General features: G+C 61.6%; 53 protein-coding genes, 2 tRNA genes, 1 other RNA gene and 1 pseudogene (2 of these 57 cut by a window edge). 16 read left to right on the forward strand and 41 right to left on the reverse strand.

The window, feature by feature from the left end:
• A protein-coding gene (locus U8L64_RS09195; RefSeq protein ID WP_234302450.1) for a PA2778 family cysteine peptidase crosses the window boundary here: on the forward strand, positions 1-305 show its final stretch. Its footprint begins 643 nt before the window's first position; 305 of the gene's 948 nt are visible here — the last part of the coding sequence; its start codon lies beyond the left edge, outside the window; its stop codon occupies positions 303-305.
• Positions 306-310: 5 nt separating this feature from the next.
• Here U8L64_RS09195 and U8L64_RS09200 read toward each other — a convergent pair whose 3' ends face one another.
• Positions 311-1,594, reverse strand: coding sequence for an NAD(P)/FAD-dependent oxidoreductase (locus U8L64_RS09200; protein WP_156714792.1), 1,284 nt, complete (start codon positions 1,592-1,594; stop codon positions 311-313).
• A gap of 170 nt (positions 1,595-1,764) precedes the next feature.
• Between U8L64_RS09200 and U8L64_RS09205 the strand changes: the two genes are divergently transcribed.
• From U8L64_RS09205 to U8L64_RS09250, 10 genes are all read left to right on the forward strand, one after another.
• Positions 1,765-1,841: transfer RNA gene (locus U8L64_RS09205), tRNA-Val, on the forward strand.
• 224 nt (positions 1,842-2,065) lie between these two features.
• Positions 2,066-3,988 carry a threonine--tRNA ligase gene (gene thrS / locus U8L64_RS09210; RefSeq protein ID WP_333396388.1) on the forward strand — a complete coding sequence of 641 codons (1,923 nt, stop codon included), beginning with the start codon at positions 2,066-2,068 and terminating at the stop codon, positions 3,986-3,988.
• Positions 3,988-4,539 (forward strand): translation initiation factor IF-3, encoded by a 552-nt coding sequence (gene infC / locus U8L64_RS09215; RefSeq protein ID WP_175415090.1) that lies wholly within the window; start codon positions 3,988-3,990, stop codon positions 4,537-4,539. Before thrS ends, infC begins: the two co-directional genes overlap by 1 nt.
• Positions 4,540-4,600: 61 nt before the next feature.
• Positions 4,601-4,795 (forward strand): 50S ribosomal protein L35, encoded by a 195-nt coding sequence (rpmI, locus tag U8L64_RS09220; protein ID WP_003298367.1) that lies wholly within the window; start codon positions 4,601-4,603, stop codon positions 4,793-4,795.
• Between the two features lie 27 nt (positions 4,796-4,822).
• On the forward strand, positions 4,823-5,179 hold the full coding sequence (rplT, locus tag U8L64_RS09225) for a 50S ribosomal protein L20 (protein WP_003289524.1): 357 nt from the start codon (positions 4,823-4,825) through the stop codon (positions 5,177-5,179).
• Positions 5,180-5,354: 175 nt separating this feature from the next.
• A complete protein-coding gene (gene pheS / locus U8L64_RS09230) occupies positions 5,355-6,371 on the forward strand; it encodes a phenylalanine--tRNA ligase subunit alpha (protein WP_054093147.1) in 1,017 nt (338 codons plus the stop codon).
• Positions 6,372-6,404: 33 nt separating this feature from the next.
• Entirely contained in the window at positions 6,405-8,783 is a 2,379-nt protein-coding gene (gene pheT, locus U8L64_RS09235; RefSeq protein WP_333396414.1) for a phenylalanine--tRNA ligase subunit beta, read from the forward strand.
• 3 nt (positions 8,784-8,786) lie between these two features.
• Positions 8,787-9,089 (forward strand): integration host factor subunit alpha, encoded by a 303-nt coding sequence (ihfA, locus tag U8L64_RS09240; RefSeq protein ID WP_003282572.1) that lies wholly within the window; start codon positions 8,787-8,789, stop codon positions 9,087-9,089.
• The gene (locus U8L64_RS09245; RefSeq protein WP_333396432.1) at positions 9,070-9,426 is read left to right on the forward strand and encodes a MerR family transcriptional regulator; all 357 of its coding nucleotides are present in this window, start codon (positions 9,070-9,072) and stop codon (positions 9,424-9,426) included. The genes ihfA and U8L64_RS09245 overlap by 20 nt, the downstream gene beginning before the upstream one ends.
• A gap of 91 nt (positions 9,427-9,517) precedes the next feature.
• Positions 9,518-9,594, forward strand: a tRNA-Pro gene (locus U8L64_RS09250).
• 95 nt (positions 9,595-9,689) lie between these two features.
• On the opposite strand, the gene U8L64_RS09255 is transcribed toward U8L64_RS09250, so the two are convergent.
• Positions 9,690-10,889, reverse strand: coding sequence for a tyrosine-type recombinase/integrase (locus U8L64_RS09255; protein ID WP_333396435.1), 1,200 nt, complete (start codon positions 10,887-10,889; stop codon positions 9,690-9,692).
• 560 nt (positions 10,890-11,449) lie between these two features.
• On the opposite strand from U8L64_RS09255, the gene U8L64_RS09260 reads away from it, so the two are divergent.
• The gene (locus U8L64_RS09260; RefSeq protein ID WP_333396438.1) at positions 11,450-12,655 is read left to right on the forward strand and encodes a hypothetical protein; all 1,206 of its coding nucleotides are present in this window, start codon (positions 11,450-11,452) and stop codon (positions 12,653-12,655) included.
• Between the two features lie 145 nt (positions 12,656-12,800).
• On the opposite strand, the gene U8L64_RS09265 is transcribed toward U8L64_RS09260, so the two are convergent.
• Positions 12,801-14,039: a type II toxin-antitoxin system HipA family toxin gene (locus tag U8L64_RS09265; RefSeq protein WP_333396440.1), complete on the reverse strand. Its 1,239-nt coding sequence runs from the start codon at positions 14,037-14,039 to the stop codon at positions 12,801-12,803.
• Entirely contained in the window at positions 14,036-14,332 is a 297-nt protein-coding gene (locus U8L64_RS09270; RefSeq protein WP_043296987.1) for a helix-turn-helix domain-containing protein, read from the reverse strand. Before U8L64_RS09270 ends, U8L64_RS09265 begins: the two co-directional genes overlap by 4 nt.
• Before the next feature lie 524 nt (positions 14,333-14,856).
• Between U8L64_RS09270 and ffs the strand changes: the two genes are divergently transcribed.
• Positions 14,857-14,954: signal recognition particle sRNA small type (ffs, locus tag U8L64_RS09275), an RNA gene on the forward strand.
• A gap of 211 nt (positions 14,955-15,165) precedes the next feature.
• Here ffs and hemP read toward each other — a convergent pair.
• The 21 genes and pseudogenes from hemP to U8L64_RS09375 all read right to left on the reverse strand — a co-directional run bounded on the left by hemP (position 15,166) and on the right by U8L64_RS09375 (position 38,155).
• On the reverse strand, positions 15,166-15,360 hold the full coding sequence (hemP, locus tag U8L64_RS09280; RefSeq protein WP_077683078.1) for a hemin uptake protein HemP: 195 nt from the start codon (positions 15,358-15,360) through the stop codon (positions 15,166-15,168).
• Between the two features lie 15 nt (positions 15,361-15,375).
• Positions 15,376-15,684 carry a DUF2149 domain-containing protein gene (locus tag U8L64_RS09285; RefSeq protein WP_204934990.1) on the reverse strand — a complete coding sequence of 103 codons (309 nt, stop codon included), beginning with the start codon at positions 15,682-15,684 and terminating at the stop codon, positions 15,376-15,378.
• A gap of 5 nt (positions 15,685-15,689) precedes the next feature.
• Positions 15,690-16,223 carry a MotA/TolQ/ExbB proton channel family protein gene (locus tag U8L64_RS09290; RefSeq protein ID WP_043296981.1) on the reverse strand — a complete coding sequence of 178 codons (534 nt, stop codon included), beginning with the start codon at positions 16,221-16,223 and terminating at the stop codon, positions 15,690-15,692.
• Positions 16,224-16,237: 14 nt separating this feature from the next.
• Positions 16,238-20,188, reverse strand: a complete 3,951-nt coding sequence (cobN, locus tag U8L64_RS09295) for a cobaltochelatase subunit CobN (RefSeq protein ID WP_333396447.1) — start codon at positions 20,186-20,188, stop codon at positions 16,238-16,240.
• Positions 20,188-22,104: a TonB-dependent receptor plug domain-containing protein gene (locus U8L64_RS09300; RefSeq protein WP_223250010.1), complete on the reverse strand. Its 1,917-nt coding sequence runs from the start codon at positions 22,102-22,104 to the stop codon at positions 20,188-20,190. Before U8L64_RS09300 ends, cobN begins: the two co-directional genes overlap by 1 nt.
• A gap of 275 nt (positions 22,105-22,379) precedes the next feature.
• On the reverse strand, positions 22,380-23,621 hold the full coding sequence (locus U8L64_RS09305; protein WP_333396452.1) for a TrbI/VirB10 family protein: 1,242 nt from the start codon (positions 23,619-23,621) through the stop codon (positions 22,380-22,382).
• Positions 23,622-23,623: 2 nt separating this feature from the next.
• On the reverse strand, positions 23,624-24,607 hold the full coding sequence (gene trbG / locus U8L64_RS09310) for a P-type conjugative transfer protein TrbG (protein WP_043296973.1): 984 nt from the start codon (positions 24,605-24,607) through the stop codon (positions 23,624-23,626).
• Complete coding sequence (gene trbF, locus U8L64_RS09315; protein WP_333396457.1) at positions 24,604-25,311, reverse strand: conjugal transfer protein TrbF; 708 nt, start codon at positions 25,309-25,311, stop codon at positions 24,604-24,606. The genes trbG and trbF overlap by 4 nt, the downstream gene beginning before the upstream one ends.
• A gap of 11 nt (positions 25,312-25,322) precedes the next feature.
• Entirely contained in the window at positions 25,323-26,501 is a 1,179-nt protein-coding gene (gene trbL / locus U8L64_RS09320; RefSeq protein ID WP_333396460.1) for a P-type conjugative transfer protein TrbL, read from the reverse strand.
• Positions 26,502-26,709: 208 nt separating this feature from the next.
• Entirely contained in the window at positions 26,710-27,447 is a 738-nt protein-coding gene (gene trbJ, locus U8L64_RS09325) for a P-type conjugative transfer protein TrbJ (protein WP_043296965.1), read from the reverse strand.
• Positions 27,444-29,870, reverse strand: a complete 2,427-nt coding sequence (trbE, locus tag U8L64_RS09330) for a conjugal transfer protein TrbE (RefSeq protein ID WP_333396464.1) — start codon at positions 29,868-29,870, stop codon at positions 27,444-27,446. The genes trbJ and trbE overlap by 4 nt, the downstream gene beginning before the upstream one ends.
• Positions 29,871-29,879: 9 nt before the next feature.
• On the reverse strand, positions 29,880-30,152 hold the full coding sequence (locus U8L64_RS09335; protein WP_043296961.1) for a VirB3 family type IV secretion system protein: 273 nt from the start codon (positions 30,150-30,152) through the stop codon (positions 29,880-29,882).
• The gene (locus tag U8L64_RS09340; protein ID WP_043296959.1) at positions 30,149-30,484 is read right to left on the reverse strand and encodes a TrbC/VirB2 family protein; all 336 of its coding nucleotides are present in this window, start codon (positions 30,482-30,484) and stop codon (positions 30,149-30,151) included. Before U8L64_RS09340 ends, U8L64_RS09335 begins: the two co-directional genes overlap by 4 nt.
• Entirely contained in the window at positions 30,481-31,431 is a 951-nt protein-coding gene (gene trbB / locus U8L64_RS09345; RefSeq protein WP_333396761.1) for a P-type conjugative transfer ATPase TrbB, read from the reverse strand. The genes U8L64_RS09340 and trbB overlap by 4 nt, the downstream gene beginning before the upstream one ends.
• Before the next feature lie 50 nt (positions 31,432-31,481).
• A complete protein-coding gene (locus tag U8L64_RS09350; RefSeq protein ID WP_333396468.1) occupies positions 31,482-31,931 on the reverse strand; it encodes a CopG family transcriptional regulator in 450 nt (149 codons plus the stop codon).
• Positions 31,928-33,991: a conjugal transfer protein TraG gene (locus tag U8L64_RS09355; RefSeq protein ID WP_081973337.1), complete on the reverse strand. Its 2,064-nt coding sequence runs from the start codon at positions 33,989-33,991 to the stop codon at positions 31,928-31,930. The genes U8L64_RS09350 and U8L64_RS09355 overlap by 4 nt, the downstream gene beginning before the upstream one ends.
• A 257-nt stretch (positions 33,992-34,248) precedes the next feature.
• Positions 34,249-35,274 (reverse strand): hypothetical protein, encoded by a 1,026-nt coding sequence (locus U8L64_RS20340; protein WP_442965275.1) that lies wholly within the window; start codon positions 35,272-35,274, stop codon positions 34,249-34,251.
• Positions 35,222-35,866 carry an MFS transporter gene (locus U8L64_RS20345; protein WP_442965276.1) on the reverse strand — a complete coding sequence of 215 codons (645 nt, stop codon included), beginning with the start codon at positions 35,864-35,866 and terminating at the stop codon, positions 35,222-35,224. The genes U8L64_RS20340 and U8L64_RS20345 overlap by 53 nt, the downstream gene beginning before the upstream one ends.
• A pseudogene (locus U8L64_RS09365) lies at positions 35,863-36,834 on the reverse strand (HlyD family secretion protein). The gene U8L64_RS20345 and the pseudogene U8L64_RS09365 overlap by 4 nt, the downstream one beginning before the upstream one ends.
• Before the next feature lie 75 nt (positions 36,835-36,909).
• Complete coding sequence (locus U8L64_RS09370; RefSeq protein ID WP_077683088.1) at positions 36,910-37,323, reverse strand: cupin domain-containing protein; 414 nt, start codon at positions 37,321-37,323, stop codon at positions 36,910-36,912.
• A gap of 70 nt (positions 37,324-37,393) precedes the next feature.
• The gene (locus tag U8L64_RS09375) at positions 37,394-38,155 is read right to left on the reverse strand and encodes an SDR family oxidoreductase (RefSeq protein ID WP_333396472.1); all 762 of its coding nucleotides are present in this window, start codon (positions 38,153-38,155) and stop codon (positions 37,394-37,396) included.
• A 247-nt stretch (positions 38,156-38,402) separates the two neighbouring features.
• On the opposite strand from U8L64_RS09375, the gene U8L64_RS09380 reads away from it, so the two are divergent.
• Both U8L64_RS09380 and U8L64_RS09385 read left to right on the forward strand, forming a co-directional pair.
• The gene (locus tag U8L64_RS09380; protein ID WP_333396475.1) at positions 38,403-39,998 is read left to right on the forward strand and encodes a winged helix-turn-helix domain-containing tetratricopeptide repeat protein; all 1,596 of its coding nucleotides are present in this window, start codon (positions 38,403-38,405) and stop codon (positions 39,996-39,998) included.
• A 309-nt stretch (positions 39,999-40,307) separates the two neighbouring features.
• Positions 40,308-41,216 carry a DMT family transporter gene (locus tag U8L64_RS09385; protein WP_003291567.1) on the forward strand — a complete coding sequence of 303 codons (909 nt, stop codon included), beginning with the start codon at positions 40,308-40,310 and terminating at the stop codon, positions 41,214-41,216.
• Between the two features lie 192 nt (positions 41,217-41,408).
• Here U8L64_RS09385 and U8L64_RS09390 read toward each other — a convergent pair whose 3' ends face one another.
• The 11 genes from U8L64_RS09390 to hemA all read right to left on the reverse strand — a co-directional run bounded on the left by U8L64_RS09390 (position 41,409) and on the right by hemA (position 51,254).
• Positions 41,409-41,762 (reverse strand): DUF7079 family protein, encoded by a 354-nt coding sequence (locus U8L64_RS09390; RefSeq protein ID WP_333396482.1) that lies wholly within the window; start codon positions 41,760-41,762, stop codon positions 41,409-41,411.
• The gene (locus U8L64_RS09395) at positions 41,759-42,541 is read right to left on the reverse strand and encodes a hypothetical protein (RefSeq protein ID WP_077683094.1); all 783 of its coding nucleotides are present in this window, start codon (positions 42,539-42,541) and stop codon (positions 41,759-41,761) included. Before U8L64_RS09395 ends, U8L64_RS09390 begins: the two co-directional genes overlap by 4 nt.
• Positions 42,538-43,095 carry a PAAR domain-containing protein gene (locus tag U8L64_RS09400; protein ID WP_043296948.1) on the reverse strand — a complete coding sequence of 186 codons (558 nt, stop codon included), beginning with the start codon at positions 43,093-43,095 and terminating at the stop codon, positions 42,538-42,540. The genes U8L64_RS09395 and U8L64_RS09400 overlap by 4 nt, the downstream gene beginning before the upstream one ends.
• A 243-nt stretch (positions 43,096-43,338) precedes the next feature.
• A complete protein-coding gene (locus U8L64_RS09405) occupies positions 43,339-43,806 on the reverse strand; it encodes an RES family NAD+ phosphorylase (RefSeq protein WP_333396487.1) in 468 nt (155 codons plus the stop codon).
• Positions 43,806-44,270: a type II RES/Xre toxin-antitoxin system antitoxin gene (gene parS, locus U8L64_RS09410; RefSeq protein ID WP_077683095.1), complete on the reverse strand. Its 465-nt coding sequence runs from the start codon at positions 44,268-44,270 to the stop codon at positions 43,806-43,808. Before parS ends, U8L64_RS09405 begins: the two co-directional genes overlap by 1 nt.
• 74 nt (positions 44,271-44,344) lie before the next feature.
• Positions 44,345-45,289 (reverse strand): LysR family transcriptional regulator, encoded by a 945-nt coding sequence (locus U8L64_RS09415; RefSeq protein ID WP_077683096.1) that lies wholly within the window; start codon positions 45,287-45,289, stop codon positions 44,345-44,347.
• A gap of 20 nt (positions 45,290-45,309) precedes the next feature.
• The gene (locus U8L64_RS09420) at positions 45,310-46,509 is read right to left on the reverse strand and encodes an MFS transporter (protein ID WP_081973335.1); all 1,200 of its coding nucleotides are present in this window, start codon (positions 46,507-46,509) and stop codon (positions 45,310-45,312) included.
• A gap of 59 nt (positions 46,510-46,568) precedes the next feature.
• The gene (asnB, locus tag U8L64_RS09425; protein ID WP_077683098.1) at positions 46,569-48,422 is read right to left on the reverse strand and encodes an asparagine synthase (glutamine-hydrolyzing); all 1,854 of its coding nucleotides are present in this window, start codon (positions 48,420-48,422) and stop codon (positions 46,569-46,571) included.
• 20 nt (positions 48,423-48,442) lie between these two features.
• Entirely contained in the window at positions 48,443-49,513 is a 1,071-nt protein-coding gene (locus U8L64_RS09430) for a Gfo/Idh/MocA family oxidoreductase (RefSeq protein WP_043297407.1), read from the reverse strand.
• 5 nt (positions 49,514-49,518) lie between these two features.
• Positions 49,519-50,022: a GNAT family N-acetyltransferase gene (locus U8L64_RS09435; protein ID WP_333396496.1), complete on the reverse strand. Its 504-nt coding sequence runs from the start codon at positions 50,020-50,022 to the stop codon at positions 49,519-49,521.
• A complete protein-coding gene (gene hemA / locus U8L64_RS09440; RefSeq protein WP_333396499.1) occupies positions 50,022-51,254 on the reverse strand; it encodes a 5-aminolevulinate synthase in 1,233 nt (410 codons plus the stop codon). The genes U8L64_RS09435 and hemA overlap by 1 nt, the downstream gene beginning before the upstream one ends.
• Positions 51,255-51,394: 140 nt before the next feature.
• Between hemA and U8L64_RS09445 the strand changes: the two genes are divergently transcribed.
• The gene (locus U8L64_RS09445) at positions 51,395-52,276 is read left to right on the forward strand and encodes a helix-turn-helix transcriptional regulator (protein WP_333396501.1); all 882 of its coding nucleotides are present in this window, start codon (positions 51,395-51,397) and stop codon (positions 52,274-52,276) included.
• Here U8L64_RS09445 and U8L64_RS09450 read toward each other — a convergent pair.
• From U8L64_RS09450 to U8L64_RS09470, 5 genes are all read right to left on the reverse strand, one after another.
• Complete coding sequence (locus U8L64_RS09450) at positions 52,266-54,197, reverse strand: relaxase/mobilization nuclease and DUF3363 domain-containing protein (protein ID WP_077683101.1); 1,932 nt, start codon at positions 54,195-54,197, stop codon at positions 52,266-52,268. The two genes, U8L64_RS09445 and U8L64_RS09450, sit on opposite strands and share 11 nt — an antisense overlap.
• A 206-nt stretch (positions 54,198-54,403) precedes the next feature.
• Positions 54,404-54,889, reverse strand: a complete 486-nt coding sequence (locus U8L64_RS09455) for a S26 family signal peptidase (protein ID WP_139346432.1) — start codon at positions 54,887-54,889, stop codon at positions 54,404-54,406.
• Positions 54,890-54,915: 26 nt separating this feature from the next.
• Positions 54,916-55,158, reverse strand: a complete 243-nt coding sequence (locus U8L64_RS09460; RefSeq protein WP_043297406.1) for a hypothetical protein — start codon at positions 55,156-55,158, stop codon at positions 54,916-54,918.
• Positions 55,155-55,793 carry a ParA family partition ATPase gene (gene parA, locus U8L64_RS09465; RefSeq protein WP_077683103.1) on the reverse strand — a complete coding sequence of 213 codons (639 nt, stop codon included), beginning with the start codon at positions 55,791-55,793 and terminating at the stop codon, positions 55,155-55,157. The genes U8L64_RS09460 and parA overlap by 4 nt, the downstream gene beginning before the upstream one ends.
• A 229-nt stretch (positions 55,794-56,022) precedes the next feature.
• Positions 56,023-56,203, reverse strand: the 3' end of a protein-coding gene (locus U8L64_RS09470; RefSeq protein WP_077683104.1) for a replication initiator protein A. It continues 659 nt past the right edge of the window; 181 of the gene's 840 nt are visible here — the last part of the coding sequence; its start codon lies off the right edge, out of view; its stop codon occupies positions 56,023-56,025.

The following is a 56,203-nucleotide window of genomic DNA, read 5'->3' on the forward strand; positions in this document are numbered from 1 at the left end:
TGGCCGGCGAGCGATGGCCTGGCGGCATGCCGTGGTTTGCGCTAGCTAACAGTCAATACGCCCTGGGTGATCGACAGGCTGCAGAGCAGGCGCTGCGCATCAGCGTGAGCCGCGATGCCGGATTCGCTCCCGGATGGTTCAACCTTTCGCATGTATTGGCAGAGAAAGGTTGCCTCAACGAAGCGCAGCAGGCGCGCACTTGCGCGGTGAGTATTGCGCCGCAGGATACGCGCTTTGCCGAGCCTCTGCCGCTTCCCGTCGATGGTGTGCGACAGGCTTGCCAGGCTATTCCTGCCTGCCGCTAATGTAATCAAATGCCCAATCTATCGCGCAGGCTGTAGTAGAGCGCGCCAAGCGCGCTCAATGGCACCCTTAGCTGATGTCCGCCAGGAAAGGGGTGGTGCGGCAAGCTGGCGAAAGCGTCAAAGCGTTCTGCCTGGCCGCGCAAGGCTTCAGCAATGATCTTGCCGGCCAGGTGGGTGTAGGTGACGCCGTGGCCGCTGCAGCCCTGCGAGTAGTAGATGTTGTCCCCCAGGCGTCCGACCTGCGGTAACCGCGACAGCGTAAGCAGGAAATTGCCGGTCCAGCTGTATTCGATCTTGACGTCTTGGAGTTGTGGAAAGGTCTTTAGCATCTTGGGACGAATGATCGATTCGATATCGGCCGGGTCGCGCGCGCCATATGCCACGCCACCACCGTAGATGAGGCGCTTGTCGGCAGAGAGTCGGTAATAGTCGAGTAGGTAGTTGCAGTCTTCGACACAGTAGTCTTGCGGCAGGAGGCGGTGGGCGAGATCACCGTTCAGCGGTTCGGTCGCAACTACCTGGGTTCCGCATGGCATCGATTTGGCGGCGAGTTCGGGCACCAGTCCGCCAAGGTATGCGTTGCCGGCGATTATCAGAAATTTTGCATGTACCGAGCCTTGCTCGGTGTGCACCACTGGCTCAGGACCGCGATCGATACGGATTGCCGGGCTTTGCTCATAGATGACGCCGCCCAGCGACTCCAGCGCTGCAGCCTCGCCCAGCGCAAGGTTGAGTGGATGGATATGTCCGCCTAGCTTGTCCAGGGTCCCGCCGATATAACGATCGCAGGCGACGATTCGGCGAATGGCATCTCGATCGAGCACTTCCAGCTGATCGTAGCCATAACGCTCCCAGAGCGCTTTCTGCTGCTCGAGGTGGTGCATTTGTTTGTGCGTTAAAGCTGCAAAAACGCCGCCATTCTTGAGGTCGCACCGGATATCGTAACGGGCGATGCGTTCACGAATGATCCTCCCGCCTTCGAACGCCATTGCGCCTATCAGGCGTGCTTCGTCGGCACTAACACTGCGCTCCACGTGGTCGAGATCCCGGCTGTAGCTGTTGACGATCTGTCCGCCGTTGCGTCCGGAAGCGCCGAAGCCTACCCGGGCCGCCTCTAGGATCACCACCTGATAGCCCTGTTCGGCGAGAAACAGCCCCGCGGAAAGGCCGGTGTAGCCGGCGCCGATGATGCAGACATCGGCGTGCTTGCTTTCACATAATGGTGAGCGTTCCGGTGCTGGATTCGCTGAAGCAGCATAAAACGACTGAGGGTAGGGCGTGTTCGGCATTTTGACATACCTGTTGTATATATTTGACGCGATGCTAGCGTGGCTATTTGCGCTTCGCCAGTGCCGCCGTTTGATTCCCGGCCCGCCGGGTAAAATTTTCAAATATCAGCGGGTTACCTCAAAAAAAACTTGACTCTCGCGAGGGTGGCTATAGAATGCGCCCCCATCGAAGGCACATAGCTCAGTTGGTTAGAGCACCACCTTGACATGGTGGGGGTCGTTGGTTCGAATCCAATTGTGCCTACCAATTCGAAAAAGGGTCGCGAAAGCGGCCCTTTTTTTTGGCTTGCTTGTCAGCTTGCGTGGCTTTCTGAAAGCATGTCTGTTTGATTCTTCCAGTGACTTCGGTTTGTGCGACTCGAGCCTACCGGCATCTGCCACTGTGCGGCAGGAGATTCGCTGAATCGCTTTCCTGGCTCATCCCAACCCATGTGGCCTTTGGTAGGGGTCACCACTAGGAGAGGAGGCGCCATGCCCACCATTACTCTTCCTGACGGCAGTCAGCGTTCGTTCGATCATGCGGTGTCCGTTGCGGAGGTTGCGCAGTCCATCGGTGCGGGGCTTGCCAAGGCGACGCTCGCGGGCAAGGTAGATGGTCGGCTGGTCGATGCCTGTGATCTGATCGAGCGCGATGCCAGTGTGCAAATCATCACTCCAAAAGATGAGGAGGGGCTGGAGATCATCCGTCACTCGTGCGCACACCTGATCGGGCATGCAGTAAAGCAGTTGTATCCGACTGCACGGATGGTGATCGGGCCGGTGATCGACGAGGGCTTCTATTACGACATCGCCTACGAGCGCCCCTTTACGCCGGATGACGTCGCTGCGATCGAAGCGCGTATGCGTGAGCTCATCGACAAGGATTACGACGTCATCAAGAAGGTCACTCCGCGCCAGGAAGTGATTGATGTGTTCAGCTCGCGTGGTGAGGAATACAAGCTGCGCTTGATCGACGATATGCCGGACGAGCAGGCGATGGGCCTGTACTACCACGAGGAATACGTGGATATGTGTCGTGGTCCGCACGTTCCCAATACGCGCTTTCTTAAGGCATTCAAGCTGACCAAGCTGTCGGGTGCTTACTGGCGTGGCGATGCCAAGAACGAGCAGCTGCAACGAATCTACGGCACGGCTTGGGCGGACAAGAAGCAGCTGGCGGCCTACATCCAGCGCATCGAGGAAGCGGAGAAGCGCGATCACCGCAAGATCGGCAAGCGCCTTGATCTATTCCATACCCAGGAAGAAGCGCCGGGCATGGTGTTCTGGCATCCGAACGGCTGGACGCTCTACCAAGTGCTTGAGCAGTACATGCGCACCGTTCAGCGCGATAATGGTTATTTGGAGATCAAGACGCCCCAGGTAGTAGATCGGGTGCTCTGGGAAAAGTCGGGGCACTGGGCGAACTACGCCGAGAACATGTTCACCACCGAGTCGGAGAGTCGCGATTACGCGATCAAGCCGATGAACTGCCCGTGCCACGTGCAGGTCTACAATCAGGGACTCAAAAGCTACCGCGAGCTGCCGTTGCGGCTGGCTGAATTCGGCGCCTGTCATCGTAACGAGCCGTCCGGTGCTCTGCACGGAATCATGCGGGTGCGCGGCTTCACTCAGGATGATGCGCATATCTTCTGTACCGAAGAGCAAATGCAGTCCGAATCCGCTGCATTCATCAAGCTGACTCAGGCGGTATACGCCGATTTCGGTTTCGACGATATTCAACTCAAGCTGTCGACTCGCCCGGAAAAGCGCGTGGGTTCTGATGAGCTGTGGGATCGGGCTGAGGCGGCTTTGGCTGCGGCGCTCGACAGCGCTGGGCTGGCGTACGATCGGCAACCGGGCGAAGGGGCGTTCTACGGACCCAAGATCGAATTCTCGCTGAAGGATTGCCTTGGGCGGGTCTGGCAGTGCGGTACGTTGCAGCTTGACTTTAACCTGCCTATTCGCCTCGGCGCGGAATATGTCAGTGAGAACAATGATCGTCAGCATCCGGTGATGTTGCATCGCGCTATTCTCGGTTCATTCGAGCGTTTCATCGGTATCCTGATCGAGCACTACGAAGGGGCCTTCCCTGCTTGGCTGGCGCCGACTCAGGCGGTGGTGATGAATATCACCGACAAGCAGGCCGAATTTGCTCTCGAAGTCGAAAGAACCTTGAGTCAAAGCGGGTTTCGTGCCAAGTCCGACTTGAGAAACGAGAAGATCGGCTTTAAAATCCGCGAGCATACTTTGCTCAAGACTCCTTATCTCTTGGTTATCGGGGATCGGGAGGTTGAGACTCGCTCCGTTGCTGTGCGCACCCGCGAAGGCGTCGATTTGGGCTCCATGCCCCTCGAGCAATTCGCGCAGCTGCTGGCGCAGGCGGTTTCCCGGCGTGGTCGCCAAGATTTGGAGTAATAGCTATTAAGCGTGAAATGAGACAAGACAAACGAACCGCACCCAAGGCCCCGATCAACGAGAATATCTCGGCTCGTGAGGTCCGTTTGATTGGTGCTGACGGCGAGCAGATTGGCATCGTCTCGATTGATGAAGCGCTTCGAGTAGCAGAAGAAGCAAAACTGGATCTGGTGGAAATTTCCGCCGATGCCGTTCCGCCGGTTTGCCGGATCATGGATTACGGCAAGCATCTCTTCGAGAAGAAGAAGCAGGTCGCTGCGGCGAAGAAAAACCAGAAACAGATCCAGGTAAAAGAAATCAAGTTTCGTCCAGGGACGGAAGAGGGAGACTATCAGGTCAAGCTACGCAACCTGATTCGTTTCCTTAGCGACGGGGACAGGGCCAAGGTTTCGTTGAGATTCCGTGGCCGTGAGATGGCCCATCAGGAGCTGGGGATGGAGTTGTTGAAGCGGGTCGAGACCGATCTGACTGAATACGGTTCCGTCGAACAGCACCCAAAGATGGAAGGACGCCAGCTGATCATGGTCATCGCTCCCAAGAAGAAAAAGTAACCACCAGGGCACTGGCAGGCCTTGCGGTTATTTGTAATCACCCACACTGTGGAGATCGAACATGCCAAAGATGAAGACTAAAAGTGGTGCTGCGAAGCGCTTCAAGAAGACTGCTAACGGCTTCAAGCACAAGCACGCTTTCAAGAGCCACATCCTGACCAAGATGACCACCAAGCGTAAGCGTCAGCTGCGCGGTTGCTCGCAAGTGCATCCGTCCGACGTTGCAAAAGTGGAGCGCATGCTGCGCGTTCGTTAATCCGGTCAAGACTCAGAGGAATAACTCATGGCTCGTGTTAAGCGTGGCGTCGTTGCCCGTCGCCGTCACAAGAAAATCCTGAAACTCGCCAAAGGCTACTACGGCGCGCGTTCGCGCGTGTTCCGCGTCGCCAAGCAGGCGGTAATCAAGGCTGGCCAATACGCCTACCGCGACCGCCGTCAGCGCAAGCGTCAGTTCCGCGCTCTGTGGATCGCTCGTATCAATGCCGGTGCGCGTGTTAACGGTCTGTCCTACAGCCGTTTCATCGCTGGCCTGAAAAAGGCGGCCATCGAGATCGACCGTAAGGTTCTGGCCGATCTGGCAGTGAATGAGAAAACGGCGTTTGCTGCGATTGTCGAAAAAGCGAAAGCTTCTCTGGCTTAAGCCCCGGCAATCACAGGCTTTCTAGCCTGCTGCAACGTCATCGATAGGGGAAGAGTCTTATGCTCTTCCCCTATTTTGTATCTGCGAGGGGCTTTTGCAAAAGTGCGCGTGGTACCGATCTGCGCCTCGATCGGCAGCCAGTGCGGTTCTGCAAGAACCTCTGGAGGTTGTGTACATGGAAAACCTGGAGGCACTGGTCTCGCAAGCGCTCGAGGCTGTGCAACGAAGCGAAGACGTCAACGCCCTTGAGCAGATCCGGGTCCAGTACCTGGGAAAGAAAGGCGAGCTGACTCTGGTGATGCAAACATTGGGGAAGCTTTCGCCGGAGGAGCGACCCAAGGCAGGCGCATTGATTAATGCGGCCAAATCCCAGGTCCAAGACGTTCTCAACGCCCGCAAGGCTGAGCTTGAGCGGGCGGCACTGGGTGCTCAGTTGGCAGCCGAGCGCATTGATGTTTCCTTGCCGGGACGTGGCCAGGTCTCGGGTGGCCTGCATCCGGTGACCCGCACGCTAGAGCGTATCGAACAGTTCTTCAGTCACATCGGATACAGCGTTGCCGAAGGGCCTGAAGTTGAAGATGACTATCACAACTTCGAGGCCCTCAACATCCCGGGCCATCACCCGGCGCGTGCGATGCACGACACCTTCTACTTCAACGCCAATATGCTGTTACGGACTCATACATCACCGGTTCAGGTGCGAACTATGGAGTCCCGCCAGCCCCCAATACGGATCGTTTGTCCCGGGCGGGTCTATCGTTGCGACTCGGATATCACTCATTCGCCGATGTTCCATCAGGTAGAAGGCTTGCTGATCGACGAGGGCATCAGCTTTGCCGATCTGAAAGGCACCATTGAGCAATTTCTGCGGGTGTTCTTTGAAAAACCACTCGGCGTACGCTTTCGACCTTCCTTCTTTCCGTTCACCGAGCCTTCGGCGGAAGTGGACATGCAGTGCGTGATGTGCAGTGGTAAAGGCTGCCGGGTATGCAAGCAGACCGGCTGGCTTGAGGTCATGGGTTGCGGCATGGTGCATCCGAACGTATTGCGGATGTCGGGTATCGATCCGGAGAAGTACCAAGGATTTGCCTTCGGCATGGGCGCCGAGCGCTTGGCCATGCTTCGCTATGGCGTCAATGATTTGCGCCTGTTCTTCGACAACGACCTGCGGTTCTTGGCGCAGTTTCGCTAGCGCAGTGCTTGTCAACGGATTTAGGAGAACAGAATGAAATTCAGTGAACAGTGGCTGCGGAGCTGGGTTAATCCGCAGGTTTCTCGTGACGAACTGGTAGCTCGTCTGTCGATGGTTGGCCTCGAGGTTGATGCCGTTACTCCCGTGGCTGGGATGTTCAGCGGTGTAGTGGTAGGCCAGGTGCTGAGTGTAGAGCAGCACCCCGATGCCGATAAGCTGCGTGTTTGTCAGGTCAGCAACGGTGTCGAAACCTTTCAGGTGGTGTGCGGTGCGCCGAATGTGCGCGCCGGATTGAAGATCCCTTTCGCCATGATCGGTGCGGTGCTTCCGGGTGACTTCAAGATCAAGAAGGCCAAGCTGCGCGGAGTCGAATCCAACGGCATGCTTTGCTCGGAAACCGAACTGCAGGTCGGTAACGATGACAGCGGTTTGATGGAGTTGCTCGATGACGCACCGGTTGGACGCGACTTTCGCGACTATCTGGGGCTGGATGATGCGACCATCGAAATCGGCTTGACTCCGAATCGGGGTGATTGTCTGTCGCTGAAAGGCCTGGCGCGCGAAGTGGGTGCGATATATGACGTCGCAGTGAATGTTCCGTCTGTTCCGGCTGTTGCGGAAAGCCACGAACAGCGTCTTTCTATTGAAGTGGCCGCACCACAGGCCTGTCCGCGGTATCTGGGGCGTGTCATTCGCAATATTGATTGCTCGCGTCCGACGCCGCTGTGGATGCTGGAGCGTCTGCGTCGCTCTGATGTGCGCAGTGTTGACGCGGTCGTCGATATCACCAATTACGTGATGCTTGAGCTAGGACAACCACTTCATGCCTTCGATCTGAAGCAGATCAACGGCGGCATTCGAGTGCGGATGGCTGACGAAGGCGAAAAACTGGTTTTGCTGGACGGCCAGGAAGTGATTCTGCGTGCTGATACGTTGGTGATCGCCGATCATCAGCGAGCCTTGGCCATCGCCGGCGTGATGGGCGGCGAACATAGCGGTGTGGCTGCGCAAACCCGAGACATTTTCCTCGAGAGCGCGTTCTTCGACACCATCGCCTTGGCCGGTAAGGCTCGCTCCTATGGTTTGCATACCGACGCGTCTCACCGTTATGAGCGTGGTGTCGATCCTCAATTGGCGCGAATTGCCATGGAGCGCGCCACGGCGTTGCTGCTTGAGATTGTTGGCGGCGAGGCAGGCACGATCACAGAGGTAGTAAGCGAAGGCTATCTGCCGAATATTGCGCCGATTACGTTGCGTGCAGAGCGAATCAGCCAGATGTTGGGTTTACAACTCGAGCCTGTTCAGGTGGTTCGGTTGTTGACCTCGCTCGGCTTGAGCGTTACCGAAGACGGCGTCGGCCGTTGGCAGGTCGGCGTACCCAGCCATCGTTTTGATATCAGCTTGGAGGTTGATCTGATCGAAGAGCTGGGCCGGCTGTATGGCTATGACCGTCTTCCCGTGCGCTATCCGCAGGCGCGTCTTGCGCCGGAGGCGAAGGCTGAAGCTCGTGCAGAGTTGCCGCTTCTGCGGCGCCTGCTGGTCGCGCGTGGTTATCAGGAGGCAATTACCTATAGCTTCATCGATCCGAAGCTGTTTGAGCTGTTCGCGCCTGGGATAAAACCACTGCAATTGGCTAATCCGATCTCCGCGGATATGGCGGTGATGCGTGTATCGCTGTGGCCGGGCCTGATCAAGGCGTTGCAGCACAATCTCAATCGTCAACAGTCGCGGGTGCGTTTGTTCGAGGCCGGTCTGCGCTTCGTTGGCCAGCTGGACGAGCTGAAACAGGAATGCATGCTGGCTGGTGTGGTGTCCGGCAGTCGTATGCCTGAAGGATGGGCTAACGAACGCGAACCGGTCGATTTTTACGATGCGAAGGCAGACGTCGAGGCGTTGTTGGGCTATGCCGGTGATGGTTGCTCGTATCGGTTCGTTGTTGCGGAGCATCCGGCTCTGCATCCCGGGCAGACCGCTCGTATCGAGCGGGACGGTCGACTGGTCGGCTACATCGGCAGACTGCATCCGGAGCTGGCGGGTAATCTGGGAGTCGATCAGCCGGTTTATCTGTTCGAGTTGCTTGTTTCGGAAATTGCCGAAGGGCGCCTCCCACAATTCAGCGAACTATCGAGGTTCCCTGAAGTGCGGCGGGATATCGCTCTGCTCGTAGACCGCGACGTCGCAGCTGAGGCCGTGACGCAGTGTATTCGTGAGGCGGCGGGGGCACATCTGGTTCACCTCAAGCTATTTGATGTGTATCAGGGCAAAGGTATTGATCCCTCTAGCAAAAGTGTGGCAGTCGGCTTGACCTGGCAACACCCTTCACGCACTCTTAATGACGAAGAGGTTAACGCTGCTATGCAGAGCATCCTGACCTCGTTGGAAGAAAGGTTCAACGCCACGTTAAGGAAATAGCGTATGGGGGCTCTGACGAAAGCTGAAATGGCGGAACGTCTATACGAAGAGCTAGGCTTGAATAAGCGTGAAGCCAAGGAGTTGGTCGAGCTTTTTTTCGAAGAGATTCGCCAGGCGCTGGAGCATAACGAGCAGGTGAAATTGTCAGGGTTTGGCAATTTCGACCTGCGTGATAAGCGCCAGCGCCCTGGTCGTAACCCGAAGACAGGCGAGGAAATACCGATCACGGCGCGCCGCGTCGTAACTTTCCGTCCAGGGCAAAAACTCAAAGCCAGAGTCGAGGCCTATGCTGGAACCAAGTCATAACGACGAACTGCCCGTTATCCCTGGCAAGCGCTATTTCACTATCGGTGAGGTCAGTGAACTTTGCGCAGTGAAACCCCATGTACTGCGTTATTGGGAGCAAGAGTTTCCACAGGTCAACCCTGTGAAGAGAAGAGGCAATCGGCGGTACTATCAGCGGCAGGATGTGTTGATGATCCGTCAGATTCGTGCGCTCCTTTATGACCAGGGATTCACTATCGGTGGAGCTAGGTTGCGCTTGTCAGGGGATGAAGCGCGCGAAGACACCACGCAGTACAAGCAACTGATTCGTCAGATGATCTGCGAATTGGAGGAGGTACTACAAGTTCTGCGCAAGTAAAAGCGAGGCAAAACCAGCGGAAGAAAAAACCTTCACATTTTCAGTCGCTTAATGTATAGTTTCGTTCGTTTTCAGCTTTCGCAAAAGACTTCGGGGCGTAGCGCAGCCTGGTAGCGCACTTGCATGGGGTGCAAGGGGTCGAGTGTTCGAATCACTCCGTCCCGACCAAAAAAACCCTAAAAAATCCAGTTACTTAGCGGTAACTGGATTTTTTTATGGCCGTTCCAAACCAAGCTGTGTGGGGACTTTTGCGGGGACTTTTTTCATCCTGCCTTCCTCCTCAGTATCGTCAGCGCTGGGCCTCTCGAATCCGTTGCCGATATCTTGTTGGCTTCATCGATCAGCTTGCCCAGTTCGGCTGCCGAGTAATGGCTGGTGATGCTGCCGTTCTTGTGGCCCAACAGGACCTTCCTGTCTTCTTCCGTTACGCCGGCGGCGCGAAGCCTGCGACCGAACGTGTGCTTTAGATCATGCACGCGGATCGATGCAAATCCAGGCGGTGCCGTTCGCCTGAAGCGCTCCTCGTACATCGCGGCCGCCCGTTTCCTTGCCTTGCGCCACGCCGAGTCGTTCATGCGGTGCACTGGAGTGGCGTTGCCATCCTTGTCGGGTTGGCCGTAGGGAAACACCCATATCGGGTCCAGTCCCCGTTGCCCCTCGATGACCGACTTGGCGACCCGGTTCAGCACGATCAATCGCTCGTCGCCGTTCTTGACCCCCGCATTGTCGTGTCGCCCGCCAAAATCGGCCGGGATGAGGAACACGCTGGTTTCCAGTTCCGGCACCGGGATTTCCCAATCCCAGCGTAGCTTGACCACCTCCTGCTCGCGAGAACCGCTGTTGACCTTGTAGAGCGCCATCCTTTTCAGGTGATCGGGTAGCTCTGCAAACAACAGACTCTGCTCCTCCCAGGACAACGGATGGGGCTGACGCGTCGAACGCCTGAGGTCCAGACGCGTAATCATCGGGACGGTATCGAGCCAGGGGCGCCTTGCTTCATCGCGCCACTTTCGTGCGCAGAGATTCAGGACGCGGATGACTCGTTCCAACGCGATGTTTATGGTTCGAGGTGCCACGCTTCTGCCTTTTCTGGGCGATCCGCGCAGGCGACCCGCGAGCCTATCCTTCACATATGGCGCGAGCGCCTCGTCGTCGACGTGGTCGACTGGTCGATCACCAATGTAGGGATCGAGCTGCTCCAGATACAACGCCGTGAGTCCTATGGATGGCTGGTCCTTGTACTCCACCAGATAGCGCGTAGCCGCCTCGCGCCACGTTCTTACCCTTCGAACGCCGTAGATGTGCTGCTGCCTCAGCTGCTCCAGGCGATGGATCAGGTACTGCTCCGCCTCCTTCCGGTCACCTGAGCCAGTGCTTTCTCGAATGCGCTGACCTCGATAGATCTTGTCGATGCACCAGACGCCGTTGCGCTGGTACAGGCCGGTGATATTTCTTTTCGCCATGGTTGTCCTCCACGGCGCTTGCTGCAGGGCGGATCTTCCCTCTGCGCACCGCTCTTTTCAATGCTGGCCCGCTCGATGTAGGCGTCTGCCCAGGCGTCGAGTTCGAGACGATCAAAGCCGATACCCTGGACCCCGATGGGAAACTCCCGGATGAAGGGCCGCACGGCCTTGTTGAATTCGGTGCGACACATTCCCAGGTAGGCGGGGGCTGCGTTGGCTCGCAGGATTCGGGGTGGGCAGGTGATCAAGCGTGCGGCTACCTGTTCAGATGACGCGGGCATGAATATCGCCTCCTTATGGACCCTGATCCGTTCTGCAGATGCTGTCCCCTGCTGGCCGGGCGAACAACGTGGTGGAGGGAGCTACGGAGGGTTTGGTACAACAACCGCTTTGGCTCGGTTGACCTGGATCGTGGCGTATGTCCAGTCGCGGGCTGGTTCGCTGATATCAGGCTTGAGGATTGGTACGTGTCTTCCGAAGAGGTAGCCCAGCAACTTGGTTCCAGCCCTGGGGGCCCAGTCAGTCGTGAGGAGATGTACGCAGAGGTGTGGCGGCGTCCCATGACCAAGATCGCGGATCACCATCGTGTTTCTTCCAGCTTCTTGGCGCGCGTGTGTGCCCGCATGAATGTCCCACGGCCACCGCGCGGGCACTGGGTAAAGCTGGAGAATGGAATACCGAGTCCTCAGCCACCGCTGCCTGAGGCTGGGCCTGGTGACCTGCAGGTCTGGCGCAGGGGAGATGTTCTTGGTGCTGTTTCTCAACCGGCTCCGAAGGCACCGGTGCCGCGTAAAATAAGCCCTGAACAGCTCCGCATATCACGATCAAGGCAGCACCCTGTTGTCGTAGGGGCGCATGAAGTATTTGAGCAAGGCCGCGTCATCGACCAGGGCTTCCTCAAGCCCGGGAAGCAGCGCCTGGTGGATGTCGTGGTGACCAAGCCGCAACTGGAGCCTGCCCTCAAGCTTGCTAATCAGCTGTTTCTCAAGCTGGAGGCTGCCGGTCATCGCGTGATGTTTGCTCCGAGTGACCGCACCTATGCCCGGGTTGCGTTTGATGAGCATGAGCACCCACCCAAGAAACCAAGGCACCGGTATCCGGCGTTGTGGTCACCCTCCAAGCCCACGGTAGTCTTCATTGGGACGGTCGCCATCGGGCTGACGTTGTTTGAGATGACTGAGGAATTGGACGCTCGGAATATCGATGGTGAGTACATCCCTACCTCTAAGATCTCGGCGCAGCAACTGCGCCGCTTGAGCTCTGCTTGGAACTGGACGACCCGAATGGACTTTGCGACCGGCCGTCTATGCATAAGGGCTTTCTCTCCCTACCCAGGTGCGGATTGGTCTCAAAGTTGGAAGGAGGTCAAGCAAAGCCCGTTGCGTGGCCAGCTGGATGAGATCGTACAGCAGCTCACGGACGCCGCGCCTGTAATTGCCCGATTGGTAGAAGAGGCCGAGGAGCAGGCCAGGATTCGGCAGCAGAAGTGGAGGGAGCAGTTACTCCGGCTCGAGGAGAGAGAACGGATTCGACGTCAAAACGAGGCAAGGAAGCAGGCGAGAGCTGATTTGCTGAGTGCCATCAAACAGTGGGATGACATAAAACGGATCCAGGCCTTTTTCAGTGATGCTGAGAGCTCCGTATCGAATCTGCCCGAAGCCGAGCGGTGTGTTGCTATGGACAAGCTCGCTCAAGCGCGTGAGCTTGTTGGCGAGCTGGATCCGCTACAGGCGTTGCTGGAATGGAAGGGTCCTCGGGAGCGCTGAGACTGATTCGGTCTGGGTTTACGAAACTCGGAAAATGCTCACTGATGGTGAGCGTTGTCTGGATTTTATAAACCTGTCGATCCGGAGGTATGTGAATCGCCCCTTGATGCGTGTTCAACGTCCGTGACGTCGACCGATGCAGGCGTCAGTCGAGGCGCTTGCGGATTTCGTTGAATGCCCGCTGAATTATTCTCTGCTGATTGGGATCGATCTCAAGTTCAGTGCACAGTGAAGGCCATCCGGCGAGAGCATCAAGGGTCTGCTCGATGTAAATGTCCGGATCCAGGTAGCGGAAAGCAGAGCAGACTTGTTTGAGGTTTTTACGTGTTGGTAGTCCGGAGCCGTTGAAAGAGGTGGTGTGCTCGTCCGCGAAACCCTGGACAGGGGCATAGGTCAGGTCATAGGCCGGAGCTAATGTCCACCGTCCTTGGTCGTGTAGGAATGCGAAGTTCTTGGCGTGATCATCATGGTTGTGGGTCAGCGCGTTGAAAACCATGAGTCTTGCCATGCGCTCTACCTCCGCCGCATGGTTAGTGACCGCATTGGTTGTTTTCAAGAGATCCGAATAGTCCAGTGAGGGAACTCGGTGATCAGCATAGAGAATGCCGCTGGCAGTCATCATGTGGAGTTTGCTATTGCCGTGCCGGTCGAAGCGCTGGACAGCAAAGAAACGCTCGGTGCCGTTCGAAGAGCTGACTGTGAGCAAATCGCTCGCAGCCATCTTTACTCCTGCACGTTCTGCCAAGAGCGCGTAGGCGTATTCGATGGTGCCGGTATCACGATGTTCAGTTGGTGACCGGAATTTCACTAGCCAGTGTTGGTAGCCCGCTGGGAGCTGCTGGAAAGATGTATTGCACTGCGTTCTGTCTGGGGACAGGGCAACGACTACCTTGGGGCGAGCGCCGGCAGGGGAGCCGCCAGCGAGGCGCAGAGCGTCAAGAATGGACGAGGTGTCCCCTTCGTAGACAGCCTGGGACTCCTGATAGAGCTGGGCCAGGTCGATATCAACTTCACCGGTGGCGTGCTCAAGCACCGGGCGATACTCCAGTGCACCCATGCCCCTGTCTGCCATGTAAGCCAGCCGATCGAGCGGGGAAATGTATCTACGGTCCATGCCATGGTTGGCGAGGAAGTAACGATCCATTAGCAGCATGCCCCATCCGTCTGGGAGGGAGTCGGCAAGCGCGCCTGGTAGGCCTGCGAAAAGGACTGGATCAGCAGCTTTCTGGGGCTGAGTTGTGAAGTCCATGTTCAGGGGCGACAGGTTGAAGCCTTGCGCCACCCACTGTGGATGATAGGCAAAGTAGATGCCCTGTCGACTGCCCACCAGCTCCCCGACCGGTGTGCCGGCAAGCAATACCTCTACGGTGGTGATGGATTTCATTGGCGCCCCCGGGTACGTCCCGCTTGTTTGATTTGTTCAAGCGATACAGGCCGCTCATGCTTGAACAATTCGGCGATTTGGCGTGTGGCACCAAGTGCTGTAGCGATGAGAACCAGTGCATCGAGGGTGATTTGCCCATTGGACTCGAATCGCTTGATGGTCGATTCGGAAACACCCGCCATCTTCGCCAGTGACTTGCGGGAGAGGTTCTGTGCCAGTCGCGCTTCCCGGGCGTTGGCACCGACCTTCTGGGCCAATTCGCCTGGAGCGAGCAGAGAATGGGTTAGGGCCATGAGAAAGCTTATTTAATGGTTCACTTGTGATCCATTATACGGTATTAAGGCTCATAGTGGTTCAAATATGATCCATTTATTTTCCTGGCTCGGATTGTTCCAAGGCGGAGATCGCATGCCCTGACTACACGCTCAAGCCGATTGTTCTGTTACCAGTCTGTTCACGTCGCAATCCGCATGTGGAAAAACGCTAGCAGTTGCAATGGGAATGTGGACGGCAGTATGGCTTCACGTAGCCATGCGTAATCGACCAGGTGCATGTCCAAAGTCCTTTAGCTTGACTCTATTCCCCAAATTTCCTTGATTTGACCTGCCCTCAGTTTTAGTACCGCTTCACGCGGTCTCGACGGAAATGACAGGTGGTTGGCGCAAGGTAGTGGTACAAAAGTGGTCTAAGTTGGTGGTCCAAACGTGCTTGCAAATGCCCTCCACCTTCGGTCTGCAATAGCGGCAGATTTGATCCGAATTCTCAGCGAAGAGCCGGTACAATGGCGCCGCTCGCCGTCAGGCGGGTTCGTCATGGTGGCCGGTCCCCTCGCAACGATCAGCCGTGAACCCGGTCAGGCCCGGAAGGGGAGCGGCCGCAGTGGTGCCATTGTGTGCCGGGGTGTGGCTGGAAACCTATAGCCTTGAGTTTGATGCGCTAGCACTGAAGGAAAAAGCCGGCGATGGTGTTTCAGGTCGCAGTTTACCGGCGTGAAGGCAAACAGGCGTATCGCAATGCGGCCGAACGCCTCCGATAACGGCTTAAAGGCTTGTAGCGATTCGGGCCGCCGCTGAAGTGAAAAAAGCGCCCGGCGAGGCGGGCGCGCATTGGTTCTCGACCAAGAGGTTCACTTGGTCAAAATCAGCTTGTTCTGCCGCGTCAGCCGCAGCACATATTCATGGCCATCATGGAGGATGACCATCTCCTTTGTACCATCCAGCAACTGATCGCTGGAGACGATCCGGCGCGCTGGGCTTGATGCCTGGAGCTCCGTCCGCTCCGTCTGCGCGGTGTCGGAAAAACCTCGTTCCGATAGGTTCATGCCAGGCTCCTTCGTTCATTCAGGCACGTACACCATCGAGCCGTCCTTGAGCCTATAGGCCACACCGGCCTTAGCCCCTTCGCCCTGGCCGATATCGCCGGTTGAGGTGTAGTGCTCCATGGTTTTGCCCTCCTTGACGAAGATTTCCATGTTCGGCTTCCCTGCGTTCTTGATCACCGTGACATCCTCATCGCTGGCGAATGGGTTAACGGGGTTGTTGGCCACCGCGATCAGCAGCGCGGCGATGATCACCAGGAATACGTCGATCAGGTTGACGACCGAGAGGATCGGATCGTCGGCCTCGGCTTCTTCCAGTAGTCGCAGGCTCATCAGGCGATCTCCACCGTCAGATCATGAGCGACGCTGGCTGCCTCACCATTGCTGTTGCGCTGCTCATTCTCGATCTGCACGAGCTCTTCGGCGTACCAGCGGCGACGCACGTTGACCACCCAGTAAGTCAGCGAGGCGGACAGCAGCGAGAGGATCACAGCCGAAAAGGCCACGGTAAGGTTATCGCTGACCTGATCGAGTTGTCCGCCGGACAATCCCTTGAGCGCCGGGCCCATGGGAATCATCGTAGCCACAAGTCCGAGCATCGGCGTGATGCGTGTGACGATGCGCGGAACCTCAAGGCGTTTGAATGCCAGCGTTTCCAGTTCGACCGAGCTCATCTGCGGCGCCTGGCGCCAGCTATGCAACAAGTCGAAGCCGCGTGCGTCACCCAGGCGGCGCTGTCGCGACTGCCAGAGAAAACCGCCTACCGCGTGGAAGGAATAGAGAAACATCAGGATGACTGCCAGGAGCACGGGGAGCATGAACAGTTGGCTGGCGCTGTAAAGTGCCGATTCGATGATGTATTGCATGGGGTCTCCTAAGGTCATGCATGGGCCGGCCGGCGCCGGGCCTGTTGGTGAACTCCGACCAGCAGGGCCAGTGCTACTAGCAATATCGTCACCAATGGCAACCAATCGAAGGGCTGCGGCTTGGCCTGCTGCTTTTCCAGTTTCTGGCCTTGCACCTGTTCCATTGGTGCGGCGCCGCTAGGCTCGCTGGGCTGTGTCTCGGCGGCATTGTCGAGTGGCGTAGCGAGGCCGAAACCACTGGCGGCCTGCCCGACGTATTCGCTGAACTTGGCGTTGTCGCTGACCACGTCATGCTGCTCGGCCAGCTTCTGCCAGCGTTGCGCCAGCTGCTGCAGGGTCTGGGCGTCGGTGTCCCAGTACTCCTTGCGTGCGGCTTCCAGCAGCCGTTCGATCAGTTGCGCCTGGGCTTGTGGATGGTGCTGCTCGAACCATTCGTTGATGTCCAGATCGAGCTTGTCATCAACGTAGACGGCCTTGAACTCGTCCCACTGGTCGCTGCGCACGGTCTCCGGCGCAGTGACCTGCCATCCCCAGAGGTTGTTGGCAGTGCCCAGCACCTCCAGCGCACCGCTGTAGCCTTCGGCCTGAATCGATTTGACCCAGCCAGGATGGAAGTAGCGGGCACGCAGATCGCGAGCGAGAAAGCCAGCGGCGGTTTCGCTGCGTGGGTTGTCGGCGTCGCGCAGGTTGGTGACGTACAGCTCCGGCGACTGGCCATCCAGATGGCGCACGGCCAGGCCCAGGCCGCCCAGGTACTGGAAGGGATCATCGGTGGTTAGCATGCCGTAGAGGTTGGAGGAGCGCGACAGCACCGCGCCCTGCACGCCGCGCAACTGCTCGGCATAGAGGTTCACCGTGGCTTTCTCGCCCCAACGCTCGCTGTCCGGGCCGTAGGCGAACTGCATCTGGTTCAGGTACAGCTCGGCCAGTTTTTCCTCGCCGGCGGCGCGGTCCTGGCCACCGTCGGCGGCTTCGCCGAAGCTGTCGCTGGCCAGCGTGGCGTCCTCCAGGCCGGTGCTGTAGGCGCCGGATTCGGAGGAGAAGATCCGCGTGCGCGCAGCCAGCGAGGCTTCTGCGGCGGGCAATCCGCGTTGCAGCAGCGCCTGCTCGATGCGCCGGCTGTTGGCGGCAATGACGTTGCCCGGCTCGTCCAGCGTGCTGGCCTGGTCGGCAGCCTGGGCGAGCCAGTGCATGACGTTGGGGAACTGGTCGCGGTACAGACCGGTGGCGGAGATCACCGCGTCGATGCGCGGACGACCGAGCTCGGCTGCGGGAATCGCCTCGATGCCGATCACCCGGCCAGCAGCGTCCCACTGCGGCTTGTAGCCCATCACCGCCAGCACCTGGGCTTCGAGCATGCCGAAGTGGCGCATGGTTTCCACCGACCAGAGGGTGAAGGCCAGCTTGCTCGGGTAGTCGCCGTGCAGTTCGCGGTGCTGCTCGATCAGCCGCTCGGCGGCCACCTTGCCGGCCTCCCAGGCTTCACGCGTGGGAATGCGCGAGGGGTCGAAACCGTAGAGGTTGCGTCCGGTGGGCAGGCTGTCCGGATTCCTGATCGGGTCGCCGCCGTAGGAACTGGGTACGTGTCGGCCTTGCAGGGCGCTGAAGTAACCGTCCAGTTCGCTGTCGTTGCCCAGTTTGCGCCAGTAGTCGCGCCCGCGCTCCAGCAGTTCGCCGACGGCCGCATCGCCCGTCCAAGGTTGGTTTTGCCGGATATGGCTGTCCAGCAGCGACCACACTGGCGTGGCGCGGATCTGCTGGTAATCGACCAGCAGCAGTTCTTCCGGGTCTTCCGGTGCCAGTGCGGCCAGCAGCGGCTTGCCAAGCATCTGCTGCACGGTAAGCAGGCGCAGCTCGTCCTCGGCCGGTACGCCAAAGCGGGCCAGCCCCAGCGGCTGTTGCTCCAGCGCGAGGTCGTGCAGCTGCACGTGTAGATCTTCGACGAAGCCGGCGAAGTCGCCCTCCATGGCCGCCGTGATGGCCATGTCCCTGTCGATCTTCAGCTCCGTGGTCAGCTCGCGGATGCGTGCGGCGGTGGCGTTGCGCACCTCGCCCTCGGTCATGCCAAGCCATTCATGCAGCAGGTCGTGCAGTTCGTTGAGCTGGCCATGCAACCCCGCCGGGCCGAACGAGGGCGTGTTGTGGCTGATGGTCACCGCGCGGCCACGGCGTTTGGTCTGCAGCGCTTCGCCAATGTTGTCGACGATATAGGGATAGATCACCGGCAGGTCGCCGAGCACCAGGTAGGGCGCCTCCAGCACGTCCAGGCCGCGCTCCTTGCCCGGCTGCCATTCGGACGTGCCATGGGTGCCGAAGTGCACCACGGCATCGGCGCCGAAACCTTCGCGCAGCCATAGGTAGGCCGCTAGGTAGCTGTGGGACGGCGGCACCTTGGTGTCGTGGTAGAGCGCCTGCTCGCGGTCGTCGGTCCGCTCGCCGCGAGCCGGCTGCGGCATGATCACCTGGTTGCCCAGTTGCAGGCGGGGAATGACGAAAGCACTCTCTGCGGGCAGGAACAATCCGGCCTGTTGAGGCTCGCCCCAGCGATCAAGGATGGGCTGGCGCACCGACTCTGGCAGGCCGTCGAACCAGGCTTGGTAGGTGTCCAGCGACAGGCGTGCGGCGCGGTCGTTTGCCAGCAGCTCCGCCAGCCTGCCGTCGCGGTAGAAGGGCGTCAGCAGGCCGCTCAGTTCCTCGATCAGACGTGCTTCGTCGGCTTGCTCCACTGTGTAGCCTCGCTCGGCGTAGGCGCCGAGCAGACGCTCCAGGCTGCGTGGCACGTTGAGGAAGGAGGCGCCGAGGTTCTTCTCGCCAGGTGGGTAGTTGTAGAACTGGATGGCGGTCTTTACCTCATGGCGCGGCAGCCGCTGCAGGCGCGCCAGACGCATGGCCTTGTCGATCACCGCCTGCAACTGGCGCTCGATGGGGACTATGTCGCCGTCGGCCTTGCGCGTGGCGGCGGCGAACAGCGGATCGATCAGCCCGGCGAATTCCGGCTGCGCCAGGTAGAAGGGAATGTCCTGCGGATTTAGACCCTTGGGGTCGGCCTCCCAGTCCGTCTGCTCGCCGCCCCGGTAGGGCATGGCCTGCAGCACCGGGATGGCGAGTTGCTCGAACTCCTCCTTGCGTCCGGTGCCGTTGAGCATAATCTGCATGTTGATCAGCACGTCGGCGCGCGGCTGGCCGGCGCTGCTCAGCAGCTTAGTGATTTCGCCGTTGCCCATGGCCGAGGTGTACAGCGGCACGGCCAGGGCGCCGGCGGCCTCGATGCGGCGCACGCTGTCATCGACGAAACCGGTCAGCCCGGAATCCATGTAGGCCTTGTGGAACAGCACGCCGACCACCGGTACCTCGCGGCGCAGTTCGCGGCCTTTCCAGTCAAGGAAGTCGTCGAGGCTGGCGAAGATTCGCCCCTGCGCCTGCGGATGGTAGATGCCGGCTTGGGGATGGATATCCGGCGCCGGACAGGCCGCGCCGTCTTCACCGCCAAACAGTGCCTGCAGGCGGCAGAAGAAACCTTCGAAGTTGGCCACGCCACCGTTGCTGTAATACACATCCAGCTCGGCAACCAGCGCCTCGGGCAACTGCCGGCCCCGGCTGCCGTCACGGCGCAACCAGAGCCAGGGCGCCTGCACGGCATCCAGTAGCGGCCCCAGGTTCATCTGTACGGTGCCAAGCGCCGCGCCATAGGGGGCGTCGATCACCAGCAGGTCGTATTCGTCCAGCTCGGCCTTGCCCGGCGTCGCGGCTGAGCCGTCCAGCAGGCGGTAGTCCAGTGCGAAGCCGGCCGCGGCCGCCAGCGGTTTCAAGCGCTCGAACTTGCCTGCCTGTACCGGCGCGGCGGCAATGAACAGCAGGCGCTTGGGCGGCGCAGTTTCGGCCTGGATGCGCATGGACTGGCTCAGTACCAGCAGGCCGCAGACGAGCAGCATCAGCGTCTTGCCCAGCATGAAGATCTCGCGCATCAGAAACTGGCCTCCACCGCGAGCCAGCCGGTACGCCCCTGCTCGACGTAGCCGAACAGCTCGGACTTGTCCTCCAGGTGCAGGTCGCCGATGTTCTGCACGCCGCCGCGCAGCATCAGGTTGTCATGCAGCTGGTAACCGAGGCTGGCGTGGACCAGGTTGTAGCTCGGTGCGCGCTCCTGGCCGCTGGTACCTTCCAGATGCTGCTTGCCGATGTATTCCCACTGCAGCAGCGCATTCCATTTGCCGGCATGCCACTCCAGCGAGGGCGTGGCGGTGAACTCGGGTCGGCCGTTGAGCTTGGCATCGGTCTTCGCGTTGCGCGAGTCCATCCAGTTCAGCGTGGCGCCCAGGGCCAGGCCGAAGCCCAGTTCGCGGCGCGCCGAGAGTTCCAGGCCCTCGATGCGCGCTTCCTCAATGTTGTCGTACTGGTAGACGGTGCGTGGCGGGATGCCCGGCTCCCGGCGCAGCACGCGGTAGTAGATCAGGTCGTCGATCTCGTTGCGGTAGAGGTTGGCGGTGTAGGCGCTACGCTCGTCGTGCCAGTCCACGCCCAGCTCGAACGAGCGGCTGGTCTCCGGCTGGATGTCGGCGTTGCCGAGGAAGGTGTGCGGGCCTTCGGCACCGATGTAGTTGGGCGAGATCTGCTTGAGGGTCGGCGCGCGGAAGGCCTCGCCATAGCCGGCCTTGAAGGTCAGCTCCGGGGTGGCGCGCCAGACGAGCCAGGCCCGCGGGCTGGTTTCGCGACCGAATATCTCGTGGTCGTCCAGGCGCGCACCCAGGGTCAGCGCCCAGTCGTCGGCCAGGGCGATCTCGTCCTGGATGAATACCGCCTGGTGCACCACCGAGTCGGAGCCGCCGATCAGGCCGGCATTCTCCAGTTCTTCGTCGCGGTGCTCGCCGCCCAGGGTCAGTGCATGGCGGTCGCCCAGATGGAAGTTCACGCTGGCATCCCAGACGTCGTCGCGAATGGACTGCGGGCGGGTGGGGGTGAGGTTCTGGGTGCGTTTGTTGGTGACGTCGAATTCGGAGCGGGTAAAGCGCAGTTGCGTCCGGGCGGCACCCCAGTCGGCATTCCAGGCCAGTGAATCCTGACGGCGGTCCAGTTCGTAGGTGTCGAGGTAGATTGGCCGGGCGAAGTAGGCGTACTGCTGGTTGCGGTCGCGGGTCTCGTCGCTGCGCAGCATGTCCAGCTTCAGCGTCTGGCCCTGGACCGGGCTGTAGCTCAGCCCCAGGCTGCCGGTCTGGCGGTCCTGGCCTTCGACTTCGGAGACGCGCGCATCCTGCTCCCAGGGCGTCGACTCGCGGCGCACTTCCTCGACGCTGAGGGCCAGGCTCAGCCCCTCGGCCAGCGGGCCGGAGGCGCGCGCGGCCAGGCGGTGGCCGTTGCCGGTGTCGCCATCGCCCACTTCGCCGCGCAGGGTCACGCCGCCGTGCCATTCGTTCTGAGCCTGGCGGGTGATGATGTTGATCACGCCGCCGATGGCTTCCGAACCGTACAGCGCGGACATCGGCCCGCGCACCACCTCGATGCGTTCGATCTGCTCGATGCCGACCCAGCCGTACTGGTAGTCGGAGTGGCCGATGGTGTCGTCGGTGGAGGAAATGCGCCGGCCGTCGATCAGCACCAGGGTATGGCGGTCCTCGGCGCCACGGATGCTGAGGGTCTTGCGTCCGCCGACCTGGCGCCCGTTGAGGCTGATGCCCGGCGTGCCGCGCAGGGCTTCCAGCAGGTTGGTGGCGCCGCGCGCCCTGATCTGCTCGGCGGTGATGACCGTTACCGCTGCCGGCGCATCGGCCAGGGACTGCGAGCTGCGGGTGGCGGTGATCACCATCGGGTTGAGTTCGGTCGTGCCTGCGGCAAAAGCCGCCGGAGAAACCATGATGCATGCCATTGCCAGCGCGTGCCTGCGCATGTTCACCCCCTGGGAAGAATGAGAATGGCTGGCTTGGGCATCAGGGCCCTGGCTGGCTGAAGATTGTTCTGTGTCGGGCCTGGATAATAATGAGAATCGTTACCAAGTGCAATCGGGTCATGGTCGATACCCGGACGGTCATAGTGTCCCGCGCGTAAACGGGTGAAAGCGGCCGGACGCCGCAGCGCAAGGCTCTGGGTCGAGGTCTGGCGAGATGGTTTCGACCGTCCGTGGTGCCGGGAACAGCCATGCGTCAACGGGACGCAGGAACCACGTCAATCTCGATGGGGTTGCAACACGAGGTCCCGATTGACGATCACCCGCAGCGGCAGGCCGGGGCGCTGCGTAAGGGTCGGCTTGATGTCCAGGTTGCGCCGCGCCATCTCCTGGCCAACCTGGTTCACCGTGTCCTGCAGGCTGTCACGCCCCGCGATGATCACCTGGTCACCGTCGCCGCGGTTCGACGGGGACGCCAGTTCTGCGCCGATCCCCAGCACGCTGGTCATGGCGGCGCCTGCGACGATGCGATCCCAATGCCAATCAACCCCGTCTTCCAAACCAGCGTAACCGGCGGCATCGGTGCCGACGAGGCTGTCCAGCTGGAAGGACGAGGTATCCGGGAGGATTACGCGTTGCCAAGCCACTTGCACGCGCTGCTGGCCGTAGCTGACCTGGCTGTTGTAGCGGCCCAGCAGCCGTGAGCCTTGCGGGATGAGCAGGTGTGCTCCGGTTGCACTGTCATATACCGGCTCGGTTACGGTGGCGATGACGTCACCCGGCAGGTCCGACTTGATGCCGGTTACCAATGCCGCTGCGATTACCGTGCCGGCCATGACCTGATACGGCGATTCGGGCATTTCAAGAAATCCGGAATTACGGGTTTGCGTATTTGAAGAGATGTTGAGAAACGCCTCGTTCCTGTCTCGTTGTCCAGATGAGTCGGAGCCAATAGGGCGCTGTGCAATCAGTGAACCCGCATCCATGTTTGGCGTATCGGCCATCTGCTGCGCAGGGCTTGACTGGTGGCCAGGGCTCCCGATCGAGCGGAAGAATACCGGCGACAGCGCCGCTTCCTCGGCTTCCTTTTGCCTGGCCAGGCGTTCGCCTTCAGCCTGGTCAATTGCATCAAGTGAGAGATCCGGACCTTGGGTTTGTTGCTCGGTCCGGATGATTGCGCTGCCCAGATCACCGGGCAAGGGAGGTCCAAGTTCGGGCGCCTTGGGCGGCGGCAGCTGAGAGTAGTCCGAAGGCAGTTGTCCCAATGCTTCGGCCGGGACGATGCGTTCCACGTTGTAGAGCTCGCTTGGTGACGTTCCCTGGCGAGGCGGCCTGGGTTGCAGTGACCACAACATGGCTCCGAGCATCAGGGTGGCCATCGAACCGATGACTACGGCCAGTGCCCGTGGGTTCAGACGGGTGACGCGCCGCGGTTGCGCCCGCAATTCAAGGGATTCGGGCGCGACCTTGGGCTGCGGCGCTGGACGATGATCCTCGTCAGAGGTGTCCGGAGTGCTCATGCTTATCGTCCGCGGGCCAGGCCATCGGTGCGTTCTATCCGAACCACCTCGCCGTTGTCCGCGCCAAGCCGCAGCTCGGCCGCCCCGAAAAGGCGGTCGACGATGTAGTAGGGCGCACGGAATCGGTAGTTGACCAACTGGCCACCCCCCTCAGGACCGATTACGAACAACGGGGGCAGTTCGCCTTGGGCAATGCCTGCCGGAAACTGGATGTATACCTTGCGTCCATCGTCGAACGCCCGCAGCGGCTTCCAGGACGGGTCGCTGCCACTGATCGCATAACGAAAGCGCAGCTGATCCAGCCTAAGCCCCGCATCGATGGGAGCTGCAGCGCGTGCTTCGGCAGAGCGGCGCTGCAGGGCCAGCAGGTGATCGTGCGGGTAGTCCCAGGACACCGACGCCATCCAGGCGTGCTCCGTCGAGGTCAACTCGATGAGGTAGGTGCGCCGCGTCGTGGTGATGAGCAGGTTCGTCCTGAGGTCCACGCGGGTGGGCTTGACCAGCACGCTGACTTTCATTGCACCATCGCTGCCGCTCGAGGTGTCGCCCACGATCCAGCGTACGGTATCGCCGGCAGCGACCGTCACCAACTCCTCCCCGGCCTGCAGGTTGATGGCTGTCACCCGCCCGGGGCTGGTGTACACCTGGTACAGCGCGCCCTCCGAGTAGGGCCAGACCTGGATTGCGTCGATGTAGCCCTCGCCGGTTGGAGGGACTCGTGCCTTGCGGTTGGCGCGAGCGACTCGCTCTCGCTCATCGGCCGGTTCCTGCGGCCGCGTGTTTTTCGGCAGTGGCTTCAGTTGAGCGGGTAGCGCCAGCGGTTGCGCAATGGTCACCACCTCGATGGGCTTCGGCGGTTCCGGTTGCGGATGGGCCTGAATCGGTTCGTCCAAAGAGACCTTCGGTGGCGGGGCGTTCCGGCTGGAACAGCCACAAACGAGGGTTAGCAGAAGAAAAATGCAATAAAGCGGTGCATGGGTTCTCATGGCTGAGCGCTTCCTTTGGACGTGTCCAGTTCCCGGCTCCACGACAGGCCGTTGATGTAGATGCCCAGCGGATTGTTGCGAAGCGCCTGCTCGGTGCGAGGCGGCTGCACTACCGTCGAGAGCACGGCGGTCCAGCGCTCCGTACCCGCCGCGGAACTGTTGACATAGCGTTGCTCGTTCCAGCGCACCTGGAATGAATGCTCGCTGGCCCTCACCACGCTGGTGACCTCGACCGTCACCGAGTCCTTGCCGACACGGGCGAAGGGATCATGTGTTCGTGCATAGTCGTTGAGCGTCGCGGCGCCTCGATCGGTGGTGTAGTGGTAGGCAGCCAACCAGTTCTGCCTGAGCACGATCGGATCGATCGAAATGGCGCGCACCAGGGTGATGAAGCGCGCGAGGTGATGGGCTATCAGGGCGTCGCTTGGCTGGTACGTGCTTGCTGCCTCTCCTACGGCCCGGACCTGCCCTGCGCTGTCGACTTCCACCACATAGGGCGTAACCAGCGACTGCGATGAGCGCCAGAGCAGGCCAGCCGCCATGAGCAGCGCAAGGCCCAGGCAGCCGAACGCCATAAGGCGCCAGTTCCTGGCCTGGACGCGACTGGCCCCCAGGCGTTCATCCCAGACCTGGGCCGCAGCCTGGTAGGGGGTTACCGGCTGCGGCGTCTCCGAGTAACGGGACCTGGCTCGTCTGAATCTCATCGGCATGGTCCTCAAGCCTCCGGAGAATCGTTGAGGTGCGGGCCGGAAGCGGAGCCGCCAGCATCGCCACCGCGCAGCGTGTGAGCAATCGTCGAGGCCGCCTGGCCGACCTGCTGCTTGCGCTGCAATTGCCTGGCCCAGGGCGGAGGCGGGGCGGCTACGTTGGGCATGGCTGGCGAGCCGCTGCCCGGATTCATCGTGCCGGTGGGTGTGGTGCTGCCGGCCAGTCCGCTGGCCATGTTTGCAGCCGATCCTGCTCGCGCTAGTCCCCCGACCCGCGGTGCCATTCGCGCCCCTGCTACCGCCGCGCTGCCGGCTCCTGTCGCCAGTGCCGTGGCGCCTGCTGCCATGCCGGCCGCTCCCAGCGTCGTACCGGCCGCCGCACCGGCGCCCAGTTGCGGTGCTCCGGACACTAGGCCGGTGGCAATGCCTGGACCGAATATGCCCAGCCCCAGCATGGCCAATGCTGCCAGCATCGTGGCCAGCGCATGATCGATCGTTGGCTCGTCGGGTGTGCTCAGGAACTGGTCGAACAGGCCGCTGCCGATGCCCACGATGACGGCGAGCACCAGGATCTTGATGCCCGACGACACCACGTTCCCCAGTACCTTCTCGGCCAGGAAGGCCGTTTTGTTCCAGAGCGCGAACGGCACCAGGACGAATCCGGCAAGCGTGGTCAGCTTGAATTCGATGAGCGTGACGAAGAGCTGGATCGACAGGATGAAAAAGCTGACCAGGACCACCAGCCAGGCAAGAAAGAGCACGACGATGCTGTCGAGGTTGGTGACCGTCTTGGTGATGCCGGTCAGGCTGGCGATGTGCTCGAGCAGCGGTCGGCCGGCTTCCACACCGATGGCCGCGAGGCGGCCGGGCTGCAGGAAGTGCTCCTGCGACAGCGACGATCCCGATGCCCGCAGCCCGAGGCCGGCGAACGAGTCGAATACGATTTCGGCGAGCCCATTGAAGTTGCCGATGATGAAGGCAAAGGCACCGACGTAGAGGGTTTTGCGTATCAGCTTGCCGATGACGTCGTCGCCGGCCGTTGCCCAGAACAATCCGGCCAGTGTCATGTCGATCGCCACGAGCGTGGCTGAAACAAAGGCGACATCCGGGCCCAGCAGGCCGAACCCCGAGTCGATGTACAAGGAAAATACCTCCAGGAAACGGTCGATCACGCCGACGTCATTCATTGGTGCGGCTCCTCGAAGCTGGGCGGTATCAGAGGAAGGCTCTCGGGCGTGAGGAACTCGCCCGGTAGCGCCTGGCCGGAGTAGAACCGCTGCGAGGCTTCGAACAGGCAGGCCGGTTTTGCAGGCTCCGATCCGGGCTTTTCACGCTCGCAGCCGGCAAGCACCACCGCGCCAAGGGCCGCTACAGCTGGTGCGAGGCGCAACTGTCTCATCGCGCGAACAGCCTGACCGGCTGGGGGGTATACGGCGTTCCGGTGCCCATGAAGCGACGTCGCTGTTCACGTGCCTGTTCCTCGCCGGCGACCTGCCGTGCCTGGTCGAGCGCTGCAGCGCGGCCCTGGGCCAGCGCCAGTTGCTGGGCCTGGATTGCCTGCTTGGCCTGTAGCGCCAGGAGCTGGTTGGTGGCCTGGGTGGCCTGTAGCGAGCCCAACGCAGAGTGACTGCGCGCCAGTACATCGGCCAGGACTGCCTGGTCTGCATCCAGGTTCTGCGAGACCTGGGCCTGCATGCGAAGCGCGGTATGGATACCGTCGCGAGCCTGGCTCCAGCGCTCGTGCTCATGTCCGGTCATCAGCGTCCCGGCCGTTGCGGCGCTGTACCGTTCGGGATACAGGCGCGCAAATTCCTGATCCATCCGGGCGACCTCGTAGGCAAGCCCCCGCGCCTCGTCGAGCAGACGTTCGCTTTGAGCAAGTGAGCGCCTCAACCGATTGATGGCGTTGAAGTCGAGCGAGGCGAGGTGGCGCGCCTGGTTGAGCAGCATCTGCGTCTCATTGTTGAGCTGGCGGATCTGGTTGTTCGTCACATGCAGGGTGCGAACTGCCGTCAGGGTGTTCTGCACCAGGTTGGTCGGGTCGATCACGGTTATTGCCTCGGCTCGGCCAAGCAGCAACTGGCCGATCGTGAGCAGTACTGCCACGGTGCGGAAGCAGGCTGGCCGGCTCATGTCGCGTTCGCCTTTGCCGGTGGATGCGTGCCGAGCAGATTGGCGGCCCAGTCCAGCCCTCGCGCCCGTAGCCAGGCGCTGGGGAACCCGTCGCGTCCGTGCGCCTGCAGCAGGCGGTCGATGAGAGGGTGATCAGGAGGGCTGGCCGCAGCGGCAAAGGCCAGGGCCACAGGTCCCAGGCCGAGCTCGAACAGCCTGTTGCCCTGACGGGACTGGTAGTAGTAGTCGCGCTTGGGGGTGGCCCGGGCAACGATCTCGATCTGCCGGCTATTGAGGCCGAATGCCTGGTACAGATCCCTGACCTGCGGCTCCTGCGCCTGCGGGTTCGGAAGCAGGATGCGGCTCGGGCAGCTTTCTATCACGGCGGTTGCGATGCCCGATTCACGTACATCGGCCAGCGATTGGGTTGCAAAGACGACCGATACGTTCTTCTTGCGCAGCGTCTTGAGCCATTGGCGGATGCGAGCTGCGAAGAGCGGGGTGTCGAGAAACAGCCACGCCTCGTCGAGTATGAGCAATGTCGGCGATCCGTCGAATTGCGCTTCGAAACGCTGAAACAGATACCCGAGCACAGCGGCCACCGCAGCCTTGCTTGGCATCAGCGCCTCCATTTCGAAGCACTGTACGTCCGCCGATCCCAGTCGCTCCTCGTCTGCGTCGAGCAGGCGTCCATGGGCGCCGTCCAGCACGTAGGGCTGCAATGCCTCGCGCAGCCGCGCATCCTGCACGAGCACCGTGAGGCCCGTCAGTGTGCGTTGTCCAACCGGTGCGCCGGACAGGCTCTGCAGCGCCGTCCAGATGGCCGCCTTCTGCTCGGGTTCCAGTCGGACTCCTTCCTGTAGCAGGCATGCCTGAAGCCACTCGCTTGCCCAGCTGCGATGCGCTGGTTCATCGATTCGTGCCAGTGGCTGGAAGGCGATTCCTCCCTCGCGCCCCAGGTCGTAGTGCTCGCCGCCCAGCCCGAGCGCCGTGGCGCGCAGCGAGCGGCCCATGTCGAACATCAACACCCGTGCGCCGCGATAGCGGCGAAACTGCATGGCAAGGATGGCCAGCAGCACCGATTTGCCCATGCCGGTGGGGCCGACCACCAGGGTGTGGCCAACATCGCCAACATGGGTGACCAGCCGAAAGGGCGTGGCGCCGTCGGTGCGCGTGAGCATCAGTGCAGGGCCGTCAAGATGGTCATTGCGCGCGGGACCTGCCCAGGCTGCCGAGACGGGCATCAGGTGCGCCAGGTTGAGCGTGGAGACAACCGGCTGTCGCACGTTTGCGTAGGCGTGACCGGGTATGGACGATAACCAGGCCTCGACCGCGTTTAACTGCTCGGAAATCGTGACCAGTCCGCGTGCCTGGATCGTGCGCTCGACGAGCCGCTGCATCTCGTCCGCCCGCCGCGCATCGATATCGGCCACCGTGATGGTGACGGTCATGTAGCCGAAGGCGACGAGGTCGGCACCCAGTTCCTGCAGTGCTGCATCGGCATCCGCCGACTTGTTAGCTGCGTCACTGTCGATCAGCGGGCTTTCCTGTTGGAAGAGGGTTTCGCGCATCAGCGCCATCACGCCCTTGCGCTTGGCAAACCACTGGCGCCGCAGTCGCGTCAGCTCGGCGAGCGCCTCCACCTTGTCCATGCAGATGAAGCGGGTCGACCAGCGATAGGTGAGTGCCAGGTGATTCAACTCGTCGAGTACGCCCGGCCAGGATGAGGACGGCAGTCCTCGTACCGACACCACCCGAAGATGCTGGTCGCCGAGCATGGGCGACATGCCGGTGGTCAGCGGGCGATCGGCCAACAGAGCATCCAGATGAAAGGGGATGTCCGGAACTGAGATCGACTGCCGTTCGGTCGACACCGTGCCGTGCAAGTAAGACAGCGTTTGCTCGTCGTTCAGCCACTTGCATTCGGGCACGACACCCTCGAGCAGATCCTGGAACCGATCGGCCTCTGCAATGAAGTCCGACAGTTGGCGGCGCCAGTCCATCCCATTGCGTGGGGCATCTGCATAAAGCAGCCTGCTGGCGTTCGCGTGAGCATCTTCCCTGGGCAAATAGGTCAGCGTCAGGAAATAGCTGCTCTCGAAGTGGCCGCAATTGCTCGCAAAGTAGGCCCGTCGCTCTTCGTCGACGAGCCAGGAGACAGGATCGGGAAACAGGCTGCTCGGATAATGCTCGGCCGCATGGCGATCGGCCTCGATATGCAGCATCCAGCCCGAGGCCAGGCGCCGCAGCGCATTGTTCAGGCGCGCGGTGGTAGCGATCAACTCGGCTTGGGTGGCACTTTCCAGGTCGGGGCCGCGGTAGCGCAGGGACCGCTGGAACGAGCCGTCCTTGTTCAGTACGACGCCGGGAGCGACCAGGCCTGCCCAAGGGAGCCAGTCGGCAATCCTGGCAGGCTTGTCCTGATATTCACGCAGGTTCAGCACGGCGCATTCCTAGACGTCCAGCAGCGGGGGATACTTGATGTGGCGCGCGAACACCTGCAGGAACTGCGGGTCCAGTCGCGCTCCCCAGACAGCCAGGGCATGCCCGGCGAGCCAGAGCCCCAGGCCCGGTAGCCACATCTGCAGGCCAAGGCCAACCACGGCCGCCAGGGTGCCGTTGAGTATTGCAACGCCTCGCGGGGCGCCGCCGAGCAGAATCGGCTCGCAGAGCGAGCGGTGCAGTGGTACCTCGAATCCCTGCAGGTGCTGGCTTGAGTCCTTCATGTGATCAAGGCCCCGCCTGCAAAGCTGAAGAAGCTCAGGAAGAACGAGGACGCCGCGAAGGCGATCGACAGGCCGAACACGATCTGGATCAGCTTGCGAAAGCCGCCGCTGGTGTCGCCGAAGGCCAGCGCCAGGCCTGTGGTGATAATGATGATCACCGCGATGATCTTCGCGACCGGCCCCTGCACCGAGTCGAGGATCGACTGCAGCGGGGTTTCCCACGGCATACCGGAGCCGGCAGCGAGCGCAGGCAACGCAACGGCACACAGCGACAGGCACGCTGCGTGATGCAGCAATACGCGGCAGTGCGAAAAGCGAACGCGTCGGTTCATGGCAGGGCTCCATCGATATCGAATGTGGTGCAGGAGGCGGTACTGTCGAGCGGTTCCAGCCGGTAGCCGGCATCGTCGTGGCCAACGACCCGTGCAATCTGCTGAACTCGTCGTCTACGCCCACGACCCGCCAGGAACACGACGAGGTTTACCGCCTCGACAATCAGCGATCGCGGCGCATTGAGCGCAACCTCGAGGATCAACTGTTCAAGGCGCAGCAGCGCGCCAACGCAGGACCCGGCATGGATGGTGGCAATGCCGCCCGGATGCCCGGTGCCCCATGCCTTGACCAGGTCCAGGGCTTCCGCACCGCGTACCTCTCCAACGACGATGCGGTCAGGGCGCAGACGTAGCGTGCTGCGCACGAGTTCGGCCATGGTGACGACGCCTGCGAGCGTACGCAGGCTGACCAGGTCCTCGGCACCACATTGCAGTTCGAGCGTGTCCTCGAGCACGACCACCCGGTCGCCTGAAGCGGCGATCTCGGCCAGCAGAGCATTGGCCAGGGTCGTCTTGCCGCTGCTGGTGCCGCCGGCGACGAGGATGTTCAGCCGATCGTGGACGGCCTTTCGAAGAAGCTGCGCCTGCGAGGACGTGAGGATGCCATCGCGCTCGTATTGGTCGAGCGAGATGATCCTCCTGGCGTGTTTTCGCAGTGCGAAGGTCGGCGCCGGTGAGGCCGGTGGCAGGATGCCTTCGAAGCGCTCGCCGGTATCGGGTAGCTCGGCGCTCAGCAAGGGCCGTTCACGATGCACCTCACGGCCGATCTGCGCGGCTACCAGGCGGATGATCCGCTCGCCGTCTGCGCACGGTAGCGCACCGAGCGGGGAACGCCCGCAGGACAGCCGGTCGATCCACAATCGTCCGTCCGGATTGAGCATGATCTCCAGGACGTCGGGGTCGTTCAGGGCAGTGTTGATCAGCGGTCCCATGGCCGTGCGCAGCATCAGCACGCGGCGATCCGGGGCGCCGGGGCGGGAGGAGGCGACGAAGGACTTCACAGGCGTCCCTCCTGTACGCCGTCAGCGGCAGGTGCCTTGACCGGTTCGCAATCGGTATTGAGCTCATCGAGCAGCCGACGCCCTTTTTGCACGCGGCGTCCCAATTGCTCGATGAATTGGGAAAAGCGCAGTCGGCCCTGAGCCCTGGCCGCTTCCTGATGTGCTTCCGGAACTGGCGTGCTGACCGTCAGGTAATAGCGCACGTACAGCGCCACGGTCTCGATCAGGATGTTCTGGTCCCGCTCCAGTCGCTCGAACTGACGCGACAGCCGGTCCAGGCGCTTGGCCATGGCTGTCTCTCGTTGCTCGCCCGGGACAGGCGACAACCAGCTGGCCAGGGCTGCCGCCACGATCGACGACTTGGACACGCCTTTCTTGATGGCCAGCTCGTTCAATCGCTTGGCGTGATCAGGTTCGATGAAAAGGTTCAGTCGCGCTCGGCTCATGGGAGAACCCCATCATCCAGGTCGAGAGAAGCCTCGCGCACCGGCGCCGTCGCCACCGAGGCGGGGGAGGTGATGGGGGCGTCGTCATCGTCATCCAGCAATCGCAGGTCGGTCGTGGGTGCCAGCGAGATCGGTCCATCGTTTGACCGGTCGCGATAGTTGAATGGAGACGGGACGCTGCCCTCTGCCGAGTAGTCCGGCTCGGTCGCCTGGTGATGGCAAACAACGGTCGTCGGTGCTGTCAGGCCGGTCCAGTCGTCAGGGCGGGCAGGCGGGGCGTCGAGGTAGTGCACCGCGCAGAGCGTCGGCGCGGGGCACACGCGTTGCGTGAAGTTCGCGTCCTCGTAGTAGCGAAGCTTGCGTGCGCGGATAGGCGGGTGGCCCGAAACCATTACCACGCATTCATCGGCCGGAAGCTGCATGACTTCGCCGGCAGTGAGAAGTGCGCGAGCGGTCTCCTGGCGAGAAACCATTAGATGCCCCAGCCATGGTGCAAGGCGATGTCCGGCATAGTTGCGCTGGGCGCGAAGCTCGGTAGCCATGCCCAGCGTCTCGGAAATGCGTTTGGCCGTGCGTTCGTCATTGGTGGCGAACGTGATGCGGATATGGCAGTTGTCCAGGATCGAATGGTTCTGCCCGTAGGCCTTGTCGATCTGGTTGAGTGACTGGCAGATGAGGAAGGCACGCAGGCCATAGCCTGCCATGAAGGCCAGCGCGGATTCGAAGAAGTCGAGCCGACCCAGGGCCGGAAACTCATCGAGCATGAGCAGCAGCCTGTGCTTGCGCTCCGTGCCGTCCGAGCCGTCCAGTGATTCGGTCAGGCGGCGGCCGATCTGGTTGAGGATCAGGCGGATCAGTGGCTTGGTGCGGCTGATATCCGATGGCGGCACGACCAGATACAGCGACACGGGATGCGGTGCAGCGATGAGATCCACGATGCGCCAGTCGCAACGCGACGTCACGGCGGCAACCGTTGGATCTCGGTAAAGGCCCAGGAATGACATCGCGGTGGAAAGCACACCCGAGCGTTCGTTCTCGCTCTTGTTGAGGACCTCACGTGCCGCAGAGGCCACGACCGGATGGGGGTGACCACCCATGTGCGAGGTGGCCATCATCCTGTGGAGTGTCAGTTCGAAGGTGCAGGTCGGATCGGAAAGAAAGTTGGCCACGCCTCTGAGCGTCTTGTCGTCGCCTGCGTACAGCACGTGCAAAATGGCGCCGACCAGCAGCGAGTGGCTGGTCTTCTCCCAATGGTTGCGTCGCTCCAGGGCGCCTTCGGGGTCTACCAGGACGTCCGCGATGTTCTGCACGTCGCGGACCTCGTGGGCCCCTCTTCGAACCTCAAGCAACGGGTTGTATGCCGCAGACGCTGGATCCGTGGGGTTGAACAGCAGGCAGTGCGAGAAGCGCGAGCGCCACCCTGCGGTCAGGTTCCAGTTTTCTCCCTTGATGTCATGGATGACGGCCGAAGCCGGCCACGAAAGCAGGGTGGGGACGACCAGGCCTACTCCCTTGCCCGAGCGGGTCGGGGCAAACGCCAGTACGTGCTCGGGACCGCCATGACGCAGGTATAGGTGTTCGAAGCCGCCGAGAAATACACCGGAATCGGCCATTAACCCGGCCTTGCGTACCTGCTTCGTATCGGCCCAACGGGCCGAGCCATAGGTGGTAACGGTCTGCGCTTGGCGGGCCCGCCAGAGGGCCATGCCGATCGCTACGGGTACAGAGAGTGCGCTTCCAGATGCCGCGATCAGGCCGGCGGTATCGAAGACCCGGGGTGCATACGCCCCGAAGAGGAACCACCACTCGAATATCTGCCACGGCTGATAGACGGGCGTGCCGGACAGCTCGAACCATGGGCTGCCGAGCCATCGCGAGTGGTGGAGCGAAGACGCCGTCCACTGTGTTGCCGTCCAGACGCTCGTAAGCACGATGGCGCAAACCACCGTTACCTGTCCGTACAACACGCCCGTTGCCTGCTTCACCGTGCCGTCGCCTCTTATGCTCACGGCACGCAAATGTGCCGCGGGCAACAGATTCGGCAGTCGGCGCACAGACATCAAAGACCGTCTCGGCCACGACTATGTTCTCCACGGATACAAGCGCGCGACGACGCACATTAGCCAATGCAGACGAACCACGGCGAGGAAAGGATTGCAGCGAACCGAGGAGGGATGACTGTTACTTCGGCGGCGTCCAATTTGTGCCAAGAGTTGAAACCGATCCATTCAACGGCTGCGATTTTGTAGCCTTCGGCCGCACACCATGACGAGGGGCTGTAGTCAGGGAGCTACAAGTCAATCTCAAAGGACGAGCCCTACGCCAGGGTTCGCGCAGCGCGCGCTTTCGCGTATCCCGACAGTCCGATCTTGATGCCGACCAGCATGGGTGCAGCGATTACAAATAGCAGTACAACAGCGAGGAACGCCGTGTCGAATGCAATCACCGTGGACTGACCGATCACGGCCTGGCGTAGCAGGCTTACCGCCGCTCGGCCAGCGGCCGCTGCGTCCATCCCGTTCGCCGTCAGCATGGCTGCAGTGACCGTCAGCCGTTCGGTGATCGCGCTCCCCCCTGGGCTGAGGTTCGCGCCTTGGACCACGGCACTGGCGACGACGCTATGGTCTATCAGGGTCTGCAGGCCGGCGACCCCCATCAGACCACCCAACTGGCGACCGATATTGAAGAGGCCAATTCCGCAGGCGAGGTTTCGGCTGTTGAGGTTGCTGAACGCGATCAGCGTGATCGATAGGAACAGCAGGCCCAGGCCGAAACCGCGCAACAGGATGGGCGCCAGCATATCGTGCGTGCCGCTTTCGCTGGTTGAGCCTGAGAGCATCCACATCGCCAGCATGATCATCATGATGCCAAAAGGTACGGTGGCGACCGGCGGAACGCGGCGAGTTTGGAAGAGAAGGGCTGAAATGAGCAATCCGCCTATGAACAAGGCGCCACTGGGCAACAGGAGTAGGCCGGCATCGGTAGGCGTGAAGTCGAGGACTGACAGGGCGAACGCCGGGATCAGGAACGCGCTACCGAACAGGGCGGCGCCGGCGACAAAACTGACGATGAAGGCGAAGGAAAAATCCTCCGATCCGAACAGGCTGAAATCGAGCAGACCCTGTCTCCTGGCCAAGACTTGCTGGCCGAGAAAAGCCAGCAGCGCGGCGGCCCCGATCACGCTCAGCCACAGAATGCGTGCCGCTTGGAACCAGTCCCAGCGGCTCCCCAGGCTGAATACGTAGGTGAAACAGGACAGGCTGATGGCGATCAGTGCGAAGCCGATCCAGTCAAACGGCTGTTGCCGGTTCCTGGCCGGCATCGGGCCGTCTGCGCTCAGCAATCGGGCCGTCTGCGCTCAGCAGAAGACCGCTGGCCGCCAAGGCCAGCGGCACAACGCCGAAGAAGATCCATGTCCAGGATTGGCTATCGACCAACCACCCCTGTAGGGCAGGGGCGAGCGTTGCGGGCGCGACCACCGAGCCCATCGCGAACAGCGCTTGAAGGACGGGCTGATGGTCGCGCGGATAGGTGTGGAAGATGATCGCCTGGCCGCTGACCAGCAGGGTGCCGCCGGCGAAGCCTTGACTCATTCTCAGCGCGACCAGCAGGTCCAGCCGAGCGGTGAGGGCGGCGACGGCACACGCCAGGCCCATGACCAGGGTCGCGCCGATGATCACGGCGCGTGCAGGGAAACGGCTCATCAGCCAAGGGGCGGTGATGAAGCCAATCAGCTTGAGCGCGGTGTAACCAATATCCAACCAGGTGAATTCATCCGGCGTTGCATGGGTGTCGCCGATGATATCGCCGCGCCCGAGCGCCAGAGCGGTGCCGGCGAGCGCTTCCGTCAGGGTGGCCAGTAAGATGCCGGCAACGAGCAGAACGCCGGTCCTCGCGCTGGTAGTGCTCGGTGAGGCGGTGGCAGCTTTGTTCATAAGCCGCCCTCTTGCGCAACCTCGACCCGTGCGGACAGACCAGGCACGATGCGGCCTGGCAACGGGTTGTGGGACAACCGGATTTTCACCGGGACACGCTGTACGACACGCACGAAGTTCCCGGTCGCGTTGTCGGTAGGCAGCAGGCTGAACGCCGAGCTGCTACCCGGGGCAAAGCTGTCGATCACGCCCTGGAGTGCCCCGTCGGGGTAGCCGTCTACTGTGATGCGCGCGCTGGCCAGGGCGGATATGTTCGAGTTGGGTTTCCTTGAAATTCGCCACGATCCACACATCGTTGACCGGCACGATATCGAGCACGGCAACGCCCGGCGTAACGAAGCGGCCGATGCGGACCTGGCGGTTACCGATAACGCCATCGACAGGTGCACGTACCACGGTGCTGTCCAGGTCGATCTGGGCGAGGTCGCGCGCGGCCTGGGCCTGCGTCACCGATGCCACGGCGGCTTCCTGCTGGGCCACGAGGACGGTGATGCGCTGGCGCTGCGCCTCTAGCGTTGCCGAGGCGGCCTCTACCGTCGCCTCGGCTTTGGAGCGTGCAGCGGCGCTCTCATCGACCTGGGCTTGGCTGACCGCGTTGCTGCGGATCAGTTTGCGATGACGCTCATGGGTCTTGGTCGCCAGGTTCATCTCGATGCAAGGTAGTCCCGATCGTCGATGCGGAACAGGACGTCACCGGCGCGGACGCTTTGGTTGTCTTCGACCTCTAGCGACGTGACATAGCCGGCCACCTTGGCCGAGAGCGAGGTGACGTCGCCGCGAACATAGGCGTTGTCGGTCGAGGTCACACTGCTCCCTGACGTCACGTTCCATCCGCCCGCCACGACCAACACGGCGCTGATACACAGCAGTAGGCCGACCATCTTTCTCTTGCTTTGCAGCGCCGCTACGACAGCAATCTCGCCGCTTGCACCTGTAGCGATGGCAGCGTTGTCCTGGGGCGCGTTCATTTTTCAGTTCCGGTTGAATGGGGCGGCAGTTGTCTGCCGCCGGGCTATCGAGCGTCGAAGATCACGTTGATCGGGTCACTTCTTGATAGGTGTTACGAGCTCCTTTTCGTTGCTGTCAAGGACGAACACAGCCAACAGGCGTGCGGGTTCCGTGTCGCTGGCGTTCGCGCTGACTTCGTGCAGGGAGCCCGGCTCCTCTATGAAGTTTTCTCCGACGTGGTAGATCTTTTCCGGTTGACCCTTGACCTTGATGCGAAACGCACCGTCCAGGACCGTTGCATAGATGAAGGCCGTTTTCGGGTGGGTATGGGATGGCGATGCGCCGCCCGGTCCATACTCGACGACCACACCTTTCATGCTCTTGCCTGGAATGTTGGGAATGGGATGGTCAAACACGACTGTCACGTTGCGAACGGGCCCGTCATCGGCCGACGCGACGTTGATCGACAACGCTGCGAAGGCAGCGGCTAAGAGAAATCGAGTGAACATGGCGATGCTCCTTTGGTGTGTAGGTGTCTTGGCGGTGCGGCCCGTTACCGGGGCGAGGCTCTGAGTGGGCTCAGTGCCCCGCATGAGCCGTTGACTGGGCGAGCCAATCCTCGAAGTGGATCGCGCCCAGGCGCGGATTCCTGCCGGGAGTCAGCGATTGATCGTCGAGAACGTCGCCGAAGTAGAGCGCATGCACGTCCGGTACGACCTTGCGCGTGTCCTCTGTTGCCCGCAGGAAGCGCCTGACCAGATCGTCGAGTGGCATGGCCTCGGGACCGGCGACTTCGACCGTGCCATTGATCGGCGTTGCCAATGCGACATCGGCGAGCGCCGCCACCACGTCGTCGGATGCCAAGGGCTGTATCAGCGCCGGCGACAGGCGAATCTCCTCGCCAACGGTAGCCGAGAGTGCAATGCCGCCTACAAACTCAAAGAACTGCGTGGCACGCAGGATGCTGTAGGGAATGCCGGACGCCTTGATGATGTTTTCCTGGGCTACCTTGGCGCGGAAGTAGCCGTTGCCGGGTAACCGTTCGCTACCGACTATCGACAGGGCAACGTGATGGCAGACGCCGGCTGCAGCTTCTGCAGCGAGCAGGTTGCGACTCGAGGTCTCGAAAAACTCGAGCACCGCCTGGTCTTCCCACGACGGCGCGTTGGCTACGTCGACGACGATCTTGGCGCCATGCATCGCTTCGGCCAGTCCTTCACGGGTGATGCTGTTTACGCCAGTACTGGGAGCGGCTGCGAGCGCGTCATGGCCGCGCTCGCGCAGGTTCTTCACAAGTTTCGATCCGATGAGGCCAGTGCCTCCGATGACGACGATTTTCATGGGTTCTCTCCATGTTCCGACGGCAAACATTTGCTATCGATGTGGAGGAAAGAGTGCCTGTGCGCCGCAGGCAAGTCCTTGTACCGGCCTTGAGCTTGCCTTCTGGGATGCTTGGTTTTTCGTCCAAAGACATTGGTTAAGCGCGCCCGTGCCTTGCACGGTGCAGTGGCATAGGCGCTGCCGTATCATTGATGCCGAGTAGCAATCGCCAGGACACGGGGTCGAGGGCGCTAAGGGGATACTCGCCTTGCAATTCGTGTTTGAAGACTACGTGCTCGATCAGCAGCGTCGGGAACTGACCCTACGCGGGCAAGTCGTGGCAGTCGGGCCGCAGGTCTTCGATCTACTGCTGCAGCTGGTCATCCACCACGATCGCGTGGTCAGTAAGGACGACCTTTTGCAGGCGGTGTGGGGCGGCCGGATCGTCTCGGAATCGACCATTACCAGCCATATCAATGCGGTGCGCAAGGCCATCGGCGACACTGGCGAGCAGCAGCGCCTGGTGCGAACGGTCCCGCGTAAGGGTTACCGCTTCGTCGGCGAGATCACAGTCGGTCAGACCGGTGAAGCGCCGCGGCCGGACTGGCCAGGCAGCGGTGCCCCCCCGCCCGATGAGCCGACGCAAATGCGATCCACGCTCGCCCTCCCGGACAAGCCCTCCATCACAGTGTTGCCCTTCCAGAATCTGAGTGGCGATCCGGAGCAGGAGTATTTCGCCGACGGTGTGGTGGAAGACATCATCGCTGCGTTGTCGCGCATCCGCTGGCTGTTCGTCATCGCGCGCAACTCGAGCTTCACCTACAAGGGGCGGGTGGTAGACGTCCATGGCGTCGGCCAGGAACTTGGCGTGCGCTACGTGCTGGAAGGCAGCGTACGCAGATGCGGCAACAAGGTGCGAATCACCGGGCAACTCATCGACGCGACGACCGGGACGCATATCTGGGCGGAGCGCTTCGAAGGCCTGCTAAACGACATCTTCGAACTGCAGGACCGGATCGCCGAAAGCGTCGTTGGCGCCATCGCGCCGCAGCTCGAACGGGCAGAAATCGAGCGGGCCAAGCGCAAGCCGACGGAAAGCCTGGACGCCTACGACTATTACCTGCGCGGCATGGCGAAACTGCACAACGGCACCCGGGAAGCGATCGAGGAGGCGCTACCCTTGTTCTGCCAGGCCATCGAGCTTGATCCGGAGTTCGCATCGGCCTATGGCATGGCAGCGTGGTGCCACCTATGGCGCAAGTTGAATGGCTGGATGGCCGACCGGCCTCGAGAGATCGCCGAGGGAGCGCGGCTCGCGCGTTTGGCGGTGGAACTCGGTCGGGATGATGCGGTGGCGCTGACGCGCGGCGGACATGCACTGGGCCATCTCGCCGACGATATCGATGGCGGCATTGCGATCATAGACAGGGCACGCCTGCTCAATCCCAACCTCGCGCCCGCCTGGTTCCTCGGCGGTATCCTGCGAGTTCTTCGTGGTGAAACAGACGCCGCGATCGAGGATCTTGCGCATGCGGCTCGCTTGAGCCCGCTGGATCCGGAAATGTTCAGGATGCAGGTGGGGATGGCCCTCGCGCATTTCATCTCAGGGCGCTTCGATTGCGCCTTGACCTGGGCGGAAAAGGCGCTGGGCAACCTGCCTAGTCTCTTGGCCGCGGTTGCCCTGGTGGCGGCCAGCCACGCGCTCAGCGGACAAATGGAAAAGGCGCAGGAGGCAATGCAACGCCTACACGAGCTGGATCCTTCCCTACGCATTTCTCAGCTGAAGGACTGGCTGCCAATTCAGCGGCCTGAGGACCTCGCGCGGTTAGCGGATGGGCTGCGGCTGGCCGGATTGTCCGAATGACCGCGTGGATGGGCCAACGCAGATGTCTTACAGGCTGGGAGCCTGCGTGTCCGTCTTCTTACGGCCAGAAGCGGAAGCTGGCGACAGTGCATCGGGTGCCATGTTGTAGCCATCTGTCGATGGCAGCTTGCTGCAGACTGGTTTGTAGCACCTGTTGACAGCCTGCTGCCCCAGATTGATTAATAGCGGCAGATGAAAGCGCTTTACCGACTTGCCTTAACGTTAGAGAAGAGATTGAAGGCAAACTCGGGCTTTCTTGCGGCCTCTCCGCATGCTCTAACCACTCCAATTTGAATGGATGGTTTTCGCATGCCTGTTCGTCAGACATATCTATGCCTGTTAATCCTCGGAACCGCGTTCTGGGGGATTTCGTTTGCCTTCACCAAAGTGGGTGTTGCGGACGGGTCACCCTTCGTATTCCTGGGGTACAAGTTCGCACTCGCTACGCTAGTGCTTTGCGTGATCTTTTTCAGACGGCTGAAACTGATCAACAAAGAAACGCTCCTGGCCGGCGTGGCCATAGGTCTACCCTTGTGTTTGGGTAACATTTTCCAGACTGTCGGGCTTCAGCACACCAGCATCACCAACACCGCCTTCATCACTGGCCTGGATGTATTGCTCATCCCGGTCTTCAAGTGGGCTCTCTTTCGGAAGCGCGTCGAGCCTCGAATCTGGCTCTGCTGCGCCGTCGCGCTGACAGGGCTCTATCTGATCGTTACGAGGGCCGGGCTTACTCTGAATCCAGGTGACATCTGGATCATGTGCTGTGCAGTCTTTTTTGCCGCATATGTGCTCACGGTTGGCTTCTTCTCGCATAAGTACGACTCGATGCTTACGGTCATCACTGCGCTGGCTACCTGCGCTACTGGATGCCTTTTTGCTGCACTTTTCGACGCTAGGGCCGAATGGGCCCCAATGGATTCCTCCTTCTGGGAAGGAGTTCTGTTCTGCGCGTTGCTCGCCACAGCCTTCATGTACGCGGTTCAGAGTGCTGCGCAGAAGTATCTCGAAGAAGAAAAAGTAGCCCTGACCTACCTGTTCGAGCCCATCTTCGCAGCATTCGCGGGAGCGATGCTCCTTGGCGAAACCTTGGATGGAAGAACCCTGGCCGGTGCAGCTCTCATCTTTTCAGCTCTGCTGATCGCCGAGATTGATGTACCCAAGTTCTTATCCCGCCTGCTGCGCGCCCTGTTTGCCCCGTGGGCTAGGCGCCAATGAGTATTTGGATGGAATTCTGTGGAGGCTTTGGTCGGTAGCTGCCGGAGGCAGCATTTGGCCGGAAGCAGCCAGTGCTCTCGTGATCACCTCTTAGGGTTAGCGGTGAAAGCGTTCAGGGGCGAGACGGCCTGGGGCGGCTCGATGCGCAGCACACCAGTGCTGTCATACAGACCTCAGCTAGTCCTCTGCACATCATGTCCTTTCCAGTTCTCGCTCGATTCGACTCCACTCCCCATGAAGTCGAAAACGCAGGTAGGCGACCAGAACATGGTCGCGCATGCGGCGTAACCTGGAAGCCCGACGAGCCTGCAGGTTGCTGTCGATGTTATCGGCAAGCCAGGTACTGTCAAATGCCGTCCATATGGGGGGGATGGGCGCCTGCAGGTTAGAGTGGCAGACCGGCGCTACCTCCTCGAAGAAGGCTGCCTTTACCGCCGTACGGTCGTATCCTGCCAGCTGTCGCGCTATTGCTGGATAGTCGATATCGTTGTCGACGAAGGCGTCCGACAGCGCCGACCATAACCGAACGCGGTCGTCGTGAGTCAAAACACTTCCCACTTAGAGAACTCCTCGAGTTCGTCATCCAGGGCGTCGGCAGCCAGGCTGCCTGCAATCCCGCCAGCCGCACTGCCTGCCAGCACCATGGCAATGGCACAGAAAGGAGCGCCTGGGCCGCAGACGAGCGAGACGCTAAGACCTGCGAGAAACCCGCCACCAGCGCCGCCGCCGATGATCATGCCTTGGCGTGCAGTCTCCTTTACCTTGTTGTCGGCATTGAGAATCTCGTAGGTAGCAAATGCCGCAGTGACCAAAACGCCTACCTTGCCCATGATGCGGAGGCGATCCGAGCCCTTTGTGAACTTGGCGTTGTCGCGGCCGGAAGATTCAATCACTTCATAGTGAATCTGCCTCTTCTGCTCGATCGTGAGCGTCTCGTAGGGTTTACCGAACTTGCTGGTGGCGTACTTTTCGAACAGTCGAGGGAGGCTTAATGGCGTTTTTTTGTACTGCTGTGCCTTGGCGAGCCCAGTAACCGAAGTAATCTTCCGGTGCTCCACCATAATCTTGTTGCGCATCTCGTGGCAGAACTCGACCCCTACCTGGCTGCTTATCCTGCCGGCTGCCACGTCCGCCCGTACTTGGGCGGACATCCGCTTGATATTGGCGGCGTAGCTGGCGCGTGTCTGTGCGTCGCTGATGGCATCAAGCGAAAACCTTGTCGCCGCGCCTTCCAAGCTTGCGAGAGCCTCGTCGAGTGGCGAGCGGGGCAGGGTATGTCTGCTCTGCGTCTGGTATTGGCCAAGCACCTCAATGCTCCCGGTCATTCTTGGCTAATCCCCATGATGATGGCGAGCAGCTTGTCCGTTACGCTGGGCTGCTCGCCAACCTCTGGTACGGGAATCTCAATACGGGTACAGATTGATCCCGAGGGATTGCTAAAGACCACTCGGTTGTCGATTCCGAAGGCGCCATCAAGGCTAGATCCGTCATCGAAGTGGGCTACGCATCTCCAGCCGGTGTAACGCTCGGTTGCCGGAATCTGGAAGCCGATCCACTTGTCGGTCGCCAGAAATGACGGAGCGGTGAAGGGCGCCGTGATAACCGCATCGCCGATCAACACATCTCCCGATCCGCCGATTACGACTCCGCCATGGCTCAACGTGCTGTCCAGCATCGCGGCATTCTTGCCGTTGATAAATACGGTGGAGGAGAAAGCGCCGGATATGGTTTGGCCGCAGCCAGCAACGTCTCCTAGACGCGCAGCGGGACGGTTGTTGAACAGCACATCCGGGGAGCCGGACTCGATGGCCGGTGTGCCATGTCCGGGAATCGGGCAGGAGGTTGGGTCGCTCAGGCGAGCGGCGGGTTTGCCTGACATGAGAGTCCGTCTCGTAGTACGTCCAGAAATGGATCTGTTGGCTTACGGCAGGCCACTGTAGTGGACGGATTAGAGCGTTGCGGTGATCTTCATCGCGCATCGGCTATCAAGGCAAGCCCCAATGAGCTGCTATTCACCATGGAGTTGAAAGTCTGAATCGCCTGGTTTTGTAGATGCTTATGACCGCTCCTGGCCGTTAGAGACCGCTCATTTGGCAACTAGGCTGGAGACTGGTGCGCGAGATCACGGACGCAAGACGAAAAGTCGTTCGTCGTAGGTGAAGTCCAGTATTTGGCTGATCGTGACGTTCAACATTGCAGGGTGTAATGGGTTGAGCACGATGTTCCGTTCCAGTGGCATCACTGCTGACGGTACTATCAGGCCCAGGTGAGAGCCGCTTCTCAGCCAGGCCGTACCAAACGCCATGCTCGGCCGATCTGCAGGCAATGACGACCATCCTGTCGGAAGACTTTTCACGTCGGGTTCAAGGTAAAACGCGGGATCATCGGGCAGCTCGAGTTCGGTGATTTTCATGGGGAAAACCGGCCGCCTGGCCTGATGAACGAAGGTTTCCAGGCAGCAGATCGCGGGTGAGAGGCCTAGGTAGACAGCCGGCACCTCGGCGTCATTCCAGCGTCCGCCCTCAATGGCTGCACCCATACCCGAAAGATCTGCGGCGCGCTTGGCCTTGGCAATCCGCCATGCCTTCATCAGACCACGCCGCCCCATTCGATCGCATTCAGCACGCGACGCACCTGGCGAGCGCCAAGCTCCGTCTCGCACAGCGACAGAGGCGTTTGTCCACCAAGTGAATCGTTCGCTGTTGCCATCCAGCTGCTGGCCGCATCGGTGTCCTCGAAAACGTCCTCGGCCAGGACAGCCACTTGAGCAAGGCGATCAATTCGTTCAGATGCGATCGGGTCCAACGCTTCATGACTTTTGAGTCTGCGCTCCACGGTCGAAACCGATACGTTCGCGATGACGGCAATCATCGGTATCGTCAGCCGGAACGCCGACTTGGTCGCGACGAGCCAGTTGGGTTCGAAACCTGCACGGATTTGCGCAAGACGCTCATGCTCAGTGAGTGTCGATAGCTCATGGGCCATTTTCCAGAAACCCGGCTTCGCCGTGGCGCTGGCGGATCGTTTAATTGGCTGCTTCGCTACGGCGCTCATGGTGAATCCGTCATTTGATGTATTCGGATACGTCAAATGATAGCACTGTTTCGAGCCTTTTGCTGTTGCCCGTTCTATGGTCGGGCCTCCGCGGCGGACAGGGTCATCGCGTCGGTGACGGGAGATGCCACAACGTCAAGCTCGGCATGCATGACCCGTTTGACGAATCGGTCCAGTTGCTCGGACGACTCGACGTCGCGTCGTACAAGGAAAGTGGTCAGCATCGTCAAGTTGTCGGCCAGGGGACGGATAACCACGTCGGGGTTGTTCAGCTCGACGATTCTTGCACGGCTCGAGAACCCGAGGCCGTAACCAGCCGCAACCAAGGCCATCATCAGATCGAGCGTGGGCACGCGTTCCGCCACGTTCATCTTGGATTCGATCGGTTTGAGCACCGGTTGAAGCTGCTGCCAGAAGCCCTCGCATACTTGGGGCTCGCAGAGAACCAGAGGGTGTCGCGCGATCTCATCAAGCGGAATCTCCCGATATGCCAGCAACTGATGTCGGGCGGGCAGGACGACGACCAGCGGATCATGCCAAACGGGTAAAGCCAGGAGACCTTTGGCCCGGTGGGCGGTCTGCGCCAGGCCGACATCGAACAGGTCGTCCTGCAGGCCCTTGATCTGCACCGAGGACGGCACTTCGCGAAGGCAAATCTCTACATCGGGATCCTCTTCTCTGCACTGGGCAAGCAGCGCCGCGAGCCGTGCTTGTGGAACGCCATCCGACAAGGCCACTCGCAGCTGTCCGCGATAGCCAGCCGCGGCGCCCTTGACACTGGCCTTGGCCTGTTCGACCACTGCGAAAATTCTTCGCGCCTCTTCCAGCAGGACGGTGCCGGCCCAGGTCAGGCGTGTACGACGTGTCGTTCGTTCGAACAGCTGCACGCCCAGGCGGTACTCCAGATCCTTGATGATCCGCGACAGGGGAGATTGCTCGATGTGCAGGCGTGCCGCGGCGCGCGCAAAATGCAGCTCCTCTGCGACCACGACGAAACAGCGAAGATGACGAAGCTCCACGTCTGTACCTCCCACGTCAGTCAGTGATGGGGTTCGGCCTGGGGTATCCACCCCGGCTGACGCCGGATATTGATCACTTGGAGCAACGCGCCGGCTAGCGCAACCGTTCCGGCGCACGCGGCCAGCGACCAAGTCGGCATCTGCAACAACAGGATGAAGCCGCCGGCGGCGGCGCCAATGGCGCTGCCCAGGTACAGCGCCGACTCGTTGAGCGCGATGGCCAGGTTTCCGTCGCCCTGGGCTTGTCTTGCAACGATCAGCTCATTGTTCTGCGGCACCTGAAGCGCCCAGCCAACGGCACCCCACGATACGATGGGTAATATGGCCAGCCACGCATCGAGGGATGCCGCAGCCGGCAGAAGGAACAGCGATGCGGCCAGGATCAGCATGATTGCAAGCACGAGCACGGGGCCTCGTACGCGGTCGACGACAGGCCCCACGAGAAAGCTGCCCAGCACACCGCCGATCCCCCATACCCACAAATAGGGCGTCACCGATCGAACCGCGCCGTAGTTCGGGTCGGCCAATAGTGGTGCGATGAAGGTATACATGCCGAGGCTCGCAATAGCTGCGAGCAGGGACACTAGCAGGATGGTGACGACATGCCCGTCAGTGAGAATCGCGAGTTTCTGGCGCAAAGAACTGGATGGCGCTACGGGTAGCGTCGGAAGCAGAAGGCCCAGGCCAACGAAGGCTAGCAGCCCAAGCAGCGTGACCAGCCACAGCGCCGCCTGCCAGCCCATCTGGTCGGCGATCATCAGACTTAGGGGGACGCCCAGGACGACCCCGCTGGCCATCCCGCCCATGATGATTGCTATCGACTTGCCGCGCCGATCGGCCGCGGAAAGTGCGGCGCAAGCCCCGATTCCCATCGCCAGGTAGACGCCGGCGCCGATGCCGGCTACAGCGCGCCATAGCATCAGCATGTTGAAGTCGCCGGCCAGGGCACTGGCCGCGTTGGCCACTACGAACACTGCTAGGGCAACGAGCAGTCCGGTTCGCTGGCGATCCGGCGGCGTGAGCGCGACGAATATTGGTGAGCCCAGGCCGTAGGCGAGGGTAAAGGCCGTGACCAGCTGCGCGGCGATCGCCACCGAAACCGAGAAGTCGCTCTCTATCATCGGAATGAGCCCGGCGGTGACATAGGACGCCATGCCAAGTGCGAACGCGCCGAGCGCGATCAGGTAGATGGGAAGCTGCTGGGAAGAACGGTTGCTCATGAGGCACTCCATGGAAGAGCAGGCGCGCACGGTCCCATCGAGACCGCGTCCGGATGGGGTTAAAGATCGAGACTGATGTCCTGCTCGGTCAGCCAGGTGTTGAGTCCCACGGCGAGTTCCATACCCATGCGGTCGTACATGGGCGAAATGCTGCCCAGAGGGCGCTCGAGGGTCTCGTTTACGCGCCTGGGATCGAGCAGCGCACGGACCGGGGCGTCCGGACTTCGCATGATCGAAGCTAGCGATTCGCGCAGCGCACGCTCGTAGGTAGGATCCTGGGTCGAGGGGTAGGGGCTCTTGACTCGATCGGTGATCGATTGCGGCAGCAGGTCCCGGGTTGCCGCCCGCAGAATGCTTTTTTCGCGGCCATCGAACGTCTTCAGGCTCCACGGGATGTTGAAGGCGTATTCGACCAGCCGGTGGTCGCAGAACGGAACGCGAACCTCCAGGCCAACGGCCATGCTCATGCGGTCCTTGCGATCCAGAAGGGTCTGCACGAAGCGGGTCAAGTTCAGGTAGCTCATCTGGCGCATGCGCCGCTCCACAGGGCTTTCGCCCGGTAGCACCGGGGTTTCGGCAATCGCCTGGCTGTAGCTGTCCGCCAGGAAGGCCGGCATGTCCAGCTGGCGAAGGAGGCCGTCGTCGAATAGCGTCTTGCCATCGAAATACTTGCCCGTGACCGATGCCAGCCATGGAAAGGTGGCTGCCTCTATGGCTGCAGGGTCGTGGAACCATCGGTATCCGCCGAAAACCTCATCCGCGCTTTCGCCTGACAGCGCAACGGTCGATAGCTTGCGCACCTCCTCGAACAGCCGGTAGAGCGATGGCCACATGTCACCCCAGTACGCCGGGGGGAGGTCGAGTGCGCTCACGACCTTGCTGCGCAGTGCAGGATCGGCCAGTTCGCCGCTGTCGAGGATGATTTCGCTATGGCTGCTACGGATGCGATCGACAAGATCGCGAACGAACGGCGCATCGGGCGTGCCGCGGACCGCATCGCTGGCAAATCCGCTGCCGTGGTCGTCGAAGTCGACCGAGAACGAACGGATGTTCCCCTTGCCGGCCGCCAGTAGCTTGTGGGACGCCAGCGCCGTGATGATTGATGAATCAAGGCCTCCAGAAAGCAGACTGCACAACGGCACGTCCGCCACGATCTGACGCTCGACGATATCCTCAAGCAGGTCTCGGGTATGACGGATGGTTTGCTCGAGGGAGTCGGCATGCTCGCGGGCGTCCAGGCGCCAGTATTGATGACGAGTCAGGCCCTTGCGGTCCACCCGGACGATTTCGCCCGGCAGCACCTCGCGCATGCCGTCATACACCGCATGCCCAGGCGTCTTGACCATCTCCAGTATCTCGCGCAGCCCGTCGGCACGGACCCTGCGCGGAACTAGCGGGTTTGCCAGCAAGGCCTTGGGTTCTGAACCGAAGATCACGCCGTCGTCGATTGGGTAGTAATACAGCGGCTTGACGCCCATGCGATCGCGGACCAGAAGCAGCCGCTCGTTGCGCCGGTCCCATAGTGCAAAGGCGAACATGCCGTTCAGAAGCTCGACGAAACCTTCGCCCCATTCGAGATAGGCACGCAGGACCACCTCGGTGTCGCTGCGATTGTCGAACCGATGTCCTCGAAGCTGCAGCTCGGCGCGCAGCTCACGGAAGTTGTAGATTTCCCCGCTATAGGTGATCGCGGCCGCCAGCTGGCCATCGTCCTGGCGCGCAAGCATCGGCTGCCGGCCACCCTCCAGATCGATGATCGACAGCCGGCGGTGCCCCAGCCCGACGGGACCCTCGAGCCACAGGCCCCCGGCATCCGGCCCGCGACGCGCCATGGTGTCCGTCATGCGCTGCAGGGTGTCGCGTTGCTGCTGCATGTCGAGGCTATAGGACAGCCATCCTGCAATTCCACACATAGTCTTCTCCTGGTTATAGATCAGCCAAGGCTTTCCACATCGCCGTCCTCGGCCAGCAAGGCACGGGTATCACCCGGGTTGTACCGGGCCGGTGGAGGGGTTTGCGCGCACCGCTCGAGCGCGTTGAGCAGCTGCTGAAGGTCGAGGGCGGTCGCCAGGTCGGCGAATGGCTGCGAAGGAGGGCGTTGGCACGCGACCCAGTGCACGAGGTCCAGGCAGAACCGCGATAGCTTGTGAAGCATCTGCAGGTTCGGCTGACTGGGCGACAGGACACGCTCGTGCACGACGAGGTCACGACCGTCGGTGTCGCGCATCCAGATGCGAAGGTGATCGTGGTCCCAACGTGGCGTATCGAAGACCAGCCTTGCGTGGATCAACTGGTCGGCCTGGTCGAGAAACGACAGGTCGACCGTGCGCTGCCGGACGACATTGACAAAGCTGCTGTAACCGCTGACGGTGGCCTCGCCAAGCGTCGCGGTCACCTGCAGCGTGTCGAGCACGGCCGGACCCGATATCGAAAAGTCGGATCGGGCCCCGAGTACGCCTGTGATGGTCATGGGCCCGGCGGCGGGGCAGATCCAGCGAATCAGGTCCAGCGCATGAATGGCCTCGCTGGTCACCCCGCACGTCGGCCGATAGTCGTTGATCCGGTCCTTGCCCCAGTGAAAGCTGGCGCGCACCAAGCGCCACTCGTGTCGGGCGATCCAGCTGCGCAGCACACGGCTGGCATCGGAGTAGCGCTCCACGAGGTTCAGCGCGAATCCGCGGGTCCCGGTCAACGCACTTCGTATCGCCGCCAGGTCATCGAGTGGTGTTGCCAGCGGCTTTTCGCAAACGACAAAGCCTGGGTATCCAGCGAGTTGTGCAAGTACGCTGGCGTGGCTGGTGTCGTTGACGCTGACGACGACGAGGTCAGGCTTGAAGTCTTGCAGTGCCCCATCGATACGATCGAAGTACCTGAGCGTCGTCTGTTTTTGCCTGTGGTCTGCGTATGCGATCGACAGCTCGATCCTTGCGGCCGCGGCCGCATGTTCGAATGCCGTTTGCAGGCGAAGCCCGGCATAGCCGAGCCCTATGATCAGAATGCGCAAGGGACTCATGACGGGCGTACCTGGCGAACCAGCAGGCATTCGGTACTCGTCTGGAAACCGAGCGTTGCGTAGAGCCGTGATGCGTCCGGCGTGGTCTGGAGCACCACGGTTGCGACCTCGCGGTTGTCGAACCAGCGCAACAGCTGCCGCATGAGCTGCCGTGCTATGCCCTGGGCCCGCCACTGTGGCGCGACCACCACCGACTGCACCCATCCCGAAAGGCCGTTGGGGTTCGCGGCGGTTGGCGCCCGCGCATCGATGATGCCGGTTGCGCACCCGATCACCTGGCCCGAATCGCGGTGTTCCACAGCCAGTACCTGTACGTTGTCGTTCGCGCCCAGGTGGTTGGTCAGCCAGCCGCGGTACGCGGCGCGCCAGCGCGCCTGTCTCTCCGGGGTGCGGCTGGAGTAGCTGGCGTCCGTACCGTCGAGCAAGAATGCGCGCAGCTCGATCAGCATCGCCACGTCGGCGGTCGTTGCGCTTCGCACGATGTAAAACGCATCGCTCATCAGGCCACCTCCGTTGCAAAGGCGGTTGAGGCGAGCGGTATGTGGAAATGCTCGAAGGTTTCGCGAAGGGCGGCGGCCAGGTGCTCGATCTGCTCCAAGGTGTGGTTGGGGGTAGCGTTGATGCGAAAGCGTTCGGTGCCAACCGGCACGGAGGGGTAGTTGATCGGCTGCAGGTAGACACCGTGGGTATGCAGCAGGCGCTGTGCCGCCGCCTTGCAGCGTTCGGCCTCGCCTACCAGCACCGGCAATACATGGGTCTGCGAGCAGGGCATGACTGGGATGTCCTGCTGCTGGAGCCTCTCGCGCAGTAGGGCGGTATTGGCATGCAGTCGGGTGCGCTCGTCTTCGCTGGACTTGAGGTGCTCCACGCTCGCCAGGCAGCCTGCGGTGACGGCAGGAGGCAGCGCGGTGGTGAAGATGAATCCGGTCGCGAAGGACCGAACCGCGTCGACGATGACGTGGCTCGATGCGATGTAGCCGCCGATCACGCCGATGGCCTTGGCCATGGTGCCCTGGATGATGTCGATCTGCGCGGCCAGGCCTAGCTCTGCAGCTACACCGGCGCCGCGAGGCCCATACATGCCGACGCCATGCACCTCGTCCAGGTAGGTCAGGGCGTTGTATCGCTTGGCTACCTCGACGATGCGCGCGATGGGCGCGATATCACCGTCCATGGAATAGATCGATTCGAACACGACTAGCTTCGGCTGACCGAGGGGGTAGCTCGACAGGATCTCAGCGAGGTGATCGGCATCGTTATGACGGAACACCCGTCGTTCGTTTGGTGTTGCGCGAATGCCGTTGACGATCGATGCATGGTTCAGCGCGTCGCTGGCCACGACGCAGTCGGGGATCTGGCGCAGCAGGCACTGCAGCGTCGCGTCGTTGGAACCGAAGCCGGTGGGGAAGACCAGCGCCGCTTCCTTGCCATGCCAGTCGGCCAGGCTGCTCTCCAGGCGCCCATATAGCTCGTGCGAGCCGCCAATGTTGCGTGAGCCGCCGGAGCCTGCACCGTAGGTTTCCAATGCCTGGTGCATCTGTCGGCGCACCACCGGATGCTGTGACATGCCCAGGTAGTCGTTGCTGCACCAGACGACCACCGGGTCCGGTCGGCTGCCGTCCAGCCTGGCCAGCGGGTATTGCCCGCAGATCCGGCTCAGCGTCGTGAAGGTGCGGTATTGGTTGGAGGACTTCAGTGACTCCAGCTGTTCGCGAAGCAATGATTGGTACATCCGTATCTCTCCTGGCGGTCAGGTCGCCTTGGCTCGACCAGCGCTCTGGGTCGGGCCTTGGGGACGACAAGGAGGTATTCTTAGTACCGCTTCAATGGGGTTACAATTTGACCGTTTATACTATTACTTGAGGTAATTGGATGAGCGCACCACGCAGCCTCGAGCGAAACCGGGCGGAGCTGGCGGACTTCCTGCGTAGTCGCCGCGAGCGCATTTCCCCCGAAGAAGTCGGGCTCCCGGCAGGCGGGCGACGCCGCACGCCGGGGCTTCGGCGCGAAGAGGTGGCCGCCCTGGCGGGGGTGGGTTTGTCCTGGTACACCTGGCTTGAGCAGGGACGCGAGATCGGCGTTTCGGCAACCTTCCTGGAGAACCTGTCCAGGACGCTCAAGCTCGACGCTACCGAACGCCGTCACCTGTTCCTTCTGGCTCATCAGCGACTGCCACCCGAGCCCGGCAAGACCTGGTGCGTGGTGCCGCCCCTGGTGCACCGGCTGATGGCCGACCTGCCGCTGCGGCCGGCCTATGTGCTGAACCTTCGCTGGGATGTATTGGCCTGGAATGCCGCGGCTGACCGTGTGTTCGGGTTCTCGAGCTTTCCGGTCGAGCGGCGAAACCTGCTATGGCTGCTGTTCACCGCGCCCTCGATCCGCTCGTTGTTCGATCCCTGGTGTGATCAAGCGCTACAGATCCTGTCGAGCTTTCGCCGTGACTTCGTCAGGGCACCGCTGGACCCGGATATCGGTGTGCTGGTCAAGGACTTGGAGAAGGTCGATCCGGACTTTCGTTCCTGGTGGCGACAGCAGGATATCCACGGACCCTGCCAGGGTATTCGGTACCTGCAGGTTCCAGAGGTCGGCGCGGTGGTGTTCGACCACACCTCGCTGACGATCGACGTGGACCGGGACCTGCGGCTGGTCTACTACGCTGCCAGGGAAGGGCAGGCACAGAGCCGTCGTTTAGAGCGATGGCTGATCGATGAGGTACAAAGCGCAGGCAGCGCCTCAAGCGCCCTCAGCCAATGACCGGCCCACGGGTGCGGCCGATCTTCCAGGATACGTGGCTGCCCGTTACCTGCGCCATAACCGCTTGCCCAAGCCTTGGCTCGATCATGGGCTTCCAGGGTACGAGACTGAAACCCATGCCGTCGTCGAGCAGGGCATAGCGCCCGCTGGCCAGTTCGATGCGTCGCCGATAGATCCCGCTGACGGGCTTGCCATCGATGAGTGGGCGATGACGCAGCCCGGTCTGTGCCTCGATGTCACGCGCCGCGGCAGCCAGTTCCTTGACTCGCAACGTGGCCAGCAGGTCGCGCGCGAACAATACCTGCGATCCGCTGCGCCGCGCCAATCCCTGCTCGAGTAGAAAGTCCGTGCGCTGGCGCATGGCAGCTTCCACCTGAGCACCGAAACCATGGTTGGCCAAGGCCTGTGGCGTGCCTACGAGCCGGGTGTCCAGCCAGGTGGCGCCGACAGTCGTGATCTGCCTCTCGAGTGGCAGGGCCGAGTGCAGGCTTACTGCAACGCCGCCTTGGCGTCGCGCGTCGTATCGCTGACCTTGCTCGGCCAAGTCGCCTGGCACTCGCCATACGCCTTCGCCGAGGCGCTCGACGATGCCCGCGCGACGCAGCGCTTCGAGCCGTCTGTCGTGGGCGTCGAGCAGCGGCTCCGGATCCTTGCCTGGAGCTTGCGCGAGCAGAAGGGTGCGGTGCCGATCGCGTGCGTAGAGCCCATCGGCTGCAAGCCACGCAATCCGTGCATCCATCGGACGCGGGTCGACCGAGGCCGTTGCCTCGATCACCGATGCAAGGGGAAAGTCCGACAGCTGTGCGCTTGGCGGCAGGCTGAGGTGGTGGGCCTTGCCGTCTATGCCATCGATGACCAGATAACCTTGGTCATGCAGTTCGCCGGCTAGTCCCTTGGCCACCAGGCACCCGATCACGGTTCGACCGGAACCGGTTTGCACGATCTCATACTCACGCTGCTGGCCGCCTATGGCACGCTGCATCGTGCGCAGGATGTCGCCCCGTTCACCAAGTGTTCGCAACGTCCGTTCGGCATCCGGTGACAGATGCCAGTGTCCCGTGCGCTCCTCGCGTGCCAATCCTAGACGCTGCAGGTACTGCAATCGGCCGAGCAACTGCTGGCGGCGCGAATGATGGGCAAGCGCCTGCGGTCCGAGATGCCCGGCCTGTGCTTGTCGCGAAAGTGTGCGATCGAGGCCTGTCCAGCGGTCCTGTTCCACCTCATGATCAATGCTTGCGAGGATCTCCCGCTCGGTGCGCGGACCCAGCCATTCGGTGGCCAGTTCGCCGGCGCGATGACGCATGCCGTGGGCAATGTAGTCGCGGGCAATGACCAGGTCCCGCCCGGTTTCGTCCTTGCCGCGCAGCACAACGTGGGTGTGCGGGTTGTCGGTATTCCAGTGGTCGACGGCGACCCAATCCAGGCGAGTACCCAGGTCGCTCGCCACGCGATCCATCAGGTGACGGGTGAAGGTACGCAAGTCCCCTAGCGACTGGGCATCTTCAGGAGAAACGATGAAGCGAAACTGGTGGCGATCATCCCGGCCGCGCGCCTCGAATGCCTCCAGGTCCGCCCGAGCGGTCGCAGGTCCATAGGCCTGGCCCGCTTCCCCTTCGCGCCCCACGCCCTCGCGCTCGATGTAGCGAAGGTGCGTGGCGATCGAGCGTCGGCCGGCCCGGCTCAGGTTCACGAGCCGTGTCTTGATCGTCACTCGGCGGCCGTTGGCCTGGCCGCCGGAAAATCGAGCCGCTACATGGCCGCGACCGAGGCGGGCGCCAGGCTGGTGCGCGACGCGCTGGGGGATAGCGCCCGCCTTGCTCGACTGGCGCAGGATCCGGGTCACGAAGGACTGGCTGCGCTGGTAGGGGGCGCCCACCTTGGGCTGGAATCGATCCTCTGGTGTGTTGTCCCGGTCGCTCATCGATACACTCCAACACCGGCGTAATGCGGCGTAGCTGCACCTTCCCGAAGCAGTATTTGCATGCCTTTCGACCGCGGCAGGCACTTCATCCACGCTATGGCGTGCCGTTGCCAACCCTTGTGCAGACCGCATTCGTACGCCATTTCGTGACGCCCCCTTTTATCTTGCCCTCTTCTGCCTCTCGCCCTTTGCACCTGCACTGGCCGCTATTTCACGAATAGCGGCTGGGCCTTGCCCAGCACCGCCTCCGTCCTGACCGGGCCGAAGTACCGGCTGTCGAACGAGTCGGCGCTGTCCGGCGCGAGCAGCAGAAGCTCGTCGCCGACCAGTGCTCGGCACTCCCGCCATCGGGGCATCAAGCGATCGAGCCGATCTCGCGACCGGGCATGGGCGGCTGCCTGGCCATCGACCATCAGGTGCTTCCCAACAACGCATACCCGTTGCGGTGCGGTCGCGAAGACTGGCTTGAGCAGGGGCACCCCTGCTGGCAGGTAGCCGCGCTCGCCGGCCAGTTGTGCCGACGCACCGGACAGACGCACGAGCACCAGGTCTCCCACCTGTATCGCAGAGCCAGCATCGACTCGGTACCAGCCGCTGGGTACGCTGGTGGACGCGTTGTAGATCACCTGCACGGGCGGGTTCACAAGCACCAAGGGCACGGCCAGCAGCGAGCCGACGATCACCAACGGCATGCCGGCCCGGGTTGTGAAGCCACACCTCATGGCAGGCGCTCCGGGAAGCGCGCTTCGAGCAGGTCACGCAGCATCTCGGCCACAGTGATGCCCTCGCTGAAGGCGGCCATCTTGATACGGGCGCGTAGGGCAGGGGTGATGTCCAGCGTCAGGCGCGCCGTATAGACATCGCCCTTGCCGAGCGCACGTTTCGCCTCCTGGCGTATCCATGCCTGGGCCTGCGGATCGGCCAGCGGCCGGGCGCCGATGCCGACGCGCTTGACGCTCATGGCGCCCACCCGAGCAGCTCATCGACCAGTGCACTGATCTCCCGGGCGGCAACGCCTTCCGGAAGGAGCTCGCAGGCCAGGCGCCCGGCCGCTGCGCTGTCGGCAAACACGATGCGTTGCCGCACCTCCGCCCGCAGTGCCGGAAGCGGTTGCTCGGCGAGTGATTCGCGCGCCTCGCGACCGATCACAGTGGTGCTGACGCGCCGATTGATTGCAAAGGCGGCGCGAAGCGAAGGCTTGTATACCTGCGCCTCGTGGATGAGATCGACCATCTCGGCGCTGGCCCAGAAGTCGAAGGGGCTGGGCTGCACTGGGATCAATACCCGGTCGGCCGCCATGAGCGCCGACCGCGCCAGGGCGGCGATCCGCGGCGGGCCATCGATGATCAGGTGATCGGCCCCGCGCGCAAGCGCCGGCGCCTCCTGGTGCAGCGTTTCGCGTGACAGCCCCACGGCACCGAACAGCCTGCCGAGCCCCTGTTGCGCACGGCGCTGCACCCAGTCCAGTGCGGAACCTTGGGGATCGGCATCGAGCAGGATCACCGTCTTGCCACGCAGTGCCAGTTCACCGGCAATGTGGGTCGCCAGCGTGGTCTTGCCGACCCCGCCTTTCTGGTTGAGCAGCGCGAGGATCATCGGTCTTTCCTTGCCGGCGCTGCAGGATCTCGCCGGGTTATCCAGAGCCCCATGCCGCCCCAATAAAAAGTTAGAGCTATACGGTTAGTTAAGTTAAGGCAGGCTGCACGCCGCGGTTTAACTGCTCTGGAGCGTGTTAGGTACGCCCGATAGCACGATACGGCTGCGCTTGATAGCACGAGGCTCCTTGCGCCTGATAGCACGACAGGTTCCACAGCTTGTGCGCGGCTTATCCCCGTGCCGTTTGCGGCACGGGCCTGAATGCCAGCAGGTCCGTGCAAGGGGCAATGCGCAGAGTGCTCAGGTGATAGCCGGGAAGCGATTGCCGGGCAACCAGGGCACGCAGGTCGCAGGCAAAGTCCGAGTAACGGGCAGCGCTGCCTGACTTGCGATGCAGGTGCCGGAAGTCG

Source organism: Pseudomonas sp. FIP_A4, from assembly GCF_036701605.1.
GTDB lineage: Bacteria > Pseudomonadota > Gammaproteobacteria > Pseudomonadales > Pseudomonadaceae > Stutzerimonas > Stutzerimonas phenolilytica.

Coding starts and splice junctions, on each gene's coding strand:
- U8L64_RS09200 (WP_156714792.1), bottom strand. CDS start 1,594: ATGCCGAACACGCCCTACCCTCAGTCGTTTTATGCTGCTTCAGCGAAT.
- thrS (WP_333396388.1), top strand. CDS start 2,066: ATGCCCACCATTACTCTTCCTGACGGCAGTCAGCGTTCGTTCGATCAT.
- rpmI (WP_003298367.1), top strand. CDS start 4,601: ATGCCAAAGATGAAGACTAAAAGTGGTGCTGCGAAGCGCTTCAAGAAG.
- rplT (WP_003289524.1), top strand. CDS start 4,823: ATGGCTCGTGTTAAGCGTGGCGTCGTTGCCCGTCGCCGTCACAAGAAA.
- pheS (WP_054093147.1), top strand. CDS start 5,355: ATGGAAAACCTGGAGGCACTGGTCTCGCAAGCGCTCGAGGCTGTGCAA.
- pheT (WP_333396414.1), top strand. CDS start 6,405: ATGAAATTCAGTGAACAGTGGCTGCGGAGCTGGGTTAATCCGCAGGTT.
- ihfA (WP_003282572.1), top strand. CDS start 8,787: ATGGGGGCTCTGACGAAAGCTGAAATGGCGGAACGTCTATACGAAGAG.
- U8L64_RS09245 (WP_333396432.1), top strand. CDS start 9,070: ATGCTGGAACCAAGTCATAACGACGAACTGCCCGTTATCCCTGGCAAG.
- U8L64_RS09255 (WP_333396435.1), bottom strand. CDS start 10,889: ATGGCGAAAAGAAATATCACCGGCCTGTACCAGCGCAACGGCGTCTGG.
- U8L64_RS09260 (WP_333396438.1), top strand. CDS start 11,450: ATGACCAAGATCGCGGATCACCATCGTGTTTCTTCCAGCTTCTTGGCG.
- U8L64_RS09265 (WP_333396440.1), bottom strand. CDS start 14,039: ATGAAATCCATCACCACCGTAGAGGTATTGCTTGCCGGCACACCGGTC.
- U8L64_RS09270 (WP_043296987.1), bottom strand. CDS start 14,332: ATGGCCCTAACCCATTCTCTGCTCGCTCCAGGCGAATTGGCCCAGAAG.
- hemP (WP_077683078.1), bottom strand. CDS start 15,360: ATGAACCTATCGGAACGAGGTTTTTCCGACACCGCGCAGACGGAGCGG.
- U8L64_RS09290 (WP_043296981.1), bottom strand. CDS start 16,223: ATGCAATACATCATCGAATCGGCACTTTACAGCGCCAGCCAACTGTTC.
- cobN (WP_333396447.1), bottom strand. CDS start 20,188: ATGCGCGAGATCTTCATGCTGGGCAAGACGCTGATGCTGCTCGTCTGC.
- U8L64_RS09300 (WP_223250010.1), bottom strand. CDS start 22,104: ATGCGCAGGCACGCGCTGGCAATGGCATGCATCATGGTTTCTCCGGCG.
- U8L64_RS09305 (WP_333396452.1), bottom strand. CDS start 23,621: ATGAGCACTCCGGACACCTCTGACGAGGATCATCGTCCAGCGCCGCAG.
- trbG (WP_043296973.1), bottom strand. CDS start 24,607: ATGAGAACCCATGCACCGCTTTATTGCATTTTTCTTCTGCTAACCCTC.
- trbF (WP_333396457.1), bottom strand. CDS start 25,311: ATGAGATTCAGACGAGCCAGGTCCCGTTACTCGGAGACGCCGCAGCCG.
- trbL (WP_333396460.1), bottom strand. CDS start 26,501: ATGAATGACGTCGGCGTGATCGACCGTTTCCTGGAGGTATTTTCCTTG.
- trbJ (WP_043296965.1), bottom strand. CDS start 27,447: ATGAGCCGGCCAGCCTGCTTCCGCACCGTGGCAGTACTGCTCACGATC.
- U8L64_RS09335 (WP_043296961.1), bottom strand. CDS start 30,152: ATGAAGGACTCAAGCCAGCACCTGCAGGGATTCGAGGTACCACTGCAC.
- U8L64_RS09340 (WP_043296959.1), bottom strand. CDS start 30,484: ATGAACCGACGCGTTCGCTTTTCGCACTGCCGCGTATTGCTGCATCAC.
- trbB (WP_333396761.1), bottom strand. CDS start 31,431: ATGCTGCGCACGGCCATGGGACCGCTGATCAACACTGCCCTGAACGAC.
- U8L64_RS09350 (WP_333396468.1), bottom strand. CDS start 31,931: ATGAGCCGAGCGCGACTGAACCTTTTCATCGAACCTGATCACGCCAAG.
- U8L64_RS09355 (WP_081973337.1), bottom strand. CDS start 33,991: ATGTCTGTGCGCCGACTGCCGAATCTGTTGCCCGCGGCACATTTGCGT.
- U8L64_RS20345 (WP_442965276.1), bottom strand. CDS start 35,866: ATGAACAAAGCTGCCACCGCCTCACCGAGCACTACCAGCGCGAGGACC.
- U8L64_RS09370 (WP_077683088.1), bottom strand. CDS start 37,323: ATGTTCACTCGATTTCTCTTAGCCGCTGCCTTCGCAGCGTTGTCGATC.
- U8L64_RS09375 (WP_333396472.1), bottom strand. CDS start 38,155: ATGAAAATCGTCGTCATCGGAGGCACTGGCCTCATCGGATCGAAACTT.
- U8L64_RS09385 (WP_003291567.1), top strand. CDS start 40,308: ATGCCTGTTCGTCAGACATATCTATGCCTGTTAATCCTCGGAACCGCG.
- U8L64_RS09395 (WP_077683094.1), bottom strand. CDS start 42,541: ATGACCGGGAGCATTGAGGTGCTTGGCCAATACCAGACGCAGAGCAGA.
- U8L64_RS09400 (WP_043296948.1), bottom strand. CDS start 43,095: ATGTCAGGCAAACCCGCCGCTCGCCTGAGCGACCCAACCTCCTGCCCG.
- U8L64_RS09405 (WP_333396487.1), bottom strand. CDS start 43,806: ATGAAGGCATGGCGGATTGCCAAGGCCAAGCGCGCCGCAGATCTTTCG.
- parS (WP_077683095.1), bottom strand. CDS start 44,270: ATGAGCGCCGTAGCGAAGCAGCCAATTAAACGATCCGCCAGCGCCACG.
- U8L64_RS09420 (WP_081973335.1), bottom strand. CDS start 46,509: ATGAGCAACCGTTCTTCCCAGCAGCTTCCCATCTACCTGATCGCGCTC.
- asnB (WP_077683098.1), bottom strand. CDS start 48,422: ATGTGTGGAATTGCAGGATGGCTGTCCTATAGCCTCGACATGCAGCAG.
- U8L64_RS09435 (WP_333396496.1), bottom strand. CDS start 50,022: ATGAGCGATGCGTTTTACATCGTGCGAAGCGCAACGACCGCCGACGTG.
- hemA (WP_333396499.1), bottom strand. CDS start 51,254: ATGTACCAATCATTGCTTCGCGAACAGCTGGAGTCACTGAAGTCCTCC.
- U8L64_RS09445 (WP_333396501.1), top strand. CDS start 51,395: ATGAGCGCACCACGCAGCCTCGAGCGAAACCGGGCGGAGCTGGCGGAC.
- U8L64_RS09450 (WP_077683101.1), bottom strand. CDS start 54,197: ATGAGCGACCGGGACAACACACCAGAGGATCGATTCCAGCCCAAGGTG.
- U8L64_RS09455 (WP_139346432.1), bottom strand. CDS start 54,889: ATGCCGTTGGTGATCGTCGGCTCGCTGCTGGCCGTGCCCTTGGTGCTT.
- U8L64_RS09460 (WP_043297406.1), bottom strand. CDS start 55,158: ATGAGCGTCAAGCGCGTCGGCATCGGCGCCCGGCCGCTGGCCGATCCG.
- parA (WP_077683103.1), bottom strand. CDS start 55,793: ATGATCCTCGCGCTGCTCAACCAGAAAGGCGGGGTCGGCAAGACCACG.